The sequence below is a fragment of the Micromonospora sp. CPCC 205546 genome (assembly GCF_036902715.1).
GTDB lineage: Bacteria > Actinomycetota > Actinomycetes > Mycobacteriales > Micromonosporaceae > Micromonospora.
In genome coordinates, this window is sequence record NZ_JBAKHL010000022.1 from 1 (window position 1) to 55,706 (window position 55,706).

The 55,706-nt window shown below is 75.0% G+C and carries 54 protein-coding genes and 1 riboswitch (1 of these 55 running past the window's edge); of the genes, 11 read left to right on the forward strand and 43 right to left on the reverse strand.

The features are described from left to right. Nucleotides 1-582: 582 nt before the first annotated feature. Nucleotides 583-1,869, reverse strand: coding sequence for a tyrosine--tRNA ligase (gene tyrS / locus V6U77_RS13090; RefSeq protein WP_334606652.1), 1,287 nt, complete (start codon nucleotides 1,867-1,869; stop codon nucleotides 583-585). A 106-nt stretch (nucleotides 1,870-1,975) separates the two neighbouring features. On the opposite strand from tyrS, the gene V6U77_RS13095 reads away from it, so the two are divergent. Beyond that, nucleotides 1,976-2,359 (forward strand): PaaI family thioesterase, encoded by a 384-nt coding sequence (locus V6U77_RS13095; RefSeq protein ID WP_442934428.1) that lies wholly within the window; start codon nucleotides 1,976-1,978, stop codon nucleotides 2,357-2,359. A 4-nt stretch (nucleotides 2,360-2,363) separates the two neighbouring features. On the opposite strand, the gene V6U77_RS13100 is transcribed toward V6U77_RS13095, so the two are convergent. The 3 genes from V6U77_RS13100 to V6U77_RS13110 all read right to left on the reverse strand — a co-directional run bounded on the left by V6U77_RS13100 (nucleotide 2,364) and on the right by V6U77_RS13110 (nucleotide 4,994). Further along, nucleotides 2,364-3,683 carry a hemolysin family protein gene (locus V6U77_RS13100; RefSeq protein ID WP_334606566.1) on the reverse strand — a complete coding sequence of 440 codons (1,320 nt, stop codon included), beginning with the start codon at nucleotides 3,681-3,683 and terminating at the stop codon, nucleotides 2,364-2,366. Between the two features lie 130 nt (nucleotides 3,684-3,813). Next, nucleotides 3,814-4,458, reverse strand: a complete 645-nt coding sequence (locus V6U77_RS13105; RefSeq protein WP_334606567.1) for a hypothetical protein — start codon at nucleotides 4,456-4,458, stop codon at nucleotides 3,814-3,816. Nucleotides 4,459-4,511: 53 nt separating this feature from the next. Continuing rightward, the gene (locus V6U77_RS13110; RefSeq protein WP_334606568.1) at nucleotides 4,512-4,994 is read right to left on the reverse strand and encodes a GNAT family N-acetyltransferase; all 483 of its coding nucleotides are present in this window, start codon (nucleotides 4,992-4,994) and stop codon (nucleotides 4,512-4,514) included. Nucleotides 4,995-5,248: 254 nt separating this feature from the next. Here V6U77_RS13110 and V6U77_RS13115 point away from each other — a divergent pair, with 254 nt between their 5' ends. Together V6U77_RS13115 and V6U77_RS13120 are read left to right on the forward strand one after the other, a co-directional pair. Further along, complete coding sequence (locus V6U77_RS13115; protein WP_334606569.1) at nucleotides 5,249-6,259, forward strand: alcohol dehydrogenase catalytic domain-containing protein; 1,011 nt, start codon at nucleotides 5,249-5,251, stop codon at nucleotides 6,257-6,259. Nucleotides 6,260-6,421: 162 nt separating this feature from the next. Further along, the gene (locus tag V6U77_RS13120; protein WP_334606570.1) at nucleotides 6,422-6,694 is read left to right on the forward strand and encodes a hypothetical protein; all 273 of its coding nucleotides are present in this window, start codon (nucleotides 6,422-6,424) and stop codon (nucleotides 6,692-6,694) included. Here the strand turns inward: V6U77_RS13120 and V6U77_RS13125 are convergent. Then, nucleotides 6,664-7,140 carry a cyclic nucleotide-binding domain-containing protein gene (locus V6U77_RS13125; protein WP_334606571.1) on the reverse strand — a complete coding sequence of 159 codons (477 nt, stop codon included), beginning with the start codon at nucleotides 7,138-7,140 and terminating at the stop codon, nucleotides 6,664-6,666. The genes V6U77_RS13120 and V6U77_RS13125 overlap by 31 nt on opposite strands. 252 nt (nucleotides 7,141-7,392) lie before the next feature. Between V6U77_RS13125 and V6U77_RS13130 the strand changes: the two genes are divergently transcribed. From V6U77_RS13130 to V6U77_RS13140, 3 genes are all read left to right on the forward strand, one after another. Next, a complete protein-coding gene (locus tag V6U77_RS13130; protein ID WP_334606572.1) occupies nucleotides 7,393-10,026 on the forward strand; it encodes a cation-translocating P-type ATPase in 2,634 nt (877 codons plus the stop codon). Nucleotides 10,027-10,154: 128 nt separating this feature from the next. Continuing rightward, a complete protein-coding gene (locus V6U77_RS13135; protein WP_334606573.1) occupies nucleotides 10,155-11,051 on the forward strand; it encodes a universal stress protein in 897 nt (298 codons plus the stop codon). Nucleotides 11,052-11,123: 72 nt separating this feature from the next. Next, the gene (locus tag V6U77_RS13140) at nucleotides 11,124-12,005 is read left to right on the forward strand and encodes a universal stress protein (protein ID WP_334606574.1); all 882 of its coding nucleotides are present in this window, start codon (nucleotides 11,124-11,126) and stop codon (nucleotides 12,003-12,005) included. A gap of 48 nt (nucleotides 12,006-12,053) precedes the next feature. Here V6U77_RS13140 and V6U77_RS13145 read toward each other — a convergent pair whose 3' ends face one another. The 3 genes from V6U77_RS13145 to V6U77_RS13155 form a co-directional block, all read right to left on the reverse strand. After that, on the reverse strand, nucleotides 12,054-12,677 hold the full coding sequence (locus V6U77_RS13145) for an FMN reductase (RefSeq protein ID WP_334606575.1): 624 nt from the start codon (nucleotides 12,675-12,677) through the stop codon (nucleotides 12,054-12,056). Continuing rightward, a complete protein-coding gene (locus V6U77_RS13150; protein WP_334606576.1) occupies nucleotides 12,674-13,783 on the reverse strand; it encodes an LLM class flavin-dependent oxidoreductase in 1,110 nt (369 codons plus the stop codon). The genes V6U77_RS13145 and V6U77_RS13150 overlap by 4 nt, the downstream gene beginning before the upstream one ends. 95 nt (nucleotides 13,784-13,878) lie before the next feature. Beyond that, entirely contained in the window at nucleotides 13,879-14,508 is a 630-nt protein-coding gene (locus tag V6U77_RS13155; RefSeq protein ID WP_442934429.1) for a DNA-3-methyladenine glycosylase, read from the reverse strand. 101 nt (nucleotides 14,509-14,609) lie between these two features. Here V6U77_RS13155 and V6U77_RS13160 point away from each other — a divergent pair, with 101 nt between their 5' ends. Then, complete coding sequence (locus V6U77_RS13160; RefSeq protein WP_334606578.1) at nucleotides 14,610-15,026, forward strand: DNA-binding protein; 417 nt, start codon at nucleotides 14,610-14,612, stop codon at nucleotides 15,024-15,026. A gap of 49 nt (nucleotides 15,027-15,075) precedes the next feature. Then, entirely contained in the window at nucleotides 15,076-15,432 is a 357-nt protein-coding gene (locus V6U77_RS13165) for an MmcQ/YjbR family DNA-binding protein (protein WP_334606579.1), read from the forward strand. Between the two features lie 70 nt (nucleotides 15,433-15,502). On the opposite strand, the gene argH is transcribed toward V6U77_RS13165, so the two are convergent. The 8 genes from argH to argC form a co-directional block, all read right to left on the reverse strand. Next, nucleotides 15,503-16,966, reverse strand: coding sequence for an argininosuccinate lyase (gene argH, locus V6U77_RS13170; RefSeq protein WP_334606654.1), 1,464 nt, complete (start codon nucleotides 16,964-16,966; stop codon nucleotides 15,503-15,505). A gap of 14 nt (nucleotides 16,967-16,980) precedes the next feature. Continuing rightward, a complete protein-coding gene (locus V6U77_RS13175) occupies nucleotides 16,981-18,186 on the reverse strand; it encodes an argininosuccinate synthase (protein WP_334606580.1) in 1,206 nt (401 codons plus the stop codon). Continuing rightward, entirely contained in the window at nucleotides 18,183-18,698 is a 516-nt protein-coding gene (locus V6U77_RS13180) for an arginine repressor (RefSeq protein ID WP_151455547.1), read from the reverse strand. The genes V6U77_RS13175 and V6U77_RS13180 overlap by 4 nt, the downstream gene beginning before the upstream one ends. Then, the gene (gene argF, locus V6U77_RS13185; RefSeq protein ID WP_334606581.1) at nucleotides 18,695-19,672 is read right to left on the reverse strand and encodes an ornithine carbamoyltransferase; all 978 of its coding nucleotides are present in this window, start codon (nucleotides 19,670-19,672) and stop codon (nucleotides 18,695-18,697) included. Before argF ends, V6U77_RS13180 begins: the two co-directional genes overlap by 4 nt. Then, entirely contained in the window at nucleotides 19,669-20,994 is a 1,326-nt protein-coding gene (locus tag V6U77_RS13190; RefSeq protein WP_334606582.1) for an acetylornithine transaminase, read from the reverse strand. Before V6U77_RS13190 ends, argF begins: the two co-directional genes overlap by 4 nt. Next, nucleotides 20,991-22,004 carry an acetylglutamate kinase gene (gene argB, locus V6U77_RS13195; protein WP_334606583.1) on the reverse strand — a complete coding sequence of 338 codons (1,014 nt, stop codon included), beginning with the start codon at nucleotides 22,002-22,004 and terminating at the stop codon, nucleotides 20,991-20,993. The genes V6U77_RS13190 and argB overlap by 4 nt, the downstream gene beginning before the upstream one ends. Continuing rightward, nucleotides 22,001-23,173: a bifunctional glutamate N-acetyltransferase/amino-acid acetyltransferase ArgJ gene (gene argJ / locus V6U77_RS13200; protein ID WP_334606584.1), complete on the reverse strand. Its 1,173-nt coding sequence runs from the start codon at nucleotides 23,171-23,173 to the stop codon at nucleotides 22,001-22,003. The genes argB and argJ overlap by 4 nt, the downstream gene beginning before the upstream one ends. Nucleotides 23,174-23,288: 115 nt before the next feature. After that, nucleotides 23,289-24,290 (reverse strand): N-acetyl-gamma-glutamyl-phosphate reductase, encoded by a 1,002-nt coding sequence (gene argC, locus V6U77_RS13205; RefSeq protein WP_334606585.1) that lies wholly within the window; start codon nucleotides 24,288-24,290, stop codon nucleotides 23,289-23,291. Between the two features lie 345 nt (nucleotides 24,291-24,635). Between argC and V6U77_RS13210 the strand changes: the two genes are divergently transcribed. After that, on the forward strand, nucleotides 24,636-26,462 hold the full coding sequence (locus V6U77_RS13210; RefSeq protein WP_334606586.1) for an AfsR/SARP family transcriptional regulator: 1,827 nt from the start codon (nucleotides 24,636-24,638) through the stop codon (nucleotides 26,460-26,462). Here the strand turns inward: V6U77_RS13210 and V6U77_RS13215 are convergent. From V6U77_RS13215 to rpe, 21 genes are all read right to left on the reverse strand, one after another. Continuing rightward, nucleotides 26,432-28,276 carry an ABC transporter ATP-binding protein gene (locus tag V6U77_RS13215; RefSeq protein WP_334606587.1) on the reverse strand — a complete coding sequence of 615 codons (1,845 nt, stop codon included), beginning with the start codon at nucleotides 28,274-28,276 and terminating at the stop codon, nucleotides 26,432-26,434. The genes V6U77_RS13210 and V6U77_RS13215 overlap by 31 nt on opposite strands. Next, nucleotides 28,273-28,812, reverse strand: coding sequence for a TlpA family protein disulfide reductase (locus V6U77_RS13220; RefSeq protein ID WP_334606588.1), 540 nt, complete (start codon nucleotides 28,810-28,812; stop codon nucleotides 28,273-28,275). Before V6U77_RS13220 ends, V6U77_RS13215 begins: the two co-directional genes overlap by 4 nt. Before the next feature lie 28 nt (nucleotides 28,813-28,840). Then, complete coding sequence (locus tag V6U77_RS13225; RefSeq protein ID WP_334606589.1) at nucleotides 28,841-29,401, reverse strand: MauE/DoxX family redox-associated membrane protein; 561 nt, start codon at nucleotides 29,399-29,401, stop codon at nucleotides 28,841-28,843. Between the two features lie 443 nt (nucleotides 29,402-29,844). Then, entirely contained in the window at nucleotides 29,845-30,309 is a 465-nt protein-coding gene (locus tag V6U77_RS13230) for a S26 family signal peptidase (protein ID WP_334606590.1), read from the reverse strand. Nucleotides 30,310-30,319: 10 nt separating this feature from the next. Continuing rightward, nucleotides 30,320-32,869 carry a phenylalanine--tRNA ligase subunit beta gene (gene pheT / locus V6U77_RS13235; RefSeq protein ID WP_334606591.1) on the reverse strand — a complete coding sequence of 850 codons (2,550 nt, stop codon included), beginning with the start codon at nucleotides 32,867-32,869 and terminating at the stop codon, nucleotides 30,320-30,322. A gap of 39 nt (nucleotides 32,870-32,908) precedes the next feature. Beyond that, a complete protein-coding gene (gene pheS, locus V6U77_RS13240) occupies nucleotides 32,909-33,988 on the reverse strand; it encodes a phenylalanine--tRNA ligase subunit alpha (RefSeq protein ID WP_334606592.1) in 1,080 nt (359 codons plus the stop codon). 214 nt (nucleotides 33,989-34,202) lie between these two features. Further along, a complete protein-coding gene (locus V6U77_RS13245) occupies nucleotides 34,203-35,048 on the reverse strand; it encodes a TrmH family RNA methyltransferase (RefSeq protein ID WP_334606593.1) in 846 nt (281 codons plus the stop codon). Nucleotides 35,049-35,080: 32 nt separating this feature from the next. Then, nucleotides 35,081-35,473, reverse strand: a complete 393-nt coding sequence (rplT, locus tag V6U77_RS13250) for a 50S ribosomal protein L20 (RefSeq protein ID WP_334606594.1) — start codon at nucleotides 35,471-35,473, stop codon at nucleotides 35,081-35,083. A gap of 31 nt (nucleotides 35,474-35,504) precedes the next feature. Next, nucleotides 35,505-35,699: a 50S ribosomal protein L35 gene (gene rpmI, locus V6U77_RS13255; RefSeq protein ID WP_007458415.1), complete on the reverse strand. Its 195-nt coding sequence runs from the start codon at nucleotides 35,697-35,699 to the stop codon at nucleotides 35,505-35,507. Between the two features lie 19 nt (nucleotides 35,700-35,718). Then, nucleotides 35,719-36,342 carry a translation initiation factor IF-3 gene (infC, locus tag V6U77_RS13260; RefSeq protein WP_121395190.1) on the reverse strand — a complete coding sequence of 208 codons (624 nt, stop codon included), beginning with the start codon at nucleotides 36,340-36,342 and terminating at the stop codon, nucleotides 35,719-35,721. Nucleotides 36,343-36,679: 337 nt separating this feature from the next. Continuing rightward, entirely contained in the window at nucleotides 36,680-37,153 is a 474-nt protein-coding gene (locus V6U77_RS13265; RefSeq protein WP_334606596.1) for a PH domain-containing protein, read from the reverse strand. Then, nucleotides 37,150-38,184: a DMT family transporter gene (locus tag V6U77_RS13270; RefSeq protein ID WP_334606597.1), complete on the reverse strand. Its 1,035-nt coding sequence runs from the start codon at nucleotides 38,182-38,184 to the stop codon at nucleotides 37,150-37,152. The genes V6U77_RS13265 and V6U77_RS13270 overlap by 4 nt, the downstream gene beginning before the upstream one ends. Next, entirely contained in the window at nucleotides 38,181-39,026 is an 846-nt protein-coding gene (hisG, locus tag V6U77_RS13275; RefSeq protein WP_334606598.1) for an ATP phosphoribosyltransferase, read from the reverse strand. The genes V6U77_RS13270 and hisG overlap by 4 nt, the downstream gene beginning before the upstream one ends. Before the next feature lie 45 nt (nucleotides 39,027-39,071). Next, the gene (locus tag V6U77_RS13280; RefSeq protein ID WP_088947482.1) at nucleotides 39,072-39,335 is read right to left on the reverse strand and encodes a phosphoribosyl-ATP diphosphatase; all 264 of its coding nucleotides are present in this window, start codon (nucleotides 39,333-39,335) and stop codon (nucleotides 39,072-39,074) included. Between the two features lie 107 nt (nucleotides 39,336-39,442). Then, nucleotides 39,443-39,940, reverse strand: a complete 498-nt coding sequence (ribH, locus tag V6U77_RS13285; protein ID WP_121395195.1) for a 6,7-dimethyl-8-ribityllumazine synthase — start codon at nucleotides 39,938-39,940, stop codon at nucleotides 39,443-39,445. A 2-nt stretch (nucleotides 39,941-39,942) separates the two neighbouring features. Further along, nucleotides 39,943-41,208 (reverse strand): bifunctional 3,4-dihydroxy-2-butanone-4-phosphate synthase/GTP cyclohydrolase II, encoded by a 1,266-nt coding sequence (locus V6U77_RS13290; RefSeq protein ID WP_334606599.1) that lies wholly within the window; start codon nucleotides 41,206-41,208, stop codon nucleotides 39,943-39,945. Beyond that, nucleotides 41,205-41,903, reverse strand: a complete 699-nt coding sequence (pnuC, locus tag V6U77_RS13295; protein WP_334606600.1) for a nicotinamide riboside transporter PnuC — start codon at nucleotides 41,901-41,903, stop codon at nucleotides 41,205-41,207. Before pnuC ends, V6U77_RS13290 begins: the two co-directional genes overlap by 4 nt. Beyond that, complete coding sequence (locus tag V6U77_RS13300) at nucleotides 41,903-42,577, reverse strand: riboflavin synthase (RefSeq protein ID WP_334606601.1); 675 nt, start codon at nucleotides 42,575-42,577, stop codon at nucleotides 41,903-41,905. The genes pnuC and V6U77_RS13300 overlap by 1 nt, the downstream gene beginning before the upstream one ends. Before the next feature lies 1 nt (nucleotide 42,578). After that, nucleotides 42,579-43,640, reverse strand: coding sequence for a bifunctional diaminohydroxyphosphoribosylaminopyrimidine deaminase/5-amino-6-(5-phosphoribosylamino)uracil reductase RibD (gene ribD, locus V6U77_RS13305; RefSeq protein WP_334606602.1), 1,062 nt, complete (start codon nucleotides 43,638-43,640; stop codon nucleotides 42,579-42,581). A gap of 160 nt (nucleotides 43,641-43,800) precedes the next feature. Continuing rightward, nucleotides 43,801-43,972: riboswitch (FMN riboswitch) on the reverse strand. A gap of 81 nt (nucleotides 43,973-44,053) precedes the next feature. Then, nucleotides 44,054-45,010: a GGDEF domain-containing response regulator gene (locus V6U77_RS13310; protein WP_334606603.1), complete on the reverse strand. Its 957-nt coding sequence runs from the start codon at nucleotides 45,008-45,010 to the stop codon at nucleotides 44,054-44,056. Between the two features lie 2 nt (nucleotides 45,011-45,012). After that, nucleotides 45,013-45,693 carry a ribulose-phosphate 3-epimerase gene (gene rpe / locus V6U77_RS13315; RefSeq protein WP_334606604.1) on the reverse strand — a complete coding sequence of 227 codons (681 nt, stop codon included), beginning with the start codon at nucleotides 45,691-45,693 and terminating at the stop codon, nucleotides 45,013-45,015. A gap of 248 nt (nucleotides 45,694-45,941) precedes the next feature. Here rpe and V6U77_RS13320 point away from each other — a divergent pair, with 248 nt between their 5' ends. Together V6U77_RS13320 and V6U77_RS13325 are read left to right on the forward strand one after the other, a co-directional pair. After that, a complete protein-coding gene (locus tag V6U77_RS13320) occupies nucleotides 45,942-46,829 on the forward strand; it encodes a septum formation family protein (protein ID WP_334606605.1) in 888 nt (295 codons plus the stop codon). Between the two features lie 110 nt (nucleotides 46,830-46,939). Further along, complete coding sequence (locus V6U77_RS13325; protein WP_334606606.1) at nucleotides 46,940-47,830, forward strand: septum formation family protein; 891 nt, start codon at nucleotides 46,940-46,942, stop codon at nucleotides 47,828-47,830. A gap of 43 nt (nucleotides 47,831-47,873) precedes the next feature. Here the strand turns inward: V6U77_RS13325 and V6U77_RS13330 are convergent, their stop codons facing one another. The 6 genes from V6U77_RS13330 to V6U77_RS13360 form a co-directional block, all read right to left on the reverse strand. Next, nucleotides 47,874-49,619: a M28 family peptidase gene (locus V6U77_RS13330; protein WP_334606607.1), complete on the reverse strand. Its 1,746-nt coding sequence runs from the start codon at nucleotides 49,617-49,619 to the stop codon at nucleotides 47,874-47,876. 212 nt (nucleotides 49,620-49,831) lie between these two features. Next, nucleotides 49,832-51,472 carry an RsmB/NOP family class I SAM-dependent RNA methyltransferase gene (locus tag V6U77_RS13335; protein ID WP_334606608.1) on the reverse strand — a complete coding sequence of 547 codons (1,641 nt, stop codon included), beginning with the start codon at nucleotides 51,470-51,472 and terminating at the stop codon, nucleotides 49,832-49,834. Then, on the reverse strand, nucleotides 51,469-52,395 hold the full coding sequence (gene fmt / locus V6U77_RS13340; protein WP_334606609.1) for a methionyl-tRNA formyltransferase: 927 nt from the start codon (nucleotides 52,393-52,395) through the stop codon (nucleotides 51,469-51,471). Before fmt ends, V6U77_RS13335 begins: the two co-directional genes overlap by 4 nt. 4 nt (nucleotides 52,396-52,399) lie before the next feature. Further along, on the reverse strand, nucleotides 52,400-52,960 hold the full coding sequence (gene def, locus V6U77_RS13345) for a peptide deformylase (protein ID WP_334606610.1): 561 nt from the start codon (nucleotides 52,958-52,960) through the stop codon (nucleotides 52,400-52,402). 225 nt (nucleotides 52,961-53,185) lie between these two features. Beyond that, entirely contained in the window at nucleotides 53,186-54,169 is a 984-nt protein-coding gene (locus tag V6U77_RS13355) for an AAA family ATPase (RefSeq protein WP_334606611.1), read from the reverse strand. Nucleotides 54,170-54,425: 256 nt separating this feature from the next. Beyond that, on the reverse strand, nucleotides 54,426-55,706 hold the 3' portion of the coding sequence (locus V6U77_RS13360) for a primosomal protein N' (RefSeq protein WP_334606655.1). It continues 726 nt past the right edge of the window; only the last 1,281 of its 2,007 coding nucleotides appear in the window; the start codon falls outside the window, past its right edge — the gene reads right to left on this strand; the stop codon is at nucleotides 54,426-54,428.

Consider the following 55,706-nt stretch of genomic DNA (forward strand, 5'->3'; position numbering starts at 1 on the left):
AAACCGAAGCCTGACCAGTCCGGGGTATAAATCATAATTGGCACTGGCTTATCAAGCACCCTGTTGAGTTCTCAAAGAACAACCACACACCGCCCGGAAACCCCACACCGTGGAGCCCCCGACCCGGGGCATCTCGTTCGCATCCCCGCCGCTTCCCGCGCCGGGCACTTTTACTACGTTACCCGGTGATTTCCGCCGCGTCAAACCGCTTCACAGCGATCCGCACCACTTCAACCTATTTCCGGGCGCCACCCGACGACGGCTCGCGCCGTTGTCGAAAGTGACTTCCGGCAGGCCGGCCGCCGCGGTCTCCCGCGAACTCGCCCGGTTCCCTACCGGCGATGAACCATACCCGGTCGGCTCCGCCTCACCAAATCCGCCTCGCGGCAGATCCGGGGCCCCGCCCGGTCCGGGCACCGATGGGTGCGACACCCCCGGCCCCGAAGCTCACTCCCGCGCCCGGCCTCCGGTGGCTTCGCCCCGTTTCGTCCGTTCCGCGCTGGCAGAGAGAAAGCTACGCCTCCGGCGGATCGATCGTCAAATCCGCCGGAGGCGTCCCACGTCACATGCGCGGGCGTACGGCTATCCGCGCACCTCGACCCCGGCGAACGACCGCTTCCCGCGGCGCAGGACCAGGTACCGGCCGTGCAGCAGGTCGGCGGGACCCACCGTGGCGTCGGTCTCGGTCACCCGGGCGTTGTTCACGTAGGCCCCGCCCTCGGCGATCACCCGACGCGCCTCCTTGAGACTCGGCACCAGCCCCGAGTCGCGCAGCAGACCGGCGATGTCGGGCAGCTCGTCGACGTGGACCAGGCCGGCCTCGGTCAGCGCGGCCCGCAGCGTCGCCGGCGCGAGCTCGTCCAGGGAACCGCGCCCGAAGAGCGCCTGGCTCGCGGCGACGACCTGCGCCATCTCCCGCTCGCCGTGCACCAGGGTGGTCAGCTCCTCGGCGAGCGCCCGCTGCGCCGCCCGGGCCGCCGGCCGCTCGGCGGTCTCCTTCTCCAGCGCCTCCAGCTCCTCGCGGGAGCGGAAGCTGAAGTAGCGCAGGTAGCGGCTCACGTCCCGGTCGTCGACGTTGACCCAGAACTGGTAGAACGCGTACGGGCTGGTCATCTCGGGATCGAGCCAGATCGCGCCGCCCTCGGTCTTGCCGAACTTCGTACCGTCGGACTTCGTCACCAGCGGCGTGGTGAACGCCTGCACCGGGCCCGCCCCGCGCCGGCGGATGTAGTCGACGCCGGCGGTGATGTTGCCCCACTGGTCCGAGCCGCCGAACTGGAGCTGGCAGCCGTGCCGGCGGTGCAGCTCGAAGAAGTCGTTCGCCTGGAGCAGCTGGTAGCTGAACTCGGTGAAGCTGATGCCGCTCTCCAGCCGCGCCCTGACGACCTCCCGGGCCAGCATCTTGTTGACCGGAAAGTGCTTGCCGACGTCGCGGAGGAACTCGACCACCGACATCTCGCCGGTCCAGTCCAGGTTGTTGACCAGCTGCGCCGCGTTCTTCCCCTCGTACGAGACGAAGGGGGCGAGCTGGTCGCGGATCCGGGCCACCCAGCCGGCGACCACCTCGGGCGGGTTGAGGCTGCGCTCGGCGCTCTCCTTCGGGTCGCCGATCTGCCCGGTGGCGCCGCCGACGAGCAGCAGCGGCCGGTGCCCGGCGAGCTGGAGCCGCCGTGCCGTGGCGACCTGCATGAGATGGCCGACGTGCAGGCTCGGCGCGGTCGGGTCGAAGCCCACGTAGTAGGCGACGGAGCCGCCGTCGAGCAGCGCACGCAGCTCGTCGAGGTCGGTGGAGTCCTGGATCAGGCCCCGCCACCGCAGGTCGTCGGTCAGGGAGTCCCGCCCGGGTGGCGGGGGGCTGCTGTCGGTCACGGTCACCGATTCTCCCCCATGACCGGGGGCGGAACGTACCGGGTTTGCCGGGTGGTCGGCGGCGTAGGCTGGCGACGCCGTGATCAAGGAGGGAAACACCGTGGACATGCCGGACCTGACGGGGGGCTTCGTCGCCCTGCTCGGCCTCGAGCTCGACGAGGTCGGCGGTGACCGGGTGGTGATCCGTTGGCGGGTCCGCCCCGAGCTGCACCAGCCGTTCGGGATCCAGCACGGCGGCGTGTACTGCTCGGTGGTCGAGACGGCGGCCAGCATCGGCGGGTCGCTCTGGTTGGGCGAGCGGGGACGCGTCGTGGGCGTGTCGAACCAGACCGACTTCCTGCGCGCGGTGCGCGACGGCGAGCTGACCGCCGTGGGTACCCCCGTGCACCGGGGGCGCAGCCAGCAGCTCTGGCAGGTGGAGATCAACGACGCCGACGACCGGCTCGTGGCCCGCGGCCAGGTCCGGCTGCAGAACCTCTATCCGGCCTGACCGGTCAGCGGCGGGCCTCGTCCAGCACGGCCTCGGCGTCCTCGGGCACCGGCTCGGCCTGGCGGCGCAGTCGGATCCCGGTGATGGCCCGGTGGTCGATGCGGGCCACCTCCAGCTCCCAACCGTCGACGACGACGCTCTCCCCCGCCGCGGTGGGGATGTGGCCGAGGCAGGCGAGCACGAGACCCGCGGTGGTGGTGTAGTCCCCGCCGGGACGGCCGGGCAGCTCGACGCCGAGGTCGGCCAGGTCGTGCACGGGGAAGGTGCCGGGAAGCCACATCGCGCCGTCCGGCTCCGTGCGTACGGAGTGCACGTCCCGGTCGGTCTCGTCGTAGATCTCCCCGACGATCTCCTCGAGGATGTCCTCCAGGGTGACGATCCCGTCGACCGCGCCCCGCTCGTCCACCACCAGGGCGATGTGCTGGCGTTCGGCCTTGAACTGCCGCAGCGCGTCCACCACCGGCAGGGAGTCCGGCAGCAGCATCGGCGGGCGGGCGCACTCGTCGACCGGCCGGTCCTCGGGGACGCCGACCAGGTCACGCAGGTGGATCACGCCGACCGCGTCGTCGAGCCCGCCGTGGCGGACCACCGGCGCCCGGGAGTGGCCGGTGGCCGCCAGCAGCAGCCGCGCGGCCTCCGCCGTGGTGCCGCTGTCGAGCGTGAAGACCTGCAACCGGGGTACGAGCACCGCCCGCAGCTGCCGGTCGGCGATCTCCACGGCGCCGGCGATGATCGTCCGCTGCTCCTTGGTGAAGCCGTGGTTGCCGGAGACGATGTCCCGCAGTTCGTCGGGGCCGATCTCGTCGGGCTCGTGCTTCGGGTTGAACCCGACCAGGCGTACCACCAGGTCGCTGGTGGCGCCGAGGGCCCAGACGGCCGGCCGGGTCACGGAGGCCAGCAGGTCGAGCGGGCGGGCCACCAGCAGTGCCCACCGCTCCGCCGCCTGCATGGCGATCCGCTTCGGGGCCAGCTCGCCGAAGACCAGGGTGACGAAGGTCAACGCGAGCGTCACCACCACGATCGCGACCGTCTCGGCGGCGCCGCCGAGCGCGCTGAGCAGCGGCACGAGGGGCTTGGCCAGCGACACCGCCGCCGCGGCCGACGCCAGGAAGCCGGCGAGGGTGATCCCGATCTGGATGGTCGCCAGGAAACGGTTGGGGTCCTTGGCGAGGCGGGCCAGCACCCGACCGGCCCTGCTGGTGCGTTCCAGCCGCTGGATCTGGCTGTCCCGCAGCGAGACCAGCGCCATCTCGCTGCCGGCGAAGACCGCGTTGAGGACGACCAGGACGCCGACCAGGGCCAGTTGGGTCCAGATGCTCTGCACGCCCGGCTCTCCTCACGCGGGAACGGTGCCGCCGGTACGACGGGCACCGCCGGCCGAAGGTCGCGGCCGGCGTAGGCCAGTCTGTGCCCACCGGGGCGGCCGACGAATCCTCGTCGGGTGCGCGATGTGATCAGGTCCGTCCGGCCACCGGCGGGGCGGGCAGGTCGAGGACGTACGAGCGGCCCTCGGGGCGGAAGCCGAGCCGGTGGTAGTAGGGGGCGAGCATGCCGGGCGGGGTGACCACCCGGCGGAAGCCGCGGTCGGTGAAGAGGCTGCTGCGCCGGTAGACGAACTCGCCCGGGGTGAAGTCCCGGAACCGGCGGGTGACGTAGTCGAGGTCGACCTGTGCCACGCCGTCGGCCTCGGCGTGCGACAGCACCACACCCACCACCTCGTCGGCGCGGACGACCAGGAACGCGGAGCGTTCGGCGGTGCTGCCGGGGGGCCAGCGGAAGCCGGGGTTGAACCGTGCGATGTCGGCGGCGTGCACCTTCAGGGTGTGGGCCAGGAACTGGTCGTCGACACCGACCTCGACCACCTGGTAGGTGGACTCGTCGTGGCGGGTGGCGAGCATGGTCCGCAGGTACCAGACGTTGATCACGGCGAGCACGACGTTCAGCCCCACCATGGGCCAGACCTGCACGGCGGCGTTGTAACCGATCAGGATCAGGCAGCCGACCAGGTTCAGGGCACGCAGCCGGAGGATGCGCGTCTGCAGCAGCGACCAGACCAGCAGCGCCGAGCCGGTCCAGCCGATCAGTTCCAGCCAGTTCACGCCGCGAGAGTAGTGGTCGCCCGGTTGCGGTGCCCCGGCGGGCGGGGGCGGGGTCAGTCGCCGGCGAACTCCAGCACCCACTCCTCCACCTCGACGCCCCGGCCGGCGGCGTACCCCTTGTCCTCGCCGGTGACGACGAAGCCGCACTTGCGCAGCACGGCGAGCGAGGCCCGGTTGTCCTTGGCGGCCCGAGCGTGCACGGGCCGCTGGGGCAGCTCGCGCAGCAGCGCGGTGAGCGCCGCGGTGGCGTGGCCCCGGCCCCAGCGGCGCGGGTCGATCCAGTAGCTGACCTCGGTGCGCTCGTCGACGGGGAAGGCGACCACGTGGCCGACGACCTCGCCGTCGACGACCGCCGTGCGGGCGACGATCCGCTCGTCGGCGCGCACGCGGCGCCAGTGCGCGTCGAAGCGCTGCCGGTCGGCCGGGTCCGCCGGCCCGAAGGCGGCCATCCAGTTGGCCTCCGCGTCCTGCTCGTGGGCGAAGAAGGAGGGCAGGTCCTCGTCGCGGACGGGACGCAGGCACAGGTCGGCGGTCATGGCCCGAGGATAGGGCCGGGGGGCGACAGTCCAGGGCGTGCGGCCCGGTCGTGGGGCGCCGCCGACGAGGGGTGGCGGCCCCGCGCCCCGCCCGCCGGCTGGTGACCGAACGCTGGGCCCCGGGCGACGCCGGCGGGCGGCCTGCCGACAGGGGCCGCAGGTCCCGAACCGGGCCGGTCCTCAGCCTCTGTCCGGGCCCGGCCCCGGCCGCCACGCTGGTGGGTGACAGAGAGCTGCGAGCTGGGAGGCCCCCGATGCGAGCCACGGTCGTCACCGCGTTCGATCGTCCGTTGGAGATCTTGGACGTGCCGGTGCCGGAGCCCGGCCCCGGCCAGGTGCTGGTCCGGATCGAGGCCAGCGGGCTGTGCCACACCGACATCCACGCCGCCCGCGGCGACTGGCCGGTCAAGCCGAACCCGCCCTTCGTCCCGGGCCACGAGGGGGTCGGGATCGTCGAGCGGGTCGGCCCCGACGTCACCGGGCACGCCGTCGGCGACCGGGTCGCGCTGCCCTGGCTCGGCTGGGCCTGCGGCACCTGCGAGTACTGCGTCTCCGGCTGGGAGACGCTGTGCGAGTCGCAGCGCAACACCGGCTACGCGATCGACGGCGCGCACGCCGAGTACGCCCTCGCGTCGGCCCGCTACGCGGTCGCGGTGCCGGCCGGCGTCGACCCGGTGGAGGCGGCCCCGCTGACCTGTGCGGGCGTCACGACGTACAAGGCCGTCCGGGTGGCCGGGGTGCGGCCCGGCGAGCGGGTCGCCGTCTTCGGCATCGGCGGCCTCGGGCACCTCGCCCAGCAGTACGCCCAGCTGCACGGCGCCGAGACCGTGGCCGTGGACGTCACCGAGGAGAAGCTGGCGCTGGCCACCTCCCTCGGCGCGACGCACACGGTCGACGCGTCCCGGGTCGACCCGGTCGAGGCGATCACCGCCCTCGGCGGCGCCGACGTGGCGGTCGTGCTGGCCGCCAGCCCGACCGTGATCGCGCAGGCGCACGCCTGCCTGCGTCGCGGCGGCCGGCTGGTGCTGGTCTCGCTGCCGAAGGACAACACGATGAGCCTGCCGGTCTTCGAGACCGTGCTGAAGGGGATCACCGTGATCGGTTCGATCGTGGGCACCCGCGCCGACCTGGCGGAGGTGTTCCGCCTGCACTCGGCCGGGCGCACCCGGGTCGTGCACGAGGTACGCAAGCTCGACGAGATCAACGAGGCGATGGAGGACGTGCTCGCCGGGCGGGTCGCCGCCCGCCTGGTGCTCCAGCCCTGACCCCGGTGCTCGACCTGGACGTCGCCGCCTCGCGGCGAGCGGCCTGACCGTCCGCTGACGCGCGCGGTCCGGCGGCGTACCGGCGCGCGGTCCACTGGCCCACCGATGCCGGGCGCGCCGCTTCGCCGCCCACGCGGGCGGTGCGGCGCGGACAATGGCGGGATGGGACGACAGGTACGCGAGGCGCGGGTGACCGGGGCGGGCGTCACCGGCGCGATGGCGACGGGGGCGCGGGCGGCGGGAGCGGCGTCGCTCGGTGCGCTGGCCGTGGGGGCGCTGGCCTGCGGCGCCGCCGCCGTCGGGGCCCTGGCGATCGGGCGGCTGGCGATCCGCCGGGCGGTCGTGCGGGAGCTGCGCATCGGCAGGCTGGAGGTCGACGAACTGGTGGTGCGCGGCCGGCCGGATCAGCTGGCGGGCGGGGCGTCCACCGGGTAGCCGTACAGGTCGAGCAGCCGGCCCCGGGCGGCGTGCAGCCGGTCGACCACCACGCTCATGAAGCGGGTGGTGAGCTGTCGGCCGAGCGCGTCGTCGGACTCCATCAGCCGGCGCACGCCCTCGGCGGTGAACTCCACCGCCGTGCTGCGCTGGGCGGCCACCGCCCCGAACTGCCAGCGGTACGGCGGGAACAGCCACGACCAGCCCAGCACCCCGCCCGGGCCGATGGTCTCGATCTCCACGTCGCCCCGGCCGGGCACCGCGAAGTCGAGCGCCACCCGACCGTCGCGGACCAGCCAGAACCGTTCGGCGGGCCGGTCGGCCCGGAACAGCCGGTATCCGGGGTGCCAGACCACCGGCCGGGCGTGGCCGGCGAGCCGGGGCAGCCACGGCTCGGGCAGTCCGGCGAGGAACGGGTGCGCGCGCAGCACGTCCAGGGTGGTCATGCGGTGCCCCTTTCGTCGGGCGGGGCCGGCGGTCACCGGTGCCCGCGACGGGTCGTTCCGGCTCCCCATTGGACCGCACGGCGGGCGCGGGCGGCAGGGCCGTTGGTCCCGGGTCGCGCGGGCGCAACTTCCCTGGCGGGTGCCGTGCGAGGGGGCGAGGGTGGAATCGGCAGGGTGCGCCGCGGCGGCGCCACGGCAGGGCGGAGGACGACGTGGGACAGTCCGGACGGCGGCGAATCGGGGGGCGTACCGGTGCCCGCTGACACCTCGACCAGGCCGGCGGCCGGGCTCAGCACGGCGGAGGCCACCGCGCGGCTGCGCGCGGACGGGCCGAACGCGGCGGTCGCGCCGCCCCGCCGGCACCTGGGCGGCCGGGTCCTGCACCAGCTCACCGATCCGCTGGTGGCGTTGCTGCTGGCCGCCGCCGTGGTCACCGCCGTGCTGCGCGACTACCCGGACACCGCCGTGATCGTGCTGGTGGTGCTGGTGAACACCGCCATCGGGGTGGTGCAGGAGGTCCGCGCGGACCGGGCGATCGCCGCGTTGGACCAGCTCGCCGCGCCCACCGCCCGGGTCGTACGGGACGGCCGCGACGTGGTCCTGCCCGCCGCCGACCTCGTCCGTGGCGACCTGGTGCGCGTCGAGGCCGGCGACGTGGTCCCCGCCGACCTGCTGCTCGACGAGGCGGCGCGGCTGAGCGTCGACGAGTCGGCCCTGACCGGCGAGTCGGTGCCGGTGGCCCGCGGCGCGGGCGAGGAGGCCAGCGCGGGGACGGTGGTCACCACCGGGCGGGCCACCGGCACGGTGGTCCGCACGGGTGCCGCCAGCGCGCTCGGCCGGATCACCGCCCTGGTGGCGTCCACCCGGCCCGCCGCCACCCCGTTGCAGCGCCGCCTCGCGGGGCTCGGCCGGATGCTCGGCTTCGCCGCGGTGGTGCTCTCGGGGCTGGTCTTCGTCATCGGCGTCGTCGGCGGGCGGCCGGTGGTCGACATGGCCGTCACCGCGGTCAGCCTGGTGGTGGCGGCCGTGCCGGAGTCGCTGCCGGCGGTCGTCACCCTCGCCCTGGCTCTCGGCGCGCGCCGGATGGCCGGGGCGCGGGCGATCCCCCGCCGGCTGCACGCGGTCGAGACGCTCGGCTCCGTCACCGTCATCGCCTCGGACAAGACCGGCACGCTGACCGAGGGCCGGATGGCGGTGCAGCACGCGGTCACCGCCGACGGTTCCCGCTACGGCGTCACCGGCAGCGGCTACGCGCCGCACGGCGCGGTGCACCGGCAGGGCGCGCCGGTGGTCGTACCGGACGACCTGCGGCGCCTGGCGCGCGCCGGACTGCTCTGCAACGACGCGACCCTGGCGCCGCCCACCGACGAGCGGCCGGAGTGGGGCGCCGTCGGCGACCCGCTGGAGGCGGCGCTGGTCGCCTTCGCCGCCCGGTGCGGGCTCGACCCGGAACCCACCCGTGCCGCCTGGCCGCGGGTCGCGGAGCACCCCTTCGACCAGGAACTGCGCCGGATGACCACGGTGCACCGCTCCTGCGACCAGCGGTATCTGGTGGTGTGCAAGGGCGCGCCGGAGAACGTGCTGGCCGCGCCGCTGGTCGACGCGTCCGCCGAGGAGATCGCCGAGCTGACCGCCGCCGCGCACCGGCTGGCCGCCGAGGGGCTGCGGGTGCTGGCGGTCGCGTCCGCCGTGGTGGACGCCCCGCCGGCCGACCCGGCCCGGCCGGTCGGGCTGCGGCCCGCGGGGCTGGTCGCCGTCGGCGACCCGCTGCGCACGGGCGCGGCCGACATCGCGGGCAGCTTCGACGACGCCGGGGTCCGGCTGGTGCTGATCACCGGCGACCACCCCGCCACCGCCGCGGCGATCGGCGGCCAGCTGGGGCTCTGGCGTGAGGGCGATCCCGTCGTACGCGGGGACGACGGCGACCCGGCGCGGGCTCACCCGCAGGCGCGGGTGTTCGCGCGGACCCAGCCGGAACAGAAGCTCGACATCATCGCCGGCCTGCAGTCGCGGGGGCACGTGGTGGCGATGACCGGCGACGGGGTGAACGACGCTCCGGCGCTGCGTCGGGCCGACATCGGGGTGGCGATGGGCGGTGGCACGGAGGTCGCCCGGCAGGCCGCCGACCTGGTGCTCGTCGACGACGACCTGTCCACCGTCGCCGCCGCGATCGGCGAGGGCCGCCGCATCTACGACAACATCCGCCGGTTCCTGCGCTACGCGCTCTCCGGCGGGGTCGCCGAGATCGCCGTGATGCTGCTCGGCCCGCTGTTCGGGCTGGCCGTACCGCTGCTGCCGGCGCAGATCCTCTGGGTGAACCTGCTCACCCACGGCGTGCCGGGCGTGGCCCTGGGCGCGGAACCGGCGGAGCCGGGGACGCTGCGCCGGGCGCCGCGCTCCCCGTCCGAGTCGGTGCTCGGTGCCGGCCTGGGCCGCGACGTGCTGGTCACCGGCGCGCTGATCGCCGCCGTGGTGCTCGGCGCCGGGCTGCTCGCCGCGCACTGGGACCGGCCCTGGCAGTCGGTGGTCTTCGTGGTGCTCGGCCTGGCCCAGCTCGGGGTGGCGCTCGCGGTACGCGCGCCGCGACCGCGCGGCGCCCGGCACGGCAACCGGGCGCTGCCGGTCGCGGTGGCGGTCTCCGCGCTGCTCCAGGTCGCCGGGGTGCTGCTGCCCCCGCTGCGGGAGCTGCTCGGCACCGAGCCGCTCGGCGCGACGGAGCTGCTGGCCTGCGCCGCCGTCAGCGTGCTGCCCGGGCTGGTGCTGCGGGTGGCCCGACGGGCGGTCGGCGGCGCCACGCCGCCGGACGCGACCACGCGGGACGGGCACACCTGGGACGGGGACACGCGGGAGCGGGACGGTGTGGTCGGTGCCGGTCGGTCCGCATGACGCGCGACGGAGGAACCGATCCGACCGGCGGCCTGCGATTCGGGACCAACGTCCCGCTGGCCGGGACGACCGCCCCTGACGGGTAGCGTGCGGATCAAGCAGGCTGGAAGTGGAGCAAGGAGGAGTCGATGACCATCAACACCGGTGCCCCCGTCGTGGTGGGTGTGGACGGTTCGGCCGCCGCGCTGGACGCGGTCCGGGTGGCGGCGCGGGAGGCGGCGGACCGGCAGCGCGCGCTGCGGATCGTGCACGCCTTCATCTGGCCCCTGACCCGTGCCCCGCTCGGCGCCGCGGAGGGCGCGCCGGCCGGCGCCGGCCTGCGCAACCAGGCCGAACGGTACGTCGCCGAGGCGATCACCGAGGCCACCAGGATCGCCCCGGACGTGCCGGTGACCGGCGTGGTGGTCGACGGCGCGGCGACCCCCGTCCTGCTCGAGCAGTCCCGCGACGCCGCCCTGGTGGTGCTGGGCCACCGGGGCCTGGGCGGTTTCGCCGGGCTGCTGCTGGGCTCGGTGACCGTGCAGGTCTCCGCCCACGCACAGGTGCCGGTCCTCGTGGTGCGCGGTGAGCAGCACGCCGACGGCCCGGTCGTGGTGGGCGTCGACGGCTCCGAGTGTTCCCTCGAGGCCGTCGCGTTCGCCTACGAGGAGGCGAGCCGCCGGGGCGCCCCGCTGGTCGCCGTGCAGGCCTGGCTCTATCCCACGCCGGTCGGCCCGGGTGACGTCCTGCCCCTGGTCTACGACCTGGACGCCTACGCCGCGGACGAGGAGCGCGCCCTCGCGGAGTCCCTCGCCGGTTTCGCCGAGCGCTACCCCGACGTGCCGGCGCAGCACCGACTGGTCCGGGGCTCACCCGGCGGGGTGCTGGTCGAGGAGTCGAAGACGGCCCAGCTGGTGGTCGTGGGGGCGCGCGGCCGGGGCGCGCTGGGCGGGCTGCTGCTCGGTTCGGTCAGCCACGCGGTGCTGCACCACGCGCACTGCCCACTGGTGATCGTGCGGCACCCGAAGCGGGACGACGCGTCCTGACCGGTCGGCGCAAATGCCGGCGAGTCCACGGTGTCGCGTCCACAATGACCTGAACGACCTCTGGGAGGGCTGATGAACCGACCCGTGGTGGTGGGTGTGGACGGATCCCCGGCGAGCCTGCTGGCGGCGGAGCACGCCGCGCGGGCCGCCGTGCTGCGGTCCCGCCCCCTGCACCTGGTGCACGGCTACCTGCACCCGCTCGGTTACGGCGTGCCGATCAACCCGTACGACGTGGGGTTGCCGGCGCCGACCGAGGAGGCGCAGAAGATGTTGGAGACGACGGCCGCGGACCTCGCCGAGCGCTGCCCCGGGCTGGCCGTCGAGGTGCGTCAGGTGGCCGGCGGGCCGGGGGCGACGCTGGTCGAGGAGTCCCGGCGGGCCGAGCTGGTGGTGGTGGGCAGCCGGGGACTGGGCGGCTTCGCGGGGCTGCTGCTCGGCTCGGTCGGCACGCAGGTGGCCGCCCACGCGCACTGCCCGGTGCTGGTGGTGCGCCCCGTCGAGGAGCCGATCCCCGTCGCCGGGCCGGTGCTGGTCGGGGTGGACGGCTCGGAGCCCGCCGAGCTGGCGGTCGGCTACGCGGCCGACGAGGCGGTCCGCCGCGGCGACGGGCTGGTGCTGGTGCACGTCCAGCCGCCGGACGGGAACCGGTCGGCACCGGACGAGGTGACCCGGACGCCGGACGCCACGGAACCGGGCCCCGCCGAGCTGCTGGCCACCGCCGCGGCGGCCGTGCGGGGCAGCCACCCGGGGCTGGCCGTCGAGGAGCGGGTGCTGCGGGCGCCGAAGACCGAGCAGGCGCTCGTCGAGGCCAGCGGGGACGCGGCGCTGGTGGTGGTCGGCTCCCGGGGCCGGGGCGGGTTCACCGGGCTGCTGCTCGGCTCGGTCAGTCAGACCCTCGTGCAGCACGCGCACTGCCCGGTGCTGGTGGCGCGCCCGTACGGTCACGCCCACTGACGTGCCCCGATCCGCCGGCCCCGGGCGGGGTCGGCGGGTCGGCGGCCCTCAGCGGTCCCGGCCGCCGAGCAGCTCGTCGAAGCTGGTGGTGAGGGCGAACGGGTCGGCGGGGCCGGTGGACTCCGGCCGCCGGTGGACCTGTTCGGCCAGTTCGCCGCCGGCGCGCACGATCCGTGCCCGCAGGGCGCCGTCGGCGGCCCCGGCGGACCAGTCCTCCGGTGCGGCGAAGACCCCGGTGGGCACCACGACCGACCGCAGGTGGGCGAACATCGGCCGGACGGCGTGCTCCAGCGCCAGCGAGTGCCGGGCCGTTCCGCCGGTGGCGCCGACCAGCACCGGCCGGTCCGCCAGCGCGCCGGGCGCGACCAGGTCGAAGAACGACTTGAACAGCCCGTTGTACGAGGCGTGGAAGATCGGCGTGACGGCGATCAGCCCGTCCGCGCCGGTGACCGTGTCGAGCACCTGGCGCAGTGCGGGCGACGGGAAGCCGGTGAGCAGGTGGTTGACCACGTCGTGGGCGTGCTCGCGCAGCTCGACGGGGTGCACGTCGACCTCGTCGCCGCGCCGGGCCAGCTCGTCGCGGGTGGCCGCGGCGAGCTGGTCGGCGAGCAGGCGGGTCGACGAGGGCCGGCCCAGCCCGGCCGACACCACGGCGAGGGTGCGGCGGGTCATCGGCCCGCCTCCGCCCCGGCCCGGTCGGCGGCGTCCCGAGCGGCGTCACGCAGCGACGCGTGGGTGGGCGCGGCGGGCACGTGCGCCGGGCGCAGCGACTCGAACTCCTTGCGCAGCACGGGTACGACCTCCTCGCCGAGCAGGTCAAGCTGCTCCAGCACGGTCTTCAGGGGCAGGCCGGCGTGGTCCATGAGGAACAGCTGGCGCTGGTAGTCGCCGACGTAGTCGCGGAAGCCCAGGGTGCGGTCGATGACCTGCTGCGGGCTGCCCACGGTCAGCGGGGTCTGCGCGGTGAACTCCTCCAGCGACGGGCCGTGCCCGTAGACGGGCGCGTTGTCGAAGTACGGCCGGAACTCCCGCACCGCGTCCTGTGAGTTGCGCCGCATGAACACCTGCCCGCCGAGGCCCACGATGGCCTGGTCGGCGGAGCCGTGGCCGTAGTGGGCGTAGCGCTGCCGGTAGAGCCCGACCATCCGCTGGGTGTGCTCCTTCGGCCAGAAGATGTGGTTGGCGAAGAAGCCGTCGCCGTAGTAGGCGGCCTGCTCGGCGATCTCGGGGCTGCGGATCGAGCCGTGCCAGACGAACGGCGGCACGCCGTCGAGCGGGCGCGGCGTCGAGGTGAACGACTGCAGCGGGGTGCGGAAGCGGCCCTTCCAGTCGACGGTGTCCTCGCGCCAGAGCCGGTGCAGCAGGTCGTAGTTCTCGATGGCGAGGGGGATGCCGTTGCGGATGTCCTGGCCGAACCACGGGTAGACCGGCCCGGTGTTGCCGCGCCCCATCATCAGGTCCACCCGGCCGTCCGCGAGGTGCTGGAGCATCGCGTAGTCCTCGGCGATCTTCACCGGGTCGTTGGTGGTGATCAGCGTGGTGGCGGTGGAGAGCAGCAGGCGCTCGGTGCGGGCGGCGACGAAGCCCAGCATGGTGGTGGGCGACGACGGCACGAACGGCGGGTTGTGGTGCTCGCCGGTGGCGAAGACGTCGAGGCCGACCTCCTCGGCCTTGAGCGCGATGGCGACCATCGCCTTGATCCGCTCATGCTCGGTCGGCTCGCGACCGGTGGTCGGGTCGACCGTGACGTCGCCGACGGTGAAGACTCCGAACTGCATGACCAGCTCCTCGCGTGGTTCCGGCCGGGGCCGCTGCGGCTCCCGGACGCACCACACAACCTATTTGACGAGTCAACTATTCCGCACGGGGTGGGTCAGCGGCTGCGCGGGACGTGCCGGCGGTAGGCGCTCACGGTCGGGTCGCCGGCGATCCAGAAGCGCCACGGCACGTCGTGCGCCCCGGTCACGCCCACCCGCGGGCCGGCGGCGACCGCCTCCGCGGGCACCGGGACGTCGGCCGGGCGCAGGCGGACGGGGCCGTCACCGAGCAGCCACTGACCGTAGGCACTCCGGTCGACGCCCAGCGCCGCGCAGAGCCGGGCGGGCCCGCGCGCGAGGTCGACGTCCCGGCGTACGGCGGGGCGCCGGACCCGGGCCGCCTCGACGCCGTCGACCACCTCGCCGGCGCGCAGCAGCACCGCCGAGGCCTCCCCGTCGGGCCCGGTGACCACGTTCACGCACCAGTGCATGCCGTAGGTGAAGTAGACGTAGGCGTGCCCCGCCGGCCCGAACATCACGGCGTTGCGCGGGGTGCGGCCCCGGTGCGCGTGCGACGCGGGGTCGCCGGCCGTCCCGGCGTACGCCTCGACCTCGGTGATCCGCACGGTCACGTCGCCGGCGGTGAGCCGGCAGCCGAGCAGGCCCCGGGCGGCCGGCACCACCGGGCCGGCGAGCAGGTCGGCCAGCCCCGCCAGGTCGGCGGGGCGGCGGTCGGAGTACGCCACCACGGCAACGACAATATCCGCCGGCACGCCCGTCCGCCGGTCGACGGCCAGTCCTTCAATAATTCGTTGACAACGAAGCGTTGGCATGATGGAGTGCGGGCATGACCGACTCCTTCACCGCGCCCGACGCCGGCGCGTCCCGGGCACACCGCACCTACGCCGCGCTGCACCGGATCACCGAGCGGCACGCCGGCACCGAGGCGCGCCGCCGCCGGCACACCAACCCCTACGTGCCGGACGCCTACGAGGCGGTCGCGCTGGTCACCGCCCTGGCCGCCGGCGGGGCCGAGGTCGAGCCCGGCGAGGAGCCGGTCGACGACGCGGACCTCGTCGCGGCGCTCACCCTCGTCCCGCACCTGCGCGCCGAGGTCGACGCGATGGAGGCGGGGCTGCTGACGCTGGCCCGCGGCCGCGGGCTGACCTGGCAGCAGATCGCCTACGGGCTCGGGCTGGGCAGCGCGCAGGCCGCCAAGCAGCGCTTCGAACGGCTCTCCGCCCGCACCGCCGCCACCGGCTGACGCCCTCGATGGGCGAGACTGGGCACGAAGCGGTGTCGAGGAGGACGCGATGACGCGCGAGGAGATGCTGGCGTACTGCCTGGGCAAGCCGGGGGCCTGGCTGGACCGGCCGTGGGAGGGCGACGAGGTGGTCAAGGTCGGCAGCCGGATCTTCGCCTTCCTCGGCTCCGCCGGCGGTGACGACCCGACCCTCGGGGTGAAGTGCGGCCCGAGCCGGGAGGTGGCCGACGAGTGGCTGCACCGGCACCCGGGCGACGCGCGACCGTCGCCGTACATCGGGCGTTCCGGCTGGAACACGCTGCGCCTGGCCGGCGGGATCGGCGAGGAGGAGCTGATCGAGGCGGTCGACGAGTCGTACGACGCGGTGGTGGCCAAGCTGCCGAGGCGCGAGCGCCCGGCGGGCTGACCCCGCGCGGCACCGGGCGGCGCCGCGCGGGGTCAGGTTGCCCGTCGCGTCACGGAAGGCGTCGGTGGCCTCAGCGGGGCACGACCCGCTCGGCGGCCCACTCCCGCCAACCGGCGAGCTGGTCGGCGGCGGCGGCGAGCTGGTCGGCGACCGGCCCGGGACCGGTCGAGCCGGGCGTGATCCGGGCGGCGAGCGCCGAGCGGACCGAGAGCACGTCGCGCACCGACGGGTCGAGGTGCTCGCTGACCGCCGCGAGGTCGTCGTCGCTGACCTCGTCGAGGGCGCAGTCGCGGGCCACGCAGAGCGCCACCAGCTTCCCGGTGATCTCGTGCGCGTCGCGGAACGGCACGTTGCGGCGCACCAGCCAGTCCGCGACCTCCGTGGCGAGGGAGAAGCCGACCGGCGCGGCCGCGACCAGGCGGTCGGCGCGTACGGTCATCGTGGAGATCATCCCGGCGAGGGCCGGCAGCAGCAGCTCCAGGGTGTCGACCGCGTCGAACGCCGGCTCCTTGTCCTCCTGCATGTCCCGGTCGTACGTCATCGGCAGGCCCTTGAGCATGGTGAGCACGCTCATCAGCCCCCCGACGAGCCGGCCGGACTTGCCCCGGGCCAGCTCGGCGATGTCCGCGTTCTTCTTCTGCGGCATGATCGACGACCCGGTGGCGAACGCGTCGTCCAGCTCCACCCAGCCGAACTCCTGCGACGTCCAGAGCACCACCTCCTCGCCGAGCCGGGACAGGTGCACCCCGGTCATCGCGGTGACGAAGAGGAACTCGGCGACGAAGTCGCGGTCGGCCACGGCGTCCATCGAGTTGGCGAAGGACGTGCGGAAGCCCAGCTCCTTCGAGACGGCCACCGGGTCCAGCGGCAGGCCGGAACCGGCGAGGGCCCCCGCGCCGAGCGGGCTGATCGCCGCCCGGTGGTCCCAGTCGCGCAGCCGCTCCAGGTCGCGCAGCAGCGGCTGCACGTGGGCGAGCAGCCAGTGCCCGAAGGTGACCGGCTGGGCGTGCTGCAGGTGGGTCATCCCGGGCGCGGCGGTCTCGACGTGCCGCTCCGCCTGCTCGACCAGGGCCTCGGCCAGCTCGACCAGCCGGCCGGCCACGCCCCGGGCGTGGTCGCGCAGGTAGAGCCGCAGGTCGGTGGCGACCTGGTCGTTGCGGGAGCGGCCCGCGCGCAGCTTGCCGCCGAGGCTGCCCAGCCGCTCCAGCAGCCCGCGCTCGAGGGCGGTGTGCACGTCCTCGTCGTCGACCGTGGGGCGGAACTGCCCCGAGGCGCAGGCGGCCTCCAGGTCGTCCAGGGCGGCGAGGATCCGGCCCAGTTCCTCCGGGTCGAGCAGGCCGGCGCCGGCGAGCACCCGGGCGTGCGCCCGCGACGCCGCGATGTCGTACGGGGCCAGCCGCCAGTCGAACTGCACGCTCACCGACAGCCGGGCCAGGGCTTCGGCGGGACCGCCGGCGAAGCGGCCGCCCCAGAGGCTCGTGCGGTTGGTGGCGGCACTGTTCTCGGTCAGGCTCTTGTCGTCCACGCCGCCCATTGTGGTGCCCATGCTCAGCAGCCGCCCAGCCGGGCGTCCCGCGCGGCGGCCATCTTGCTGGGCAGGCCCCAGAGCTGCACGAAGCCCTTCGCCAGGGACTGGTCGAAGGTGTCCCCCGTGTCGTAGGTGGCCATGCCGAAGTCGTAGAGGCTGGCCTCGGAACGCCGGCCGGTGACGGTGGCCCGGCCACCGTGCAGGGTCAGCCGCACCTCGCCGGTGACATGCTGCTGCGCGTCGTCGATGAACGCGTCCAGCGAGCGCTTCAGCGGCGAGAACCAGAGGCCGTCGTAGACCAGCTCGCCCCAGCGCTGGTCGACGCCGCGCTTGAACCGGGCCAGGTCCCGCTCCACGGTCACCGCCTCCAACTCCTGGTGGGCGGTGATCAGCGCGATCGCGCCCGGCGCCTCGTACACCTCGCGGCTCTTGATGCCGACCAGGCGGTCCTCGACCATGTCGAGCCGGCCGACGCCCTGGGCGCCCGCGCGCCGGTTGAGCTCCAGGATCGCCTGGTAGGGGGTGACGGTCTCGCCGTCGATCGCCACCGGGACGCCGGCGTCGAAGGTGATCACGACCTCGTCGGGGTCGCGTTCCTGCGCCGGGTCGCAGGTGTACGCGTACAGGTCCTCGACCGGGGGATTCCAGACGTCCTCCAGGAAGCCCGTCTCGACGGCCCGACCCCACAGGTTCTGGTCGATCGAGTACGGCGACTTCGCCGACACGTCGATCGGCAGCCCCTTCTCCTCGGCGAAGGCGATCGCCTTGTCCCGCGTCCAGGCGAAGTCCCGGGCCGGCGCGACGATCTTCAGGTCGGGCGCGAGCGCGCCCAGGCCGACCTCGAAGCGGACCTGGTCGTTGCCCTTGCCGGTGCAGCCGTGCGAGACGATGGTGCCGCCGTGCGCGCGGGCCGCGGCCACCAGATGCTTGACGATCAGCGGCCGGGACAGCGCGGAGACCAGCGGGTAGCGGTCCATGTAGAGCGCGTTGGCGCGGATGGCCGGCAGGCAGTACCCGGCGGCGAACTCGTCGCGGGCGTCGACGACCTCCGACTCCACGGCGCCGCAGTCCAGGGCGCGCTGCCGGATGGCGTCGAGGTCCTCGCCGCCCTGCCCGACGTCGACCGCCACCGCGATCACCTCGGCGCCGGTCCGGTCGGCCAGGTACGGGATGGCGACGGAGGTGTCGAGCCCTCCGGAGTAGGCGAGTACGACCCGCTCGGTCATGGCGTGGTGTTCCCTTCGACGTTCTCTTCGCGGCGGGCCCAGCCGGCGAGCTTGTCGCCGAGCGCGGCCCCGCCGACGGCCTCGCGGGCCACGACGAGGATGGTGTCGTCGCCGGCGATGGTGCCGACGATCTCGGGCAGGCCCGCTCGGTCCAACGCGCTGGCCAGGTAGTGGGCTGCGCCCGGCGGGGTGCGCAGTACGGCGATGTTGCCGCTGGCGTCGACCCCGTTGAGCAGCTCACGCAGCAGCCGGACCAGCCGGGCCGGCGCCGCCTCGGCGTCGCGCAGCGGCCGGTGGCCGTCCTCGGGGATCAGGTAGACGGCCCGCCCGTCGCCGCCGCGCGCGGTGACCGCGCCCAACTCCTTGAGGTCCCGGGAGAGGGTGGCCTGGGTGACCTGGATGCCGTCGCCGGAGAGCAGGTCGGCCAGCTCGGTCTGCGAGTGGATCGCCTTGTCGCGGATCAGCTCGACGATGCGGGCGTGCCGGGCGGCGCGGGTCAGCGGGGCGGTCATGGTGTCTCCCTGGTCACGGCGACGCCCGGCGCCGCCGCGTCCGGGATCGCGGGCGCGGCCCCGAGGAGGAACGTCAGCAGCGCCTTCTGGGCGTGCAGCCGATTCTCCGCCTGGTCGAACACGACGCTGCGCGGGCCGTCGAGCACCTCGTCGGTGATCTCCTCGCCCCGGTGCGCGGGCAGGCAGTGCAGCACGACGACGTCGGGCGCGGCGTGGGCGAGCAGTGCGGCGTTGACCTGGTACGGCAGGAACGGGGTGATCCGGTCCAGCCCGTCGTCCTCCTGGCCCATCGACGTCCAGGTGTCCGTGGCGACCACGTCGGCGCCGGCCACCGCCGCGACCGGGTCGGTCAGCGCCTGCACCGAGCCCCCGGTGCCGGTGGCGATCTTCGCGGCCCGGGCGACCACCTCCGGATCGGGGCCGAAGCCGGCCGGCCCGGCGACCCGGACGTGCATGCCGGCGGTCGCCCCGGCGAGCAGGTACGAGTGGGCCAGGTTGTTCGCGGCGTCGCCCACGTACGCCAGCGTCCGCCCGGCGGTGCCGCCGCAGTGCTCGCGGACGGTGAGCAGGTCGGCCAGGAGCTGACAGGGGTGGAAGCCGTCGGTGAGCGCGTTGACCACCGGCACGCTGGCGCCGTCGGCGACCTCGGCGATGCGGTCGTCGCCGTGGGTACGCAGCACGATCGCCGCGACGTAGCGGGACAGCACCCGGCCGGCGTCGGCGAGGGTCTCGCCCCGGCCGAAGTGGGTGACCTGGGTGTCCACCACGAGGGGGTGCCCGCCCAGCTCGGCGATGCCGACGTCGAACGAGAACCGGGTCCGCAGGCTCTGCTTGTCGAAGAGCACCGCCACCGACCGGGGCCCGGCCAGCGGTCGGTGGCCGAACCGGTCGGCCTTCATCGCCGCCGCGAGGTCGAGCACGGCCGACTGCTCGGCGGGGCTGAGGTCGTCGTCCCGCAGGAAGTGCCGGATCATGCGCTCGTCTCCGTCGTGCTGGGCGTCGTCGCCACGCTGGGCGCGGCCGGCGGCGTGGAGATCTTGGTAGATTCCGGCCCCTCCAGGGGCCGTTTCCTACCAAGATCCGGCGCGCAGGCAGAGGCGGCGACGGTCGGGACCGCACCGGCGGCGGCCGGGGACGCCGCGTCGAGGGCGCCCGGCAGGGCGGCCAGGAAGGCGTCGGCCTGGGCGGTGGTGAGGATCAGCGGCGGGACGAGTCGTACCACGCCGGGCTGGACCGGGTTGACCAGGAAGCCGGCCTCCCGCAGCGCCTCGGCGAGCACCTTCGCCACGGGCGCGGCGAGCACCACACCCAGCAGCAGGCCAGCGCCGCGTACGCCGTGGACCAGCGGGTGGTCCAGCGCCTCGATTCCCCGGCGCAACCGCTCGCCGACCCGCTTGACGTGGTCGAGCAGCCCTTCGCTGGCGATGGTCGACACCACCGCGAGGGCGGCGGCACAGCTCACCGGGTTACCGCCGAAGGTGGTGCCGTGCATCCCGGGGGCGAGCAGGTGGGCGGCGCGGCCGAAGGCCAGGCAGGCGCCGATGGGCAGTCCACCGCCGAGCCCCTTCGCGAGGGTCACCACGTCGGGCTCCACCCCCTCGGCCTGGTGGGCGAACCAGTGCCCCGTACGCCCGACGCCGGTCTGCACCTCGTCGAGCACCAGCAGCGCGCCGTGCCGGGCGGTGATCCGCCGCGCCTCGGCAAGGTAGCCGGCCGGCGGGACCACCACGCCGTTCTCCCCCTGCACCGGCTCCAGGATCACCATGGCGGTGGCGTCGGTGACCGCCACCTCCAGGGCCGCCACGTCGCCGTAGTCGACGTGGGTCACCTCGCCGGGCAGCGGGCGGAACGGGTCGACCTTGGCCGGTTGGCCGGTGAGGGCGAGCGCGCCCATGGTGCGGCCGTGGAAGCCGCCCCGGGCGGCGACCACGTGCGAGCGGCCGGTGAGCCGGGAGAGCTTGAACGCCGCCTCGTTGGCCTCCGCCCCCGAGTTGGCGAAGAAGACCCGCCCGGGCCGCCCGGCCAGGGCCAGCAGCAGCTCGGCGAGGGCCACCGGCGGTTCGGCGACGTAGAGGTTGGAGACGTGCCCGAGGGTGGCGACCTGCTTCGACACGGCGGCCACCACGGCCGGGTGGGCGTGCCCGAGGGCGTTGACCGCGATGCCGCCGACGAAATCGACGTACTCCCGGCCGGCGTCGTCGACCACCACGGCGCCGGAGCCGGAGACGAGGGCGAGCGGCGGCGTGCCGTAGTTGTCCATCATCGACTGCGCCCAGCGCTCGACGAGCATGCTCATGACGGAACAGAACCTTCCTCGTTCGCGACTGCGGGGCCCGGTCGCTGCGCTCCCGCACTTCTCGCGCTCACGCCGCCCTCTCCGTTACCGACTGCGGGGCCTGGTCGCTGCGCTCCCGCACTCCTCGCGCTCACGACCATGGTGCCGAATCCTTCCGACGTGAAGACCTCCAGCAACGTGGAGTGGGCGACCCGGCCGTCGACGACGTGCGCGGCGGGCACCCCCTGTTGCACGGCCCGCAGGCACGCCTCCATCTTGGGCACCATGCCGCTGGACAGGGACGGCAGCAACGCCGCCAGTTCGTCCACGGTGATCTCGCTGACCAGGCTGTCGGTGTCGGGCCAGTCGGCGTAGAGACCCGGCACGTCGGTGAGGACGACCAGCTTGCGGGCGTCGAGGGCGACGGCGAGCGCGGCGGCGGCGGTGTCGGCGTTCAGGTTGTGCAGCACCCCGTCGGCGTCGGGCGCGACGGTGGAGATCACCGGGATGCGGCCGGCCGCGATCAGGTCGGTGACCGCCGAGACGTCGACCGACTCGACGTCGCCGACCTGCCCGACGTCGACCGGCTCCCCGTCCACGTACGCGGGCCGCCGCACGGCGGTGAACAGGCCGGCGTCCTCGCCGGAGAGCCCCACCGCGAACGGGCCGTGGGCGTTGATCAGGCCGACGAGCTCCCGGCCCACCTGGCCGACGAGGACCATCCGGACCACGTCCATCGCCTCCGGGGTGGTGACCCGTAGGCCGCCGCGGAACTCGCTGGCGATGCCCAGCCGGCCGAGCATGGCGGAGATCTGCGGGCCGCCGCCGTGCACCACGACCGGCCGGAGGCCGGCGTAGCGCAGGAAGACCATGTCGGCGGCGAAGGCCCGCTGCAGCTCGGGCTCGACCATGGCGTTGCCGCCGTACTTGACCACGACGGTCGAGCCGGAGAAGCGTGCCAGCCAGGGCAACGCCTCGATCAGCGTGGCCGCCTTGACCTGGGCTCGGGCGAGGTCGGTGGAGAGGCTCATGTCGAGTAGGCCGAGTTCTCGTGCACGTACGCGTGGGAAAGGTCGTTGGTCCAGATCGTGGCCTCGGCGGCGCCGGCGTGCAGGTCGATCCGGATGGTGACGTCCCGCCCGGTCAGGTCGACCTTCGAGCGGTCCTCGGCGGCGGCGCCACCGCGGCACACCCAGACACCGTTGACGGCGACGTCGACCCCGTCGGGCTCGAAGGCGGCGGCGGTGGTGCCGACGGCGGCGAGGATGCGACCCCAGTTCGGGTCGTTGCCGAACAACGCGGTCTTGACCAGGTTGTTGCGGGCCACCGACCGCCCTACCTCGACCGCGTCGTCCTCGCTCGCCGCGCCGACGACGTCGATGGCGATCTGCTTGGTGGCGCCCTCGGCGTCGGCGATGAGCTGCTGGGCCAGGTCGTGGGCGGCGGCGGTGACCGCCGCCGCCAGCTCGGCGGGGGTCGGCGCGATGCCGCTCGCGCCGCTGGCCAGCAGCAGCACCGTGTCGTTGGTCGACATGCAGCCGTCGGAGTCGATCCGGTCGAAGGTGACCCGGCACGCCTCCCGCAGCGCGGTGTCGAGGTCCTCCGGCCCCGCCACCGCGTCGGTGGTCAGCACGCAGAGCATGGTGGCCATCGCCGGGGCGAGCATGCCGGCGCCCTTGGCCATGCCGCCGACGCTCCAGCCGCTGCCGCGGGCCACCGTGGTCTTGGGCCTGGTGTCCGTGGTCATGATGGCCTCGGCGGCGGCCGGGCCGCCGTCGCGCGACAGCCGGCGGATCGCCGCGCGTACGCCAGGGAGCAGCTTCTGCATGGGCAGCCGCTCGCCGATCAGCCCGGTCGAGCAGACCGCCACGTCGGCGGCGCCGAGCATCAGTCGCGCGCTGGCCGAGGTGAGCGCGGCGGCGGTGTGCTCGGCGGTGGCGTGGGTGTCCTGGAAGCCGGCCGGGCCCGTGCAGGCGTTGGCGCCGCCGGAGTTGAGCACGACGGCGCGGGCGACGCCGCCGCGCACCACCTGCTGGGTCCAGAGCACCGGCGCGGCCTTGACCCGGTTGGCCGTGAACACCCCGGCCACGCCGGCGTCCGGGCCGTCGTTGACGACCAACGCGACGTCGCTCGCGCCGCTGGTCTTCAGCCCGGCGGCCACCCCGGCCGCCCGGAACCCCCGTGGGGCCGTGACACTCACCGCGCTGCTCCTTCGTTCGCGACCGCGGGGCTCCGCCGTGCCGCACTTCTTGCGCTCACCGCGCTGCTCCTTCGTTCGCGACCGCGGGGCCCCGCCGCGCGCGCACTCCTCGCGCTCACGGAGCGATTCCCAGCTTGGACAGGCCCGTCGTCTCCGGCAGGCCACACATGAGGTTGGCGTTCTGCACGGCCTGGCCGGCGGCGCCCTTGCCGAGGTTGTCCAGCGCGCTCAGCACGATCATCCGGCGGGAGTCGACGTCGACGGTGGCCTGCAGGTGGCAGGAGTTGGAGCCGAGGGTGGCGGCGGTGTGCGGCCAGGCCCCCTCCGGCAGGACGTGCACGAAGGGCGCGTCGGCGTACGCCTCGGCGAGCACCGCCCGCGGGTCGACGCCCCGGGCCGGCACGGCGGTCACCGTGGCGAGGATGCCCCGGGGCATCGGGGCGAGCACCGGCGTGAACGTCAGGCCGGTCGCGCCGGTGGCCTGCTTGATCTCCGGGACGTGCTGGTGGGTGCCCACCCGGTAGGGCGTCAGGTCGCCCATCACCTCGCTGCCGAGCAGGTGCGGCTTGGCGGCCTTGCCGGCGCCGGAGGTGCCGGACGCGGCGACGACCACCACGTCGGCCGGGGAGGCGGCGCCGGCGGCGACCAGCGGGGCGAGGGCCAGGATGATCGCGGCGGCGTAGCAGCCGGTGCTGGCGACCCGGGTGGCTGCGGCGATCAGCTCCCGCTGGCCGGGCAGCTCCGGCAGGCCGTAGGTCCACGGCCCGGCGTGCGTGCCGCCGTAGTAGTTGGCCCAGGCGTACGGGTCGGCGAGGCGGTGGTCGGCGCCCAGGTCGACGACGCGCACCTCGGGCGGGAGCTGGGCCGCCAGGTCCGCCGACTGGCCGTGCGGCAGGGCCAGGAAGACCAGGTCCGCGTCGGCCAGCGTCGCCGCGTCGGTCTCGCCGAGGACGAGGTCCAGGCCGACGAGCTGCGGGTGTACGACGTCGAGGCGGTGCCCCGCCTGGCTGTGCGCGGTGGCGGCGACCAGGTCGAACTCCGGGTGCCCGGCCACCAGGCGGATCAGCTCGCCCCCCGCGTAGCCGCTCGCCCCGGCGACCGCGACTCGGATACTCATCCCTACCTCCGCATGACTATGCAAAGAGGCTAGCAAGCGCGGGTCCCGTACTGCAAGTTCATGCAGCGGAATGCATGGCAATGAAGGAGCTGGCCGCGATCACGGCGGAGTCCCGCGCCGAGACACTGCGACACCGGCGGGCGTGGGCCGGCCGTGTCCGGGAACCAGGCGGGTCACCGCCCGCACGTGACGGGTGGGTGGCCCCACACGCCGCAGCGCCGGCCTTCCGGCCGATCGTCACGCCCGGTGACGCCACCCCCCGGGGAACGTATCGACTGGCATAATTGGCCGGGCGATGGTGTGGGGGCCGGGAGACGGCCGCGGGGACACACGGCGGAGGTCGCCTTGGCGCTGACGTTCCGGATCCTCGGCCCGGTGCGGGTCTGCCGCGACGGTGGGCCGCTGCGCCTGCCCCGCGGGCGGCCCACGGCCATGCTGGTCACCCTCCTGCTGCACGCCGGCGTCACGGTGCCGGTGGAGCGGCTGCGCGAGGAGCTCTGGAGCGGGCCCGCCCCCGCGTCGGCGGTGGCGAACCTGCGCAGCCACGCCAGCCAGCTGCGCCACCTGCTCGCCGCGCCGGACGAGCCGCCCCGACTGCACGCCCAGCACGGCGGCTACCGGCTCCGGGTCGGCCCCGGCGAACTGGACGCGGCCGAGTTCGAGCGGCTGGCCGCCGAGGGGCACGCCGCCCGCGCCGCCGGCGAACCGGACGTTGCGGCGCCGCTGTTGGAGCGGGCGCTGGCGCTCTGGTCGACGGCGGACCCGCCATCGGCGTACGGGCCGGCCACCGCCGCGGCGTTCGACCGGCTGCGCGAGCGCCGCTCCGGCGCCCGGGAGGCGTACGCCGCCTGCCGGCTCGACCTCGACGACCGGGGCAGTCCCGAGTTGTTGGCCCTGCTGCGGGCGCACCTGACGGAGAACCCGCTGCGGGAGCCCGCCTGGGCGCTGCTGATGACGGCCCAGTGCCGAGCCGGCGACCAGGCCGCCGCGCTGCAGACGTACCGGGCCGCGTGCCGGGCCCTCGCCGGGGAGCTGGGGATCGCCCCGGGCCCGGAGCTGACCGCGTTGTACCGCGCGGTCCGGCGACGCGAGCACCGCCCGCCGTCGTTCGCGCCCCGACCGGCCGTACGCGACGACCAGCGTGTCGCCGGGGGCCGGCCCGCGCTGGTGCCGCACGAACTCCCCTGCGCCGCCGCGCCCTTCGTCGGCCGGCACCCCGAGCTGACCCGGCTGCGCACGGCCCTGACGGCCGCCCGGGAGCACCCGGTCACCGTGACCGTGCACGGCGCAGCCGGTGTCGGCAAGTCGGCCCTCGGGCTGCGCGCCGCCGTCGCGGTGCTGGAGTCCTTCCCCGACGGCCAGCTCCACCTCGACCTGGGTGGATCCGTGGCCGGCACGACGCTGGCCCCGGTCCAGGTGGCGGCCCGGGTGCTCCGGTCGTTCCACGGCGCGGACGGGTCGGAGCCGACCGGTCTGGCCGAGACGAGGGCCCGCGTCCGCTCGCTGCTGTTCGGCCGGCGGGTGCTGCTGGTGCTCGACAACGCCACCGATCCCGCGCAGGTCGACGGCCTGCTGCCGGCGCGCGGCGGCTGCGCGCTGCTGGTCACCGGCCGCAGCCCGATGCCCGCCGGGGACGTCCGGCCGCTGCGGCTGGATCCGCTGCCGGCCGGCGACGCGCTGGCCCTGTTGCGGGCCGTCGCCGGGGACCACCGCGTGGACGAGGAGCCGGAGGCGGCCCGGGCGGTCGTCGCGCTCTGCGAGGGGCTGCCGTTGGCGCTGCGCACCGCGACCCGCCGGCTGGCCGAGGGGCCGCACTGGTCGATGGCGCGGCTGGCCCGGTTGCTGCGCGACGAGCGGCACCGGCTCGCGGAGACCGGGTTGCGGCCCCGGCTGACCGCGAGCTACCGCCGGCTCGGCTCCGCCGCACCGGTGTTCCGCCGGCTGGGCGCAGCCCGGGCGGGGCCGCTCACCGCCGAGACGGTCGCCGCGCTGACCGGCCTGCCGCCGGAGGACGCCGTGCGGGCGCTGGACCGGTTGGTGGCGGCGCAGCTCGCCGAGCCGGCCGGTCCGGGCCGCTACCGCGTGGGCGAACTCGTCCGGCTCTACGCCACCGAGCTGGCCGCCGCCGGGCACCCGCCGGATCAGGCCGACGAGGGCGCCTCCTCCCGGTAGCCACGGGCCTGCAGGCTGAAGAGCCGGGCGTAGCCGCCGCCGGTGGCCAGCAACTCGTCGTGCCGGCCCCGCTCGGCGATCCCGCCGTCGGCCAGCACCACGATGGCGTCCGCGTCCCGGACGGCGTTGAGCCGGTGCGAGATGAGCAGGCTGGTGCGCCCCCGGCGCAACCCGCGCAGCCGGGTGTGCAGGTCATGCTCGGCCTCGGCGTCCAGGCCGGAGCTGGGCTCGTCGAGGATCAGCAGGTCGCGGTCGGCGCGCAGGAAGCCGCGGGCCAGCGCCACCCGCTGCCACTGGCCGCCCGATAGGACGACCCCGGCCTGCGGGTCGTCCCGGTCCGGGCCGTCGAAGAAGATCCGGGTGAGCAAAGTGTCGTAGCCCCGGGGCAGCGCGGCCAGCGCCTCGTCGATGCCGGCCTGCCGCGCGGCGGCGCGCAGCCGCTCCGGGTCGTCGCGGGCGCGCAGGTCGCCCACGGCGATGTTCTCGGTGGCGGAGAGGTCGTACGGCATGAAGTCCTGGAAGACCGCGCCCAGCCGCTCCCGCAGCGCCGCCGGGTCGAACTCGCGCAGGTCCACCCCGTCCCACCGGATGGTGCCGCGCTCCGGGTCGTAGAACCGGCACAGCAGCTTGACCAGCGTGCTCTTGCCGGCGCCGTTCAACCCGACCAGCGCGGTCGTCGACCCGGCCGGCAGGAACAGGTCCACCCCGCGCAGCACCCACGGATGCCGCGGCGAGTACCGGAACCAGACGTCGCGCAGCTCGATGCCGTCGCGCAGCGGCGGCACCGGCCGGGCGTCGGCCCGTACCGGCAGGTCGGGGTCGGCCCGGACGACCTGGTCGTAGTGGTCGAACAGGAGCAACGCCTGGTGGATCGCGCCGAGCTGACCGACCAGCCCGCCCAGCGCACCCTGCACCCCAGGCACGGCCGCCAGGTAGAGCACCACGTCGCCGACGGTGAGCCGCCCGCCGGCGGCGGCCGCGACGGTGTAGACCACGCCCGCTCCCGCCACCGCCGCGCCGAGCAGTCCGAGCAGGCCCTGGGCCCGCAGCTCCCGGCGGTCCAGCCGCTGCTCCACCCGGTGCATGCCGTGCAACTCGCCGAGCATGCGGTCGCCGAAGAAGCGGCCGAGGCCGAAGAGCCGGACCTCCTTGGCGGCCGGCACGCCCACCAGCAGCTGGGCGAAGAACAGGTCGCGGCGTTGGAAGTGCTCCAGGTGCAGCACCATCGCCACGCGGGCCCGGTTGAGGCGCAGCTGCATCCAGAGCGTGGGCAACGCCGCCACCAGCACCAGCAGGCCGACCACCGGGCTGAGGGCCAGCAGGACGCCGAGGAAGCCCGTGACGGCGAGCAGGCTCTGCACCGCGCCGAGCGCGTTCCCGGTGAGCTGGGTCGGCCCCAGGTGGCCGGTCTGCTGGGCTGCCTGCAGCCGGTCCTGGAACTCCGGGTCCTCCAGCCGGACCAGGCCGACCAGGCGCAGCACGGCGGCGTGCAGCCTCCGACGCACCAGCCGGGACACCGAGCGGATGCGCTCCTTCTCCACGTACGCGCGCAGGTGTGGCAGGACGACGCCCGCCGCGGCGGCGACCGCGAGCCCGACGCCGAGCAGGGCCAGCGACGCGTCCGCGGCCCGCCCGCCCGACAGCCGGTCCAGGACGAGCTTGGTCAGCGCGGCGACGAGCACCGGCGTCACCCCGGCGAGGATCGCCAGCAGCAGGTCGACGGCGGTGCCCCCGGGGGCGGCCCGCCAGGTGAGCCCCAGCGCCGCCCGGGCGTGCCGGACGGCCCGACGGGGCGCCAGCCGGGGCCCGGTCACGGCGCCACCGGCAGGTCCAACCGGGCGATGCCGAAGGCGGACGACACCACGAGCCCGTGCTCGTCGAGCAGGCCGAAGGCCGGGTACCCCTTGATGCCGAACGCGAGCGGCAACGCGCCGCTGCCGGGCTCGACGAAGACCGTCGCCAGTCCGGCGAACTGCGCCGCGTACGCCTCGGTCTCCCCGCCCTTGCCGACCACCACCACCCAGACGTGCTCCGCCCCGCCGGGCATGGTGCGCGCCCGGTCGATCAGCAGCGGGACCTGCTCGGCGCAGTGCTCGCAGCTCGGCGTCAGGAACGCCACCAGCGTCATCGGGGGCAGGTCGGCGCGGGTGCGCACCTGCCCGTCGACGGTGGTGGAGACGAAGTCGCCGGGAGCGGATCCCGCCTCCAGCATCACCGCCGGCGGCTGGGACTGCTGGTCGTTGAGCAGCTCGGTGTGCTCGCGCAGCCGACGGACCACGCCGAGCAGCAGCACCAGGTTGAGCAGGCCGAGCACGGCGACGAGCACGACGGCGACGGTCAACAGCGCCATGGGAACTCCTTCGGATTGCCGGGAGGGGTCAGGAGCGGCCGGCCGGGCGGGTCGGCCGGGACGACGGATGCGGGGCGAAGAGGGCGACCAGGTCGTCGAGGCGCACCACCACGGCGGCCAGCGGGACGGCCAACCCGGCGGCGAGCAGCACGGTGGCCGGCGACGGCGACGGCGACGCACCGGCGACGGCCCCGCCGAGCAGGCCGAGCAGCGCCACCGCGGCGAGGGTCAGGTTGCGCGCCACGTGCCGCGGCCCGATGGGGGCGTCGGCGGCGCCGAAGCACCGGCAGGCCGGGCGGGCGCCGCGGCGCAGGGCGGCGGCGATCGCGACGGTGAGCACGCCGAGCAGCCCGGCGGCGAGCAGCAGCCCGGCGGGGACGGTGGATGGCACGGCGAGGAGCACGACCACGGCCGCCTCGGCGGCGACCGCGCTCCGGGCGACCGGGCCGACCCACCCGGGCGGCACGCCGAACTGCCCGACCGACGCCACGAACCCCTCGAAACCGGCCCGCGTGCGCAGCTTGCCGAGCACCGCGGCGAGGAACACCAGGGCCAGCAGGATCCGCGCACCCAGCTCCACCGCTCGCATCCGTCGGCACCTCCTCGTCACCGGGGGGCCCACGCTAGGAGCGGCGGATACATCGCGGATACACCGTGGCGCGCCGGCGGTGGCGTCGGCTGTAGGTCCGGTGTACCGGGCGGCCGTAGCGTGCCCGCATCTGTCGATCCTGGTGAGAGGAGGTGATCGGATGATGCGTCGACTGGAGCGCCTCGGCGAGCGGATGCTCGGCGTGTTCGTCCCGAAGGTGACGGCCGCCGCCGGCTGTCCGCCGGACCCGTGGTGCGCGGCGTGTGGCACGTGCCATCTGAAGCGGTGCAGCTACACCCCTACCTGCAAGACGACGTGCGGCTCGTGCGGGTACTACTGCAGCGCGGGAGCGGGCACGATGACCAGTCTGTGCTGAGTTCCGGCACCGGCGTGCCGCGCGGCCCCGTGCCGTGCGGCACGCCACCCGCGGGTGGCGTGGCCGGTCACCCGGAGGGCAGCCTCGGCCGGACGACCACCCCGAGCAGGTCCGACTCGGGGATGTAGCCGCACTCGCGGGAGTCGTAGCTGAACGGCGGGTTGTCGCCGAGCACCACCAGCTGCCCCGGCGGCACGAGCCGCTCCGGTCGCTGGCGCAGCAGGGGCACCCGGTCGACGGGCACCGGCTCGCCGGGCACCGCGTACGCCCGCTTGATCAGCAGACCCGGGCCGGCCTCGCCGGGTCGGGCGGGGTGACGGGCGGTCATCGCCGCCGGGGCCGCCACCACGACCACGTCGCCGGGACGCACGCGGGCCAGCGGCACCCGCCGGGCCAGCACCCGGTCACCCGGGCGCAGCGTCGGCTCCATGCTGCGGCCCACGACGGAGACCAGCAGCAGGCGCCGTCGGGCCCAGAGCAGGCCGGCGGTGGCCGACGCGAGCACGCCGGCCACCACCAGCCATCCGAGCACCGCCGCCGCCTCAGGCGCCGCGCAGGGTGGCGCCGAAGCGTTGCGCGGCGCGGGCGACCGCCGCGTCCCGGGCGGCCACGGCCTCCTCCACGGTCAGCGTCCGGTCCGGGGCCCGGAAGGTGAGCTTGTACGCCAGGGACCTGCGGCCCGCTCCGAGCTGCTCCGAGGCGTACACGTCGAACAGGCGCACCCCCTCCAGCAAGCCGCCGGCACCCTCGACGAGGGCCTGCCGCACCTGCTCCGCCGGCACCGAGGAGTCGACGACCAGCGCCACGTCGATCAGCGCCGGCGGGAAGCCCGACACGACCGGCGCGGGCGCCACCGCGGCGGCCGGCAGCGCGTCCAGGTCGAGTTCCATGGCGCTGGTGCGCCGGGGCAGCTCCAGGGCCGCCACGACCGTCGGGTGCAGCTCGCCGGCGTGACCGACCACCGTGCCGTCGACCAGCAGCGCGGCACAGCGGCCGGGGTGCCAGGGGGCGTACTCGGCGGCCCGGACCTCGATCCGCTCGGCGGGGATCTCGGCGGCGGCCAGCACGTCCCGGCCGGCCTGCACGGCGTCCGCCCAGCCGGCCGGGCGGCCGGCGCCCCACCAGCCGGCCGGCTCGACGTCGCCGGTCAGGACGACGGCGACGTGCCGGGGCTGGTCGGGCACCACCGCGTCGGCGGCGGCGAACTCCTCGTCGGTGGGTCGCCGGTCCACGCCCATCACCGGCGGGCGGCCGGTGTCGGGGCGCGGGTGGAACACCGCGCCGATCTCGTAGAGGGCGAGGTCGCGCTGGCCCCGGCCGAGGTTGCGCTTCACCATGCCGAGCAGCGGGCCGAGCAGCGTGGTGCGCAGCAGCGGCTCCTCCTCCGACAGCGGGTTGGCCAGTCGCACCGCCCGCCGACGCGGGTCGTCGCCGGGCAGGGCGAGCTGGTCGGCGAGCCCGGGGGCGACGAACGGGTGCGCCAGCACCTCCACGTACCCCCGCTCGGCGAGCGACCGGGCCACGGCCCGGCGGCGGCGCTGCTGCCAGGTCAGGCCGCGCCCGGGCGGCGCGGTCGGCAGCACGGACGGCAGTCGGTCGTACCCGTCGAGGCGGGCCACCTCCTCGACCAGGTCGGCCGGGTCGGTCAGGTCGGGCCGCCAGGTCGGCGGCGTGACGCTGAGCGTGTCGTCGTCGGCGCCGACGGCCACGCCGGCCTCGCCCGGATCCTCGACCAGCCGGTCGGCGCCGCGGGCGACCGTGCAGCCGACCTGCTCCAGCAGGGCGGCCACCCGCGCCGGCGGGTAGTGCACGCCGACCCGCCGGCCCGGCAGGTCGACCGGCAGGACCACCGGGGTACGCGGCCGGACGTGGTCGATGTCGACGATCTCGTCACCGGCCGCGCCACCGGCGTGCTCGGTGAGCAGCCGGACCGCCCGTGCGATGGCCACCAGCGGCAGGGCCGGGTCGACGCCCCGCTCCCACCGCTTCGCCGCCTCGCTGAACAGCCGGTGCCGGCGGGCGGTGCGTCCGACCATCGCCGGGTCCCAGTGGGCGGCCTCGAAGAGCACGTTCGTGGTCCCGGCGACGACCTCGCTGGTCTCGCCACCCATCACGGCGGCCAGCGAGATCGGGCCGGAGTCGTCGCAGATCACCATGTCCTCGGGCGCGAGGGTGCGGGTGACCCCGTCGAGCGTGGTCAGCTTCTCCCCCGCCTCGGCGCGGCGGACCACGAGCGGCCCGGCGATCCGGTCGACGTCGAAGGCGTGCATCGGCTGGCCCAGCTCGAGCATCACGTAGTTCGTGATGTCGACCGGCAGCGAGATGCTGCGGACACCGCAGACGGTGAGCCGCCGCCGCATCCAGTCCGGGGTCGGAGCCGTCGGGTCGACGCCGCGGACGAGCCGGGCCGCGAACCGGTCGCAGCCGACGGTGTCGCGCACCTCGACCGGGTACGCCGGTGTGTCGGTGCCGCCGGGCGCGGGCGCCAGGCCCGGGTCGCGGAACGACACACCGAGGGCGTGCGACAGCTCCCGGGCCAGGCCGCGCATGCTCATCGCGTACCCCCGGTCGGGGGTGATCTCCACCTCGACCACGACGTCGTCGAGCCCGACGACGGGACGCGCGTCGTCGCCCGGCTTGGCCGGGACGTCCCCGGGCAGCACGATGATGCCGTCGTGGTCGTCGCCCAGGCCCAACTCCCTGGCCGAGCAGATCATGCCGTTGGAGTTGCGTCCGTACGTCTTGCGCGCGCCGATGGCGAAGCCGCCGGGCAGCACGCCCCCGGGCAGGATCACCACGACCCGGTCGCCGGGGGCGAAGTTGCGCGCCCCGCAGACGATCTCCTGCGGCTCGCCGGTGCCGTTGGCGTCGCCGACGTCGACGCGGCAGAACCGGATCGGCTTCTTGAAGCCGGTCAGCTCCTCGATCTCGAGGACCTCACCGACGACCAGCGCACCGGCGACGGTCTCCCGCAGGTCCACCACCGAGTCGACCTCGATGCCGAGGTCGATCAGGGCCTGCTCCAGGTCGGCCGTGGGCAGGTCGGCGGGGAGGTCGACGTACTCCCGCAGCCAACTGACAGAAAATCGCATGACTCAGACCACCGTCTCCGTGACTCGTACCCGCATCGCCTACGCCCCGACCCCGAACGCGCGGGTGAACCGCACGTCGCCCTCGACCATGTCCCGCATGTCGCCGACCCCGTGCCGGAACATCACCGTCCGGTCGATGCCCATCCCGAACGCGAATCCGGAGTAGACCTCGGGGTCGATGCCGCAGGCGCGCAGCACCCGCGGGTTGACCATGCCGCAGCCGCCCCACTCGACCCAGCGCGGGCCGTCGCGGTGCTCCGGGAACCAGACGTCGAACTCGGCGGACGGCTCGGTGAACGGGAAGTAGTGCGGACGGAAGCGGGTCCTCGCGCCCTCGCCGAACATGGCGCGGGCGAAGTGGTCCAGGGTGCCGCGCAGGTGCGCCATGGTGATGCCCCGGTCCACCACGAGTCCCTCCACCTGGTGGAAGACCGGCGCGTGGGTGGCGTCCAGCTCGTCGGTGCGGTAGACCCGGCCCGGCACGATCACGTAGATCGGCGGCTTGCGGGTCAGCATGGTGCGCGCCTGCACCGGCGAGGTGTGGGTACGCAGCACCAGACCGGAGCCCTCGCCGCCCTCCGGCGACGCGACGTGGAAGGTGTCCATCAGGCCGCGCGCCGGGTGGTCGACGGGGATGTTGAGGGCGTCGAAGTTGGTCCACTCCAACTCGACCTCGGGCCCCTCGGCCACCTCGTAGCCCATGCCCACGAACAGGTCGCAGATCTGCTCCATCAGGGTGCTGATCGGGTGCCGGGCGCCCCGGGGCCGCCGGTCGTGGGGCAGCGTCACGTCGACGCGCTCCTCCACCAGCACCCGTTGCGCCTGCTCCCGCTCCAGGACCTCCTGACGGGCGGCGTACGCGGCCTCGACGCCGCGGCGGGCCTCGTTGACCCGCTTGCCGGCGTCGGACTTCGCGGCCGGCGGCAGCGCGCCGATCTCGCGGCGGGCCAGCGAGATCGGGGACCGGTCGCCAAGGTGCGCCGGGCGCAGCGCGCTCAGCGCGTCCGGGTCGGCGGCCTCGGCGAACGCCTTCTCGGCGGCGACGACGGCCTCGGCCAGGGCGGCCGGGTCGAGCAGAGCGACCTGCTTCGGGTCGTACGGATCGTTGCGGTAGCTCATGGCGTACGGGCACTCCCTCACGGCGGCGCCAGCCCTCACGGGCGGCGAAGCGAGTCTACGGACGCGCGGCTGTGCCGCAGCCCGCCGGTGGGAGTTGCGCGGAAAGCAGGTCAGGCCCGCCGCCCGCCGACACCGGCGGGCTGGCTAAACGAACGCCGTGGCGCGTTCATGGACGCGGGCTCTCCCCTGTGGTCCGTGCGTGAGGGCGGCCGGGTCACGGCCGCCGCTGTGCTCTCGCCGAAGCGTACAGGCAGACGGCGGCGGCCGCAGCCAGGTTCAGGCTCTCGGCGCGCCCGTGCAGGGGCACCCGGACCCGGGCGTCGGCGGCGGCGGTGAGCGCTTCGGGCAGGCCGTGCGCCTCCGAGCCGAAGAGCCAGGCGGTGGGGGCGGCGAGCCGCCCGTCGTCGGCGAGGTCGTCGAGGTCGTCCTCGCCGTGCCCGGTGGTGGCGAGGACGGTGAGCCCGGCGGCGCGCAGCGCCGCGACGACGTCCGCCGGGTCGGGCGCGCGGACCACGTCGACGTGGAAGAGGCTGCCGGCGGACGCCCGCACGCACTTGCCGTTGTACGGGTCGACGGCCTCGCCGGCGAAGACCACCGCGCCCGCGCCCGCGGCGTCGGCGGTGCGCAGCACGGTGCCGGCGTTGCCCGGGTCGCGGATCTCGGCGAGCACGGCCACCAGGCGGGGCCCGCCGGCCAGGGCCCGCTCCAGGGGCACGTCGAGGTGGCGGCAGACGGCCACGAGGCCCTGCGGGGCGACGGTCTCGGCGAGCGCGGCGAGCGCCTCGTCGGTCGCCTCGGAGACGGGCACGTCGGCGCGGGCCGCGGCGGCGGCCAGTTCGGCGTGCCGGTCCAGGGCGGCGGGCGTACCGAAGAGCTCGGTGACCACCTCCGGGCGGGCCAGGGCCTCGCGGACCGCCTGCGGCCCCTCGGCCAGGAACCGGCCGGCGGCCTCGCGGTCGCGGCGGCGCTGCAACCGGCGGGCGGCGACTATCCGGGGGGTACGCGGGGTGAAGGGGCCGGAGACAGCGTCGAGGCGTCTCCCGCGCGATGGTGACTGCATGGGAGACGCCTCGATCTGTTGGTGCGCGGGGATCAGGCGGCCTGGGCCGCCGCGCCGCCGGTGCCCTCGGCCGTGACCGCGGTCCGGGCCAGCTCGACGATCGCCGCGAAGGCGGCGGCGTCGTTGACGGCCATGTCGGCCAGGATCTTGCGGTCGACCTCGATGCCGGCCAGGCGCAGGCCCTGGATCAGGCGGTTGTAGGTCATCCCGTTGGCACGGGCGCCCGCGTTGATCCGCTGGATCCACAGCTGCCGGAAGTCGCCCTTGCGGTCGCGGCGGTCCCGGTAGGCGTACTGCATCGAGTGCAGCACCTGCTCCTTGGCCTTGCGGTAGAGGCGGGAGCGCTGACCGCGGTAGCCGCTCGCGGTCTCCAGCAGGGTACGGCGCTTCTTCTGGGCGTTCACAGCCCGCTTGACGCGTGCCATCTCAACTCCTAGTTACGTAAGGTGGCGCGCGTCAGCGGCCGAGCAGCTTCTTGATGCGCTTGACGTCGGCCTTGGCCAGCACCACGGTGCCGGTCAGCCGACGGGTCTGGGTGGAGGGCTTCTTCTCCAGGTTGTGCCGGAGACCGGCCTGCTGGGCAACGATCTTGCCCTTGCCGGTCACCTTGACCCGCTTGCCCATCCCCGTGTGGCTCTTCATCTTCGGCATGTGGAACGTCTCTCCCCTGTTACTCGCCGCTGTTGTCGGCGACTGTGCCGGTGTCACCGGCCGCTGCGGGCTCGTCGGCCGGGGCGCCCTCGGCGTCCCGCTCCCTCGGCCCGCCCCGGGTGGCCGTGGCGGCGACCGCGGCGGCCTTGGTGGCGCGGTGCGGCGCGAGCACCATGATCATGTTTCGACCGTCCTGCTTGGGAGCGGCCTCGACGTACCCCAGCTCCGAGATCTCCGACTCGAGCCGGCGCAGGAGCCGGTAACCCAGCTCCGGGCGGCTCTGCTCGCGACCGCGGAACATGATCGTCACCTTGACCTTGTCGCCGGCCTTCAGGAACCGCACCACGTGACCCTTCTTGGTCTCGTAGTCGTGCGGGTCGATCTTCGGCCGGAGCTTCATCTCCTTGATGACGGTCTGCTGCTGGTTACGCCGCGCTTCGCGCGCCTTGAGTGCGCTCTCGTACTTGAACTTGCCGAAGTCCATGAGCTTGCACACCGGCGGGCGCGCCATCGGCGCAACCTCGACCAGGTCCAGGTCGACGTCCGCGGCCAGCTGAAGGGCGCGCTCCAGCGGGACGATGCCCACCTGCTCGCCCTCGGGGCCGACCAGTCGGACCTCACGTGCCCGGATCTGCTCGTTCACGCGTGGTTCGACGCTGATGGGGCCTCCTCGAGTCGGAATCTCTACGTGGCCGACCCTCGCGGCTCCCGGGTGGGAACCGACCCGGAAAGCAGAAGGCCCCGGCGCATGCCAGGGCCCGCTCGACCGGTCGGCACGATCACATGATCGCGCATCCGGTGCCGGGACGTGCCCGGAACCGGTGACCGGACCCGGCCACCGTGGTGGTGACTCGGGTGGGAGCAGGCGCTCCTCTTTCAAGGCTGCGTGCGTGGGCGCGACCGCGCACACGCGAAGACAGCCTGGTCGACTTGGTAACACTACACCCTCGCCCGGGTGTGCACCCAGCCGGGCGAGCCATTCAACGCCCGGTGGCGCCCTCGGCGAGTCGGGCCTGGTGCGCCTGGTGCAGCCGGCGCAGGGCACGGACCCCCTCGACGGCCCGCTCCTTGTCGGCGGCCTGCAGGGCGACCATCGGCAGCAGGTCGTCGTCGTGCAGCTCCAGGCTGGCCCAGGGCGCGCCCCGGTCGAAGCGGACCCCCCGGACGACCTCCCACGGCAGCTCGTACGAGCCGACGACGTTGCGTACGCGCACCCCCGACGCGTTCGCGTCGACCCGGGGCCGGGTGAAGATCAGGAAGGCGAGCGCGCCGAGGACGCCGAGCCCGACCATCGCGATCTGGTCGCCCCGCTGGAAGCTGCCGTAGCCGTTGCCGGTCGCGCCGGTCAGCGAGGTGGCCACCAGGGCGAACACCACGAACAGCACGGCCGCGCAGGCCCAGCAGACCAGCCGGATGCGGTGCGGGCGGAGGTGGACGGACTCGGTTTCGCTCACCCCACCAGTCTGCCACCCGCGGTCGGCCGCTCCCGTGCCGCCACACGTTCCGCAGCCGGGTCGCTTCCCCCGGGACTCCGGCGGCCGAGGCCGGCGACCAGGGCGGCCGCCAGGGTGAGCAGCGCCCCGGCGAGCACCGGCAACCGCAGGCCGGGGCCGCCGGGCAGCAGCGCGTCCAGCAGCAGCGCGCCGCCCAGCTGACCGGCGACCAGCGCGAGGCCGGTGCGCAGCACACCGACCGCCGGGACGCCGACCAGCAGGGCGGCCACGATGACGACGCCGAGCAGGCCGCCGGTGTAGAGGTACCAGTCGCCCGGCCAGGTGGGACCCGGCCCGGTCAGGGCTCCGGCCAGCGCCGCGACCAGCAGCACGACGGGCGTGGCCGTGGCGAAGTTGACCACCAGCCCGGCGGCGGCCGAGCTGGCGGCCGAGACCCGCGCGTTCAGCGCCGACTGGAGCGCGACGCCCAGCCCGCCGGCCACGGCGAGCAGGACCAAGCCGAGGGCGAGGTCGCCGACGGGCTGGCCGAGCTGGGCCAGCGTGACGGCCGCCACGCCGAGCAGCGCCCCGGCCACCCGTGGCCGGGTGAGCGCCAGCCGTCCCACCGGCGCCAGCCCGGCCCGGTCGACGGCCAGCCCGCCGACGCTGCCCCCGGCGACCTGGGCGATGGTGAAGATCGCCACCCCGAGCACCGGCACGATGTACGCGCCGGCCAGCACGATGCCCGCCCCGCCGAGCCCGCCGAGGTACGCCCACCAGGGCAGGCGGGCCCGGCGCAGGGCGACCAGGCCGGTGCGCACCGACGGCAGCGCCAGGACCCCGAGGCCGACCAGCAGCGCCCCACCGAGGTTGTTGACCACCGCGCCCAGGGTCGCGTTGCCGGCCCGCTCGCCCAGCTCGGCGTTGACCGCCCCCTGGGCCGCCGAGGCGACGCCGGCGAGGGCGACCAGGACCAGCGCCGCCCACGGCGGCAGGACGCGCGGCACCGCAGCCGGCACCGGGGCGCCCGCCGCCGTGGGCGGGCGGCTCACAGCCGGCAGGCGTGGATGTTGGTGACCAGGATCGCGCGGGCGCCGAGCTCGTACAGCTCGTCCATGATCCGGTGCACGTCGTCGCGCAGCACCATCGCCTGCACTGCCACCCAGCCCTCGCGGTGCAGCGGGGAGACGGTCGGCGACTCGATGCCCGGGGTCAGCGAGCTGGCGCGGTCGAGCAGGCCGGCCGGCACGTCGTAGGCGAGCATCACGTAGCGGCGGGCGACCAGCACCCCGTGCAGCCGGCGCAACAGTTGCGCGGCCTGGGGGTGGGTCTCGGCGGCGGCGCGGCGCACCAGCACCGCTGACGAGCGCAGCAGCGGCTCGCCGAAGACCACCAGGCCGGCCTGGCGCAGCGTGGCGCCCGTCTCCACCACGTCGGCGACCACGTCGGCGACGCCGAGCCGGACGGCGTTCTCCACCGCGCCGTCGAGGCGGATCACCTCGGCCTTGACCCCCAGCTCCGCGAGGTGCCGCTCGACGAGCCCCGGGTACGCGGTGGCGATCCGGTGCCCGCCCAGCTCCCGCGCCGAGGCGATGTCGTCGGGGCGGGCGGCGAAGCGGAACGTGGCGCGGCCGAAGGCGAGGTCGACGATCTCCTCGGCCGGGGCGCCGGAGTCGATCAGCAGGTCCCGGCCGGTGATGCCCAGGTCCAGGTCGCCGGAGCCGACGTAGGTGGCGATGTCCTTCGGACGCAGGTAGAAGAACTCGACGTCGTTGGCCTCGTCCCGGCAGACGAGGTCCTTCGGGTCGGTGCGCTGGCGGTAGCCCGCCTCGCGCAGCATCTGGGCGGCCGGCTCGGCCAGGGTGCCCTTGTTCGGGATGGCGACACGCAGCATGACGGAGTGCTCCTTCGATCGAAACTGATCAACGACGGGGCGCACTCACAGATGTCGGTAGACGTCCTTCAGGTCGAGGCCGCTGGCCAGCATCAGCACCTGGACCTGGTAGAGCAGCTGGGAGATCTCCTCGGCGGTGCGTTCCGGCCCCTCGTGCTCGGCGGCCATCCACGACTCGGCCGCCTCCTCGACGACCTTCTTGCCGATGAAGTGCACGCCCTTCTCGAGCGCGGCGACCGTGCCCGAGCCGGGGGTGCCCGCGGCGGCCTTGGCCTGCAGCTCGGCGAACAACTCCTCGAACGTCTTCACGCCGCGATTCTTCCAGCCGCCCCCACTGACCCGGCGCGCCGGGTCAGTCCCCGCTCACCGACCGGGAACCTCGCGTGACGGGATGCGTCCCCTTCCCGGGCACCGGGTCAGCCGCCGAAGCCGACCCGGTGGCCGTTGCTGGCGAGGGCGCGGATGGCCAGGGCGGCGTCGAGGGCGGCGACGGTGGCCGCCCAGCCCTTGTCCTCCGCCGAGCCGGGCAGCCCGGCGCGGTCCCGGGCCTGCGCGAGGGTGTCGACGGTGAGGACGCCGTGCGCGACGGGCTTGCCCTCGTCCAGCGCCACCCGGGTCAGCCCGTCGGTGACGGAGCGGCAGACGTAGTCGAAGTGGGCGGTGGCGCCCCGGACCACGACGCCGAGCGCGACCACCACGTCGCAGCGCCGCGCGAGGGCCTGGGCCACCACGGGCAGCTCGACCGAGCCGGCCACCCGGGCGGTGACCGCCCGGGCCCCGCACGCCTCGGCGGCGGCGACCGCCCGGTCGAGCATGTGGTCGGTCAGCTCGCCGTGCCACCGGGCGGCGACCACGCCGACGGTCATCCCGGCGGCGTCCACCGCCGTCACGCCCGGCTCACCGAAACCCGCCATGCCTACGCTCCGATCTCGTCGCCGAGGACCGGGCGGCCCATCGGGGCCTCGGTCACCTCGTCCAGCTCGTCCAGCAGGTGCCCCATGCGGTCCCGCTTGGTGCGCAGGTAGCGCACGTTCTCCGGGTGCGGGCGCACCGGCAGCCCCTCGCGGCCGACGACGGTCAGCCCGTAGCCCTCCAGGCCGGCGCGCTTGGCCGGGTTGTTGGTGAGCAGCCGCATCGAGCGCACCCCGATGTCGTAGAGGATCTGCGCGCCGGTGCCGTAGTCGCGGGCGTCGGCCGGCAGGCCCAGGTCGAGGTTGGCGTCGACCGTGTCCCGCCCCTGGTCCTGGAGCTGGTACGCCTGGAGCTTGTGCAGCAGCCCGATGCCGCGCCCCTCGTGGCCGCGCACGTAGAGCACCACGCCCCGCCCCTCCCGGGCGACCCGGTCCAGGGCGGCGTCGAGCTGCGGACCGCAGTCGCAGCGCACCGAGCCGAACACGTCGCCGGTGAGGCACTCGGAGTGCACCCGCACCAGCACGTCGCGCCCGTCGCCGATCTCGCCCGTGACCAGGGCGACGTGCTCGGCCGAGTCGTGCTCGCTGCGGTAGCCCAGGGCCCGGAACACGCCGTGCCGGGTGGGCATCCGGGCGTCGGCGACCCGCTCGACCTGCTTCTCCGTGCGCCGCCGGTACGCGACCAGGTCGGCGATGGTGATCAGGGTCAGGGAGTGCTCGGCGCAGAACTTCTCCAGGTCCGGCACCCGCATCATGGTGCCGTCGTCGTTGACCAGCTCGCAGAGCACGCCGGCGGGGCGCAGCCCGGCCAGCCGGGTCAGGTCGACGGCGGCCTCGGTGTGGCCGGGCCGGCGCAGCACGCCGCCCTCGCGGGCCCGCAGCGGCACCACGTGCCCGGGGCGGGCCAGGTCGGCCGGGCCGGTGCCGGGGTCGGCGAGCAGCCGGATGGTGTGCGCCCGGTCGGCGGCGGAGATGCCGGTGCTGACGCCCTCCCGGGCATCCACGGTCACCGTGTAGGCGGTGCCGCGCCGGTCCTGGTTGGTGTGGTGCTGCGGCGGCAGGTCCAGGCGGTCGCACTCGCTCTCGGTGAGCGGCGCGCAGATGTAGCCGGACGTGTGGCGCACCATGAACGCGAGCAGCTCCGGCGTCGCCAACTCGGCGGCGAAGATCAGGTCGCCCTCGTTCTCCCGGTCGGCGTCGTCGACCACGACGACGGGCCGTCCGGCCGCGATGTCCGCCACCGCCTGCTCGATGCTGCCAAAGGTGGTCATGCCACGGCCTCCGAGTAGGTCGACGGGATCGGGGCGGGCGCCGGGCGGACGACCCGCGAGGTACGCCACCAGGCGACCAGGCCCCAGGCGCAGAAGGCGCCGTAGACGAGGTACATGGCGGCCGAGGGATAGAACCCGCCGCGCAGCAGCAGCGGCACGCCGACCGCGTCGACGGCGATCCAGATGAGCCAGAAGTCCACCCAGCCGCGCGCCATGCCGTAGGTGGCGAGCAGGCTGCCGGTGAGGATCCAGGCGTCCGGCAGCGGCCCCCAGGAGCCGAGTGCGGCGAGCACCGGGTATGCCGCGGCGGTGCCGATCGCGGCAGCGAGCAGCAGGCCGAGCCGTTCCCGGCCGGTGGCCCAGCGGGGCGCCACCGCCGCCCCGTCGCCCGCGCCGCCGTGGCGGCGGTTGCGCGACCAGCGCCACCAGCCGTAGACGCTGACGGTGAAGAAGAAGACCTGCCGGCCGGCCTGCCCGTAGAGGTCGTGCGCCTGCGGGGTGACGAAGACCCCGCCCAGGAAGACCGTGAACAGCAACGCGTTGCCGATCATGCCGACGGGCCAGGCCCAGACCAGCCGGCGCAGGCCGAACAGCGCCGACGCCAGACCGAAGCCGTTGCCGACGATCTCGCGGACCAGCACCGGCGAGCCGGCGATGTCGACCTGCGCCTCGAGCAGCCAGCCGAGCGGGCCCATCAGGCCACCCCGCCCGCCGCGGCGGCCCCCGGCAGGCCGACGACCGGCGGCACGCCGGCCTCCGGGACGCCGGGATCGGCCAGCCGGGCGCCGAGCAGCCGCTCGACGTACTTGGCCAGCACGTCCACCTCGAGGTTGACCGGGTCGCCGACGCGACGGGCGCCGAGCGTGGTCAGCTTCAGCGTGGTCGGGATCAGGCCGACCGCGAACCAGTCCGGGCCCACGTCGGCGACGGTCAGCGAGACACCGTCGACCGTGATCGAGCCCTTCTCCACCACGTACCGGGACAGGGCGGCGGGCAGCCGGAACCGGACCGTCTCCCACTGCGCGGCCGGCTCGCGGGCGATCACCTCGCCGACGCCGTCGACGTGCCCCTGCACGAGGTGCCCGCCGAGGCGGCTGCCCAGCGCGGCGGCCCGCTCCAGGTTGACCGGGTCGCCGGCGCGCAGCGCGCCCAGCGCGCTGCGGCGCAGCGTCTCCCCCATCACGTCCGCGGTGAAGGTCCCGTTCTCGACGTCGACCACGGTCAGGCAGACGCCGTTGACCGCGATCGAGTCGCCGTGCCGGGCGTCCGAGGTGACCAGCGGGCCGCGGACGGCGACCAGCGCCGAGTCCCCCGCCGTCTCGGTGACGCGGACGACCTCACCCAACTCCTCGACGATGCCGGTGAACATGTCAGCCCTCCCTCTTGCGGGGCAGCGCGGTGATCCGCAGGTCGGGTCCGACCTGCGTGACGTCGACGTACTCCAGGTCGATGGCCTCGGCGATGGTGGTCACACCGGCGTCGACCACGGCGGTCGGGCCGGCGCCGAGCAGCCGGGGCGCGACGTAGCCGACGATCTTGTCGACCAGGCCGGCGGCCAGGAAGGCGCCGGCCAGCTTCGGGCCGCCCTCGAGCAGCACGGCACAGACCCCGCGCCCGTGCAGGGCGGCGAGCAGCGCCGGCAGGTCGACCCGGCCGTCGGGGCCCGCGCCGACCTCCGCCGCGGTGGCGATCCACGTGCGGGCCGCGCCGTCGCGGACCCGGGCGTCGGCCGGCGTACGCCCGTCGGTGTCCAGCACCACCCGCAGCGGCTGTCGGATGGCGAGCGTGCCGTCGCGCAGGTTGCGGGCGGTGAGCCGGGGGTCGTCGGCGAGGACGGTGCCCACCCCGACGAGGACCGCGTCGACGGTGCCGCGCAGCGCGTGCACGTCCATCCGGGCGGCCTCGGAGGTGATCCACATGCTGGTGCCGTCGGCCGCCGCCGACCGGCCGTCCAGCGTCGCGGCGAACTTCCAGATGACGTACGGCCAGCCCCGGCGCATGGAGGTGAGCCAGGCGATGTTGCCGGCCTCCGCCTCGCAGGCGCGTACCCCCGTGTCGACCTGGATCCCGGCGGCGCGCAGCGTGCCCGCGCCCCCGGTGGCGAGCGGGTTGGGGTCGGGCACGGCGATGACGACCCGGGCGACGCCGGCCCGCACCAGCGCGGTGCTGCAGGGGCCGGTGCGGCCGGTGTGGTCGCAGGGTTCCAGGGTGACCACGGCGGTGCCGCCGCGGGCCCGCTCGCCGGCCTGGGCGAGCGCGACGATCTCGGCGTGCGGCCCACCGGCGTAGGCGTGGAACCCCTCGCCGACCACCTGCCCGTCGGCGTCGAGCAGCACACAGCCGACCACCGGGTTGGGGCTGGTCGTGCCGAGACCGCGCGCGGCGAGTTCCACCGCGCGACGCATCGCCTCGTCGACGGAGACGCCGGCCATGCCCTGCCCTCTCACTCGCCGGTCGACGCGCGGGCGGTCACGGGAGGCAACGGCACAGGGCCGCGAGCGTGCGGCGGCGGAGATCCGGGTACGGCGGAGCCGCCCCGGGGGGCGCGCACGGCACGCTGAAATCAGCGGCCGGGCAGGGCCCGTCCGTCCCGCGCGCTGTCTCCCATCCGGACTGTCTGGGGGCGGTTTCCCGCTCCCAACCGTCGGCCCCGGATTCTCACCAGGTCCACCGGGCGGCACGAGGCCAACCGGGTCGCGGGCTTACCACGGTCACGCCGTGGATCACCGCCGGTTCGGAATTTCACCGAGTCCCGCCAGCGCGTGGTGGGTACACGGGAAGTGTTACACGCCGCACGGGGGGTCGCGCCACCCGGGCGGGCTACTTCACAGCGACAGCGCACGGATCAGGTGACGCCGCGCCGCCGGTCCACGGCCACGTACGAGCCGGGCTGGCTCTTGGCCACCGTCTTCATCTCGGAGGCGACCGCGATCGCCTCCAGCGGGTCGGTGAAGCGTTTGCCGGAGTCGGAGAGGCTGACCCCGATCGAGAGGGTGACCAGGGCGGCCCGCCGGATGTTGCCCCGGCGGTCCTTCAACTCCACGTAGCCGCGCGCGGCGTCGACCGGGTCGTAGAGCGAGTCGGCGGCCTTCTCGAAGTCGGCGGAGACCCGGGAGGTGAGCGGCCGGACCTGCTCCGGGGCGCACACGATGACGAAGTCGTCCCCGCCGACGTGCCCCAGGAAGGCCGGCGGCAGCCCCACCGAGACCACCGCCCGGTGCAGGCTGCGGGCCAGGGCGGAGATGAAGTCGTCGCCGCGGACGAAGCCGTACCGGTCGTTGACGCTCTTGAACCGGTCGATGTCGATGTAGCCGACGGCGTAGTCGACCCCGCTGCGGACGCGGTCGGCGATCTCCCGGCGGATCCGGCTGTTGCCGGGCAGCCCCGTCAGCGGCGAGACCTCGCGGAACTCCTTGTTGCGGCGCAGCGTGGAGCTGACCCGGGCGACCAGCTCGGCGGTGTCGAAGGGCTTGACGAGGTAGTCGTCGGCGCCGGCGCTGAGCCCGTGCACCTTGTCCACCGTCATGCCCTTGGCGGTCAGCATGATCACCGGCAGGGCCGAGGTCATCGGGTCGGCCCGCAGCCGTCGGGTCAGTTCCAACCCGTCGATGCGCGGCATCATCAGGTCGACCACCGCCAGGTCGGGGCGCTGGCGCTCGATGACCTCGAGCGCCTCCTGCCCGTCGCTGGCGTGGATCACCTCGAAGCCGTGCAGGCGGAGGTTGAACTCGACGAAACGCGCGATGTCCTCGTCGTCGTCGACGACGAGGATCACATCCTGGCGGTCGCCGGCAGGCTCCACGCTCAGGCCCCGCCGGCGGCGCGTTCCGCGAGTGCCCGCAGCTTGCGCACAGCCTCGGCGGGGTCGTCGGCGCCGTAGACCGCCGTACCGGCGACGAACGCGTCGGCCCCCGCCTCGGACGCCTGGGCGATGGTGTCGGCGGCGATGCCGCCGTCCACCTCGATGCGCAGTTCGAGGTGGCCGGCGTCGACGTGCCGGCGGGCCGTACGGACCTTGTCCAGCAGTTGCGGGATGAACCGCTGCCCGCCGAAGCCGGCCTTGATGGTCATGATCAGCAGCGTGTCGAAGCTCGGCAGCAGCTCCAGGTAGGGCTCGATCGGGGTGTCCCGGTCGATCGCCAGCCCGGCCTTGGCGCCGGCCGAGCGCAGGTCCTTGGCCAGGGCCACCGGGTCGTCGCACGCCTCGGCGTGGAACGTGACGTTGTACGCCCCGGCGTCGGCGTAGCCGGGCGCCCAGCGGCGCGGATCCTCGATCATCAGGTGCACGTCGAAGGGCAGCTCGGTGGCGGCCCGCAGGCTCTGCACCACGGGCAGCCCGATGGTCAGGTTGGGCACGAAGTGGTTGTCCATGACATCCACGTGCAGCCAGTCCGCGGCGTTCTCGACGGCGCGGACCTCCTCGGCGAGGCGGGCGAAATCGGCGGCGAGGATGCTGGGCGCGACGATCGGCGGCGGTACGGTCACCGGGCCAGTGTACGAAGACGGCCGCCGGTCGCCTGCGGCGCGCCACCACCCGGGACGCCCGGTGACCCGGCGGTGACCGGTGGTGCAGAATTGGCCCTCCCGGCGCGGCGGAACCGGACGAAGGGCCATCCGTGACTGGCCGAACGACGGAAACGCGGCGAGACTCCATCAGGGACGGTGACGTGAGCCGCACGCCCGCGCGGTGCCCCGGCGGCGATCGACGCGTCAGCTCCCGGAAAGGGCGGACGATGCGACGGTGGCTCGCGGCGCTGGCGCTGGCCGGCACGCTGACGGCCCTGCTGTCCGGCTGCGTACGGCCGGGCGGGTCCGACGGCGACCTCACCGACGACTGGCCGGTCCTGCGGGCGCCGCAGTCGTTCGTGCCGGCCACCGACGCCTGCCTGCCCCGGATCACCACCGTCGTGCAGGCCCGCACCTACGAGACGGTGGACTGCTCCCGCAACCACGTGGCCGAGACCGTGCACGTCGGCAGGTTCACCGGCGCGGCGGCCGGCGGCGACCGGCCCGAACCGGGATCCGCGACCCTGCGTCCGGCCCGTGCCGAGTGCGACCAGCGCGCCCGCGAGGTGCTCGGCGGCGACTGGCACGCCGCCCGCGTCACCCTCACCATCGCCCTGCCCTCCACCCCCGCGTGGCGCGGTGGCGCCCGCTGGTTCCGCTGCGACCTGAGCGAGACCGGCAGCATCGACAACACCCGCCCGGTGAACCGCACCGGCAGCCTGCGCGGCGCACTGGTCGGCGACTCCCCGCTGCTGCACCGCTGCTTCGACCCGAAGCTCATCGGCGACAACCTGAACTACATGGCGCCGGTGCTGTGCACCGAGCCGCACCGCGCCGAGTTCGTCGGCGTGCACGTGGAACGGGACATGACCTGGGCCGAGTTCGGCCGGTCCCACCAGCAGGTGCACACGCGCTGCATGGCGCTCATCGCCGCCTTCGCCGAGGTGCCCAACAACAGCGACCTGCCGTACCGGGCCGGCTCGATCTTCTATCCCCCGTCGCGGCGGGAGTGGCAGGAGGGCGACCGGGGGGTGCGGTGCTTCCTGTGGAGCGACGACCGGAAGCTGACCCGGTCGATGCGGGGCGCCGGTCCACAAGGGCTGCCCGCGAGCTGAGCGAGGGTGCCGTATGCTGCCGCACCGTGGCGTGTCCGGCCGCCCGTACGCCGGTGGGACCGCCGCGCTGGCCGCCGCCGGTTGCGGCCCACGAACGGCGGGAGGTCGGGATGCGACGGTGGTGGACGGCGGCCACGGTGGGCGCGGTGGCGGCCCTGACGCTCGCCGGTTGCGGCACCCCGGCCGGCACCGACCGTGACCTCACCGACGACTGGCCGGCGCCCGCCGCGCCGCAGGCGTTCGTCCCCGCCGCCGGCGTGTGTCACGTCGGCGTGCAGGACGTCGGCTACCTCACCGCCTACCATCCCGTCGACTGCGCGGCGTCGCACCGCGCGGAGACCGTGCACGTCGGCACGCTGACCGGGGCGGGAGCCGACCGGAGCACGCCCCCGCCGCCCGGCTCGGCGGGGATGCGCGCCGCCCGCGCCGAGTGCGACACCAAGGTCAACGCGGCGCTCGGGGGCGACTGGCGCTCCGGCCGCCTCGGGCTCACCGTGGTGCTGCCGTCGCCGCAGGCGTGGGGCGGCGGCGCCCGCTGGTTCCGCTGCGACCTGAGCGAGCAGACCAGCCTCGACGAGGCGGGCGCGAAGGACCGGACCGGCAGCCTGAAGGGCGCGCTGACCGGCGCCGCCCCGCTCGCCCACCGCTGCTTCAACCCGAAGGTACGGGCCGACGACGTGCGGGAGATGGTGCCGGTGGCCTGCACCAGCAGGCACCGCGCCGAGTTCGTCGGCGTCTGGCAGGCCCCCGACACCAGCTACGACGACTTCAGCCGCGACACCCGCAGGGTGCACCGGGCGTGCCGGAGCCTGATCGCGAAGTACGCCCGGGTGCCGGACAACGGCGACCTGCAGTACCGGGCCGGCTCGATCTACTACCACCCCTTCGAACGGGAGTGGCGCAACGGCAACCGGGGCGTGCAGTGCTTCCTGTGGGTCAGCGACCGCAGCCTCACCAGGTCGGTGAAGGGCGCCGGCACGAAGGGCCTGCCGGTCACCTGAGCGGGGCGGTCGGCGTGACCGACCGCCCCGACCCCTGCGGTGCCTAGCTGGCCTGCAGCGTCACGTCGTCGACGACGAAGCTGGTCTGCAACGAGGCGTCCTCGGTGCCGGTGAACTTCAGCGTCACCGTCTGCCCCGCGTACCCCGCCACGTTGAACGACCGCTGCGTGTAGCCCGCCGCCGCGTTCAGGTTCGAGTACGTCGCCAGCGTCGCCGAGCCCACCTGCACCACCAGCCGGTCGTAGACCCTGCTGGTGGTCGTCTCCGCCGTGTCGACGTGCAGCCAGAACGACAGCGTGTAGGAGGCGCAGCCCGCCGGGATCGTCACCGACTGCGACAACGTCTCCGTGCGCGTCGAGCCGTAGCCCAGCAGCCACGCCTTGTACGAGCCCGACCGCGCCGGCTGCGCCGCGTCGTTCGTGATGACACCCGACGAGGCGGTCCACGGCGACGACCCGCTCTCGAACCCGCCGTTGCCGATGAGCTGCCCGCCGGCGCAGCCGCCGCTGCCGCCGACGGTGAGGGTGTAGCTGGCCGAGCGCGAGACGCCGCCGGAGCCCGCGCCGGTGACCGTTACGGTGTACGTGCCCAGCGGGGCGGAGGCCGACGCGCTGAGCGTCATGGTGGCGGAGCCGCCGGAGGTGACCGACGACGGGCTGAACGAGACCGTGACGCCGGCCGGGGCGCCGGTCGCCGACAGCGCGACCGTCTGGGCCGTGCCGGCGGTGGTGGCCGTGGAGACCGTCGCCGTGGTCGACGCGCCGCGCTGCACCGAGCCCGACGTCGGGCCCACGGCGAGGGAGAAGTCGTTGGTCGCGCTGCCGACGGCGGTCTGCCAGATGGCGTACGCGATCCCGTCGGCGCTGCGGTTGAGCACCGTGGCGCTGACGTTCGCGGTGGTGTCGCAGGAGCGGTGGTAGCACGGGTCGTACGCCGAGCCGGAGGTGCCGCCCCACTTGGCGGCCTGCGTCGAGGTCTTCCGGGCGCTGGCGCCCGAGGCGTACCCGGAGGTCTGGATGCCGGCCTGCGCGAACGGGTAGTCGTCGGAGCGTCCCTGACCCTCGACGTTCTCCTCCGGCTGGATGTTCAGCGAGTCCCAGTACGCCTTCAGCGGGGCGGCCGTGGCGGAGGTGATCCGGTTGATGAAGTAGCCGCCGTTGACGGAGCCGATCATGTCGAAGTTGTAGTAGCCCTTGACGTAGCCCCGCTGGGTGCTGCTGAGCGAACGGACGTAGAAGTCCGAGCCGTTGAGGCCCTGCTCCTCGTCGGTCCACCAGGCGAAGCGGACCCGCTTGGTCATCGTCGGGTTCTGCCGGGCCAGCACCAGCGCGTTCTCCAGCAGGGCCGACGAGCCGGTGGCGTTGTCGTTGATGCCGGGGCCGGCGGAGACGCCGTCGAGGTGGGCGCCGAACATGACGACCTGGTCGGCGGGGCCGCCCGGCCACTCGGCGATCAGGTTGTTCGACCGGTACGTGCAGTCGGTGCAGACCTGCTCGGTCACCGTGTAGCCGGCGGCCTGGAGCTTCGTCTTGACGTACGCGACGGAGGCCGTGTAGCCGGCGGAGCCGGCGCGGCGGTTGCCGCCGTTCTGGGTGGCGATGGTCTGGAACTGCGTGAGGTGGGCCTGCACGTTGGCCACCGCGATGTCCGGTGCGGCCAGGGACTGCGCGGCGGGCGCGCGCACGCCGGCGGACGGTGCCGGGGCCGCCGACGCCGGTGCGACAGTCGTCGCCGCCGCGCCGGTGAGGACGGCGAGCGCGAGGCCGGCGGTCAGCATTCTTCGTTTCATGGACGCTCCTCGATAAGGGGTGGCCTGATAATGCCATCGAGGAGTGCCAATAGGCGACAGTCCCGGGCGAGCCGATTTCGGCCCGCCCGGCCGGGCGCGATCCACGACCGGGCCGCCCGGCCCGGGGCCGCCGGAGCGCGTACCGCCCGGGGCCGCCCCGGGCGGGGGCGACCCGCGGACGGGCTGGGCCGGGACGACCCGGTGCCGCCCGCTCAGGTGCGGCGGAGCATCGCGAGGAACATCGCGTCGGTGCCGTGCCGGTGCGGCCAGAGCTGCACCGTCGGCCCGTCGCCGAGGCCGGGCATCCCCGCCGGCATCAGCGGCCGGGCGTCGACGAAGTCGACCGGCACCCCCGAGCGGCGGGCCGCCTCGGTCACCGTCACGTGCGTCTCCACGGTGTGCGGGGAGCACGTCACGTAGGCGACCAGCCCGCCCGGCCGGGCGGCACGCAGCGCCGCGGCCAGCAGCTCGCGCTGCAACCGGGTCAGCGGCGGCAGGTCCGAGGGCTGACGTCGCCAGCGGGACTCCGGCCGGCGCCGCAGCGACCCCAGCCCCGTGCAGGGCGCGTCGACGAGCACCCGGTCGAAGTGCGCCTCCGGCAGCTTCGGTTCCGCGCCCACGGTCCGCCCGTCGGCGTGCAGCACGGTCACCGGCAGGCCACGGGTGGCCTGTTCGACCAGCCGGGCCCGGTGCTCGGAGACCTCGACCGCGGTCAGCCGCGCGTCCCGCTGGGCGGCCAAGGCGCCGAGCAGGCCGGACTTGCCGCCCGGACCGGCACACAGGTCCAGCCAACGCCCGTCCGGGCCGTCGAGCGGAGCCACCGCCAGGGCGTTCGCCACGAGCTGGGAGCCCTCGTCCTGCACGTGGGCGCGCCCCTGGGCGAGCGCCGGCAGGTCGCCGGGCGCCCCGCCGGAGAGATAGACCGCGTACGGGGAGAAGGCCCCCGGCGCGCCGCCGACATCGTCGGCCAGCTCCGCCGCGTCGGCCAGTCCCGGCCGGGCGCACAGGTGCACCGGTGGGCGCTCGTTGTCCTCGATGAGCAGCCGCGTCGTCTCGCCGAGGTCGCCGCCGAGCGCCTCGGCGAAGGACCGCACGATCCACTGCGGATGGCTGTACGCCAGGGCCAGGTGCCCGATCGGGTCGCTCTCGGCCGACGGGGCCAGCTTGGCCACCCAGGCGTCGGCGTCGCGGCCGGCGACCTCGCGCAGCACCGCGTTGGCGAAGCCCGTCGCGCCGGGGCCCACCGACCGGACCAGGTCGACGGTCGAGGAGACCGCGGCGTGCGCCGGCACCCGGGTGTGCAGGAGTTGGTACGCCCCGAGCCGCAACGCGTCGCGCACCGGCGGGTCGATGCGCTGCACGTCCCGTCCGGCGGCGTCACCGAGGATCGCGTCGAGGGTGCCGAGGTGGCGCAGCGTGCCGTAGGTCAGCTCGGTGGCGAAGGCGGCGTCCCGGCCGAACAGCCCCGCGTCGCGCAGCAGGGACGGGAGCACCAGGTTGGCGTACGCGTCGTCGCGGTGCACCGCCGCGACCGCCTCGTAGGCCACCTGGCGGGGCAGGTCCACCGCCGGACGGGGCGGACGCCGGACGCCGTCGCGCCGGTCACCACCGGCCCGGGCGCCCCACTGGCCGCCCCGCGCCGGCCGCTCGCCGCGCTGGCCGCCCGAGGGGCGCTCACCGCGACCGCCGAACCGTTCACCGCCGAACCGTTCACCGCCGGAGCGCTCGCCGCCGGAGCGCTCGCCGCGTGGCTCGCCGTCAAAGCGCTCGCCGCGTCGCTCACTGTCGGAGCGCTCGCCGTCTCGTGCGGCGGAGAAGCGCTCGCCCGAGGGTCGTTCCGAAGGGCCGGTCACGCGAGTTCCTCCCCCGCGGCGACCCGGGCGCCCCGCGCCCAGTCGGTCGCCGGCATCGCCCGCTTGCCCGCCGCCCGGACCTCGCCGAGCCGCACCGGCGTGGTGGCCGTGCCGACCAGCACCCGGGACTTCTCCACCAGCAGTTCACCCGGCTTCAACTCCGGGCCGTCGGGCACCGGGACCACCGGGCCCAGCTTGACGCGCTCGCCACGCGACGTCGTCCAGGGGCCGGGCGCCGGGGTGCAGGCCCGGATCCGCCGGTCCACGGCGAAGGCGGGATCGGTCCAACGCACCCGGGCGTCCTCCACGGTGAGCTTCGGCGCCAGCGACACCCCGTCGGCGGGCTGCGGCTCCGCGCGGGCGGTGCCGTCGTCGATCGCGTCGAGGACGGCCACCAGCAGGCCGGCGCCGGAGTGGGCCAGCCGCTCCAGCAGGTCGCCGGACGTGTCGGCGGGACGGATCTCGTCGGTCAGCGTGCCGTAGACCGGGCCGGTGTCCAGCCCTTCCTCCAGCTGGAAGACGCTCGCCCCGGTCAGCTCGTCGCCGTGCAGCACGGCGTGCTGCACGGGCGCCGCCCCGCGCCAGGCGGGCAGCAGCGAGAAGTGCAGGTTGATCCACCCGCGGCGGGGGATCTCCAGGGCCGCCGGCGGCACCAGCGCGCCGTAGGCGACCACGGGCACGCAGTCGGGGGCCAGCTCGCGCAGCCGGTCCTGGAACTCCGGCTCACGCGGCCGGGCGGGGGTGAGCACCTCGATGCCGTGCTCGTCGGCCCACGCCCCCACCGGGGAGCGGGCCAGCCCGCGACCGCGCCCCGCGGGGGCGTCCGGCCGGGTGAGCACGGCGAGGAGCTCATGACGGGAGGCGGCCACGGCGGCCAGGGCGGGAACGGCGACTGCCGGCGTGCCGGCGAAGATCACGCGCACGGGCTCACCGACCCAGACCGAAGGGGCTGCCGGCGGCGTGCGGGTTGAGCTTGACCGTCGGCGGGGCCGCCGCGTCGTACCACTCCGCCTGGCGGATCGCCTTCATCGCCTCCTTGCGCCCGGCCGGGTCCAGCCGGTCCACGAAGAGCACCCCGTCGAGGTGGTCGGTCTCGTGCTGCACGCAGCGCGCCATCAGGCCGGTGCCGACGATCTGCATCGGGTCGCCGTAGCCGTTGAAGCCCTTGGCGATCACGTTCTGCCGACGCTTGGTGTCGAAGTAGAGCCCGGGGATGGACAGGCACCCCTCGGGGCCGTCCTGCTCCTCGGCGTCCGGGAACTCCAGCACCGGGTTGACCAGGTGGCCGACCACGTCGTCGACGTCGAAGGTGAACACCCGCAGGCCCACACCGAGCTGCGGCGCGGCGAGGCCGGCGCCGTTCTGCTCACGCATCGTGTCGGTCAGGTCGGCGATGAGCTTGCGCAGCTCGACGTCGAAGTCGACCACCGGATCGGCCGGCGTGCGCAGCACCGGATCCCCGAACAGACGGATGGGCTGGACGGTCACTCGGCATGGCTCCTTCGGCGGTCGGACTGGTGCCGTACCAGTCTACGGAGTGCCGTCGGCCGCCCCGGCCGGCGTACCGGGACGCGGCGCGGGTGGTGGGGTGTCGATGGTCACCGGGAGGCTCTCGTCGCCGCGCAGGACCAACCGGGCCCGGTGCCGGGGCGCGGCGGCCAGGGCCAGCCCGGGCAGTCGACGCGGTGCGGGCGGTGCGGCGCGGGCGGCGGCTCAGAGGCCGGCGCCCGGCTCCCCGGCCAGGACCGCGTCGCCGCCGAGCAGGGCGTGCTCGGGCAGCGGCAGCTCGATGGAGTGCGCGGCCTCCCAGTCGTGGATCAGGCCGGGCCGCGCCTGGGCGGCGAAGTAGTCCACCGCGCTCATCCCGCCCACCACCGGCTCGTCCACCTCGGCGACGAGCCGGGCCGGCACCAGGCGGAAGCCGCTCTGCAGGGCGGCGCTGAGGCGGCGGTGCCCGTCGACGACGAAGAAGTACTCACCGGTGTAGCCGATCCGCAGCGGCTCGAGCGCCTCGTCGCCGCCGGCGGCCACCTCGGCGACGAACTCCGAGTCCCACAGGTCGCGCAGGTGGGCGATGTCCTCGGTCGGGTAGACGCGGGCCGGGTCGAGCAGCAGCAGCGGCGGCGCGTCGCGCAGCACGTCCGCGCACAGCCGCCCCTCGTACGCGTCGATGATGCGCTCGATGACCTCGGCGGCCGGGGCGCGGGTGGTGTCGCAGACCAGGTCGTAGTTGCGCAGCCGGGCCTTGTCCACCCCGTAGCGGACGATGAACCGGCCCCGCTCGCTCTCGCTGCGCTCGCGCAGCTTGGCCTTGGCCTCCTCCATCGAGGCGTAGCTCTCGGCGGGGCCGGAGGGGCGGGCCAGCACCCGCCGGGCCGCCTCGCCCGGCTCGGTGATCATGTGGACCTTGAGCGCGTCGGTGAAGAAGTGCCAGGCCAGCCGGGAGTCCATGACCAGGCTCTCGCCCGAGGCCGCGATGTCGCGCTGGAGCTGGTCGACGTAGCCGTCGACGGCCTGGTCCAGCTCCGCGTGCAGGTTGAGCTGGAGCGCGGTCATCTGCCGCTCCTGCGCCATCTGCCGGTAGAGGTCACCGACGCTGACCCGGCGCAGACCGAGCCGCTCGGCGATCTCCACGGAGACGGTGCTCTTGCCGCTGCCGAGGTCACCGTTGAAGACGATCGACTGACGAATGGTCACGACTGGTCCACCCCTGATCACCGGCTGTTTGACATCATCGACATCGCGCCGAACCGACGCGCTCCCGCCATCGTCGCGCGATCCTGCGGCAACTCCAGCTCGACGCGTCTGGCGCCGCGCCGCGACCTGGAGCCGTCGTTCGCCCGGGCATGACGGGCGATGCTACCACCCGCGTGTGGGCGCGCCGCCGGACACGGCGTGCGACGGCGGGCCAGGTCCGGCGGTGCGGCGGCCGCCGCGACGGCGGTCACGGCGGTCAGAAGAGGGCGAGCGGATCGACCTGGAGACGGACGGGATCGGCGGCCTTGCGGGCGGTGCGCACCCCGGCCGCCGAGTGCAGCGCGTCGGCCAGCGCGGCGGCCCGGGCCCGTGGCACCCGCACCAGCATCCGTTCCCGTTCCCCGTCGGCCGGAACCGGCCCGAGCAGCTCGGCCTCCGCCGGCAGCCGGGCCTCGGCCAGCAGGTCGGCGACCGCGGCCGGCACCCCGGTCACGCTGGCCATCCGCACCGCCGGCGGGAAGCCCAGCTCCCGCCGCTCGGCCAGCTCGCGGGCGGCGAACCAGCCGGCGTCCCAGCGCAGCAGCGCCTGCACGGGGGCGAGTGCCCCGTCGGCGACCACCACCACCCGGCCGCCGGCGGCGGCGGGGCGGGCCAGGGCGGCGGCCGCCAGCCAGCGGCGCAGCGCCTCCTCCCCCGCCCGCAGGTCGGCCCGGGTGAGCAGGGCCCACGAGTCGAGCAGCAGCACCGCCCCGAAGCCGCCCTCGGCGACCGGCTCGGCGCCGGGGGTCGCGATGACCAGGCCGGCGCCGCCCGCGACCGTGGCCAGCACCTCCTCCCGCCCGGACGTGCGCACCGGCACGCCCGGGAAGGCCCGGCCCAGCTCCTCGGCGGTGCGCCGGGCGCCGGTGACGGAGGCGCGCAGCCGCCGCCCGCCGCACTCCGGGCAGGCGTACGCGGCGGCGACCCGCCCGCACCAGCGGCAGGCGGGGATGCCCTCGGCCGACGGCAGCGCGAGCGGCCCGGCGCAGTGCGGGCACCGGGCCGGGGTGCGGCACTCGGCGCAGGCCACCGAGGGCAGGTAGCCGCGGCGGGGCACCTGGACCAGCACCGGCAGGTCGGCCCGTAGCGCCTCCCGGGCGGTGGTCCAGGCCAGGCTGGGCAGGCGGGCCGTGGCCGCCCCGGGGTCACGGGCCAGCTGCGGATCGTCGCCGGTGGGCGCGATCGCCGGCATCCGCGCCCGCACGGTCGCGCGGTCGGCCACGACCTCGCGGGCCCACCCGGTCTCGACCAGCAACTGCGCCTCGGCGGTGCGGGTGTACCCACCCACGATGACCGCGGCCTCGTCGAGCTGGGCGCGGGTGAGCAGCACCTCACGGGCGTGCGGGTAGGGGGCGCGGGGCTCGGCGTGCAGGTCGTCGCCGTCGTCCCAGATCGCCACCAGCCCGAGGCGGGCGACCGGGGCGAACATCGCGGCCCTCGTGCCGACCACCACCGCCACGTCGCCACGGCGGGCGGCGAGGAAGGCCCGGTAGCGCCG

Excerpts from the sequence above, each read along its gene's own strand:
- ribH (WP_121395195.1), bottom strand. The coding sequence starts at position 39,940 with ATGGCGGGTTTCGGTGAGCCGGGCGTGACGGCGGTGGACGCCGCCGGG.
- V6U77_RS13180 (WP_151455547.1), bottom strand. The coding sequence starts at position 18,698 with ATGACCGCCCCGCTGACCCGCGCCGCCCGGCACGCCCGCATCGTCGAG.
- V6U77_RS13110 (WP_334606568.1), bottom strand. The coding sequence starts at position 4,994 with ATGACCGCCGACCTGTGCCTGCGTCCCGTCCGCGACGAGGACCTGCCC.
- hisG (WP_334606598.1), bottom strand. The coding sequence starts at position 39,026 with ATGCTGCGTGTCGCCATCCCGAACAAGGGCACCCTGGCCGAGCCGGCC.
- V6U77_RS13330 (WP_334606607.1), bottom strand. The coding sequence starts at position 49,619 with ATGAAACGAAGAATGCTGACCGCCGGCCTCGCGCTCGCCGTCCTCACC.
- V6U77_RS13225 (WP_334606589.1), bottom strand. The coding sequence starts at position 29,401 with ATGCGAGCGGTGGAGCTGGGTGCGCGGATCCTGCTGGCCCTGGTGTTC.
- V6U77_RS13145 (WP_334606575.1), bottom strand. The coding sequence starts at position 12,677 with ATGACCCGCCGCACCCTCGCCGTGGTGTCGGCCGGGCTGGGCCGGCCC.
- V6U77_RS13175 (WP_334606580.1), bottom strand. The coding sequence starts at position 18,186 with ATGACCGAGCGGGTCGTACTCGCCTACTCCGGAGGGCTCGACACCTCC.
- V6U77_RS13320 (WP_334606605.1), top strand. The coding sequence starts at position 45,942 with ATGCGACGGTGGCTCGCGGCGCTGGCGCTGGCCGGCACGCTGACGGCC.
- argF (WP_334606581.1), bottom strand. The coding sequence starts at position 19,672 with ATGATCCGGCACTTCCTGCGGGACGACGACCTCAGCCCCGCCGAGCAG.
- V6U77_RS13325 (WP_334606606.1), top strand. The coding sequence starts at position 46,940 with ATGCGACGGTGGTGGACGGCGGCCACGGTGGGCGCGGTGGCGGCCCTG.
- V6U77_RS13220 (WP_334606588.1), bottom strand. The coding sequence starts at position 28,812 with ATGGCGCTGTTGACCGTCGCCGTCGTGCTCGTCGCCGTGCTCGGCCTG.
- pheS (WP_334606592.1), bottom strand. The coding sequence starts at position 33,988 with ATGAGCTACCGCAACGATCCGTACGACCCGAAGCAGGTCGCTCTGCTC.
- argH (WP_334606654.1), bottom strand. The coding sequence starts at position 16,966 with ATGGGCGGCGTGGACGACAAGAGCCTGACCGAGAACAGTGCCGCCACC.
- V6U77_RS13160 (WP_334606578.1), top strand. The coding sequence starts at position 14,610 with ATGACCGACTCCTTCACCGCGCCCGACGCCGGCGCGTCCCGGGCACAC.
- V6U77_RS13290 (WP_334606599.1), bottom strand. The coding sequence starts at position 41,208 with ATGACCACCTTTGGCAGCATCGAGCAGGCGGTGGCGGACATCGCGGCC.
- V6U77_RS13095 (WP_442934428.1), top strand. The coding sequence starts at position 1,976 with ATGCCGGACCTGACGGGGGGCTTCGTCGCCCTGCTCGGCCTCGAGCTC.
- V6U77_RS13140 (WP_334606574.1), top strand. The coding sequence starts at position 11,124 with ATGAACCGACCCGTGGTGGTGGGTGTGGACGGATCCCCGGCGAGCCTG.
- V6U77_RS13120 (WP_334606570.1), top strand. The coding sequence starts at position 6,422 with ATGGGACGACAGGTACGCGAGGCGCGGGTGACCGGGGCGGGCGTCACC.
- V6U77_RS13300 (WP_334606601.1), bottom strand. The coding sequence starts at position 42,577 with ATGTTCACCGGCATCGTCGAGGAGTTGGGTGAGGTCGTCCGCGTCACC.
- pnuC (WP_334606600.1), bottom strand. The coding sequence starts at position 41,903 with ATGGGCCCGCTCGGCTGGCTGCTCGAGGCGCAGGTCGACATCGCCGGC.
- V6U77_RS13125 (WP_334606571.1), bottom strand. The coding sequence starts at position 7,140 with ATGACCACCCTGGACGTGCTGCGCGCGCACCCGTTCCTCGCCGGACTG.
- V6U77_RS13115 (WP_334606569.1), top strand. The coding sequence starts at position 5,249 with ATGCGAGCCACGGTCGTCACCGCGTTCGATCGTCCGTTGGAGATCTTG.
- pheT (WP_334606591.1), bottom strand. The coding sequence starts at position 32,869 with ATGCGATTTTCTGTCAGTTGGCTGCGGGAGTACGTCGACCTCCCCGCC.
- argC (WP_334606585.1), bottom strand. The coding sequence starts at position 24,290 with ATGAGTATCCGAGTCGCGGTCGCCGGGGCGAGCGGCTACGCGGGGGGC.
- V6U77_RS13135 (WP_334606573.1), top strand. The coding sequence starts at position 10,155 with ATGACCATCAACACCGGTGCCCCCGTCGTGGTGGGTGTGGACGGTTCG.
- V6U77_RS13150 (WP_334606576.1), bottom strand. The coding sequence starts at position 13,783 with ATGCAGTTCGGAGTCTTCACCGTCGGCGACGTCACGGTCGACCCGACC.
- argB (WP_334606583.1), bottom strand. The coding sequence starts at position 22,004 with ATGAGCCTCTCCACCGACCTCGCCCGAGCCCAGGTCAAGGCGGCCACG.
- rplT (WP_334606594.1), bottom strand. The coding sequence starts at position 35,473 with ATGGCACGCGTCAAGCGGGCTGTGAACGCCCAGAAGAAGCGCCGTACC.
- ribD (WP_334606602.1), bottom strand. The coding sequence starts at position 43,640 with ATGGCCGGCGTCTCCGTCGACGAGGCGATGCGTCGCGCGGTGGAACTC.
- rpmI (WP_007458415.1), bottom strand. The coding sequence starts at position 35,699 with ATGCCGAAGATGAAGAGCCACACGGGGATGGGCAAGCGGGTCAAGGTG.
- V6U77_RS13190 (WP_334606582.1), bottom strand. The coding sequence starts at position 20,994 with ATGAGCATGCTCGTCGAGCGCTGGGCGCAGTCGATGATGGACAACTAC.
- V6U77_RS13245 (WP_334606593.1), bottom strand. The coding sequence starts at position 35,048 with ATGCAGTCACCATCGCGCGGGAGACGCCTCGACGCTGTCTCCGGCCCC.
- V6U77_RS13165 (WP_334606579.1), top strand. The coding sequence starts at position 15,076 with ATGACGCGCGAGGAGATGCTGGCGTACTGCCTGGGCAAGCCGGGGGCC.